Source organism: Streptomyces sp. NPDC050806, assembly GCF_055586425.1.
This window is the reverse complement of record NZ_JBVJIF010000002.1, coordinates 734,993-792,225: the sequence shown is the minus strand read 5'-3', so window position 1 is coordinate 792,225 and position 57,233 is coordinate 734,993. Positions and strand designations below refer to the sequence as shown.

Genomic DNA, 57,233 nt, shown 5'->3' with positions numbered 1-57,233 from the left:
CATCTCCGCGGTCTCGTAGACCGAGGCCTTGACCGCTTCGACCGCGAGCGGGCCGCAGGCGTTGATCTGTTCGGCGATCTCCAGGGCCTTGGCGCGGGCGGTGCCGTCGGGCACGACATGGCCGATCAGCCCGGTGTGTTCGGCCTCGCGGGCGGTGTACGGGCGGCCGGTCAGCAGCATCTCCAGGGCGTGGGTGCGCGGGATCTGGCGCTGCAGCCGCACGGTCGAGCCGCCTATGGGGAAGAGCCCGCGCCGCACTTCGAAGAGGCCGAAGGTCGCGCTCTCACCGGCCACGCGGATGTCGGTGCCCTGCAGGATCTCCGTACCGCCCGCCACGCACGGCCCTTCGACGGCGGCGATGACGGGTTTGCGCGGCCGGTGGTGCCGCAGCATGGCCTTCCAGTGCAGATCCGGGTCGGCCTTCATCCGGTCGCGGTACCCGCCGTCGGCCATGCCGTCGCCGGCCAGCGCCTTGAGGTCCATGCCGGCGCAGAAGACGCCGCCCGCGCCGGTGAGGACGACGGACCGGATGTCGTCGTCGGCGTCGGCGGCCAGCCAGCCGTCGTACAGGCCGACCAGCATCGGCGGCGAAAGGGCGTTCTTCGCCGCCGGGCGGTTCAGAGTGAGTACGAGTGTCGCGCCGACGCGTTCCACGGTGAGGTGTTCGGTGCCGGTACCGGGGGTGCCGCCCATGCCGTTCTCCCGTCCTGCCCGTGTGCAGGATCCGCTCCTGCCAGGGCGAAGAATGCAGAACAGGTTGCAGGAGCGGCACGGCGACTTCAAGAGTTTTCTGACACTCAGTCAGATTTATTGGCCGCGGCTCTTCCCCCTTCCCGCCCCGGCGGCTCTAATGAGCGCCGGACCAGCGGCCGCGCGATCAGGAGGAGACGTGGAGTACAACCTTGCCGACCTCTTCGAGTCGATCGTCGACGCGGTACCCGACCGCGAGGCGCTGGTGTACGCCGACCACCCCGGCAGCGGCGCCGAACGCCGCCTCACGTACCGCCGGCTGGACCGGGCGGCCAACCGCCTCGCCCACCACCTCCAGGACTCCGGCGTACGCCCCGGCGACCACGTCGGCCTGCACCTCTACAACGGCGTCGAGTACCTCCAGACCTTCTACGCCTGTCTGAAGATCCGCGCGGTGCCCGTCAACGTCAACTACCGCTACGTCGAGGAGGAACTGGCCTACCTCTACCGCGACGCCGACCTGGTCGCGCTCGTCTTCGACGCGGAGTTCACCGAGCGGGTGGCCGCCGTCGCGCCCCGGGCACCGCACCTGCGCCATCTCGTACGGGTCGGCACCCCGCCGCCCGGCGCGCCCGAACCCGCGTGCCCCCTCGTACCCTTCACCGACGCCGAGGCCGCCGGCTCCCCCGAACGCGGCTTCGGGCCGCGCAGCGCCGACGACCGCGTCATCATCTACACGGGCGGCACGACCGGCATGCCCAAGGGTGTGGTCTGGCGCCACGAGGACCTCTTCTTCTCCGGCACGGGCGGCGGCGCGCCCACCGGCGAACCGGTCTCCCGCGCCGAGGAACTCGCCGAACGGGCCGCCGCGAGCGGCGAAGGCCTGGTCTTCTTCCCCACTCCCCCGCTCATGCACGGCACCTCCACCCTCACCGCCCTCATAGCCTTCCACTTCGGCCAGAAAGTGGTCCTGCACCGTAAATACGTGCCCGAAGAGGTACTTCGAACGATCGAACGGGAGCGGGTCACCAGCGTCTCCCTCGTCGGCGACGCCATGCTGCGCCCCCTGACGGACGCCCTTGCCGGCCCCCTCAAGGGCACCGACTGCACCACCCTCTTCGCCGTCTCCAGCTCCGGCGCGATCCTCTCCGACACCGTACGGAACCAGTTCACCGCCCTGCTCCCCCACGCGATGCTGCTGAACAACTTCGGCTCCTCCGAGTCCGGCTTCAACGGCACAGCGACCGACGACGCGGGCCCGGACACCGGCTTCCGGCTGCACGTCAACGGCCGTACGGCGGTGGTCGACCCCGTGACGCACGCACCCGTGCCGCCCGGCGAGCCCGGCCGGCTGGCCCAGCGCGGCCACGTCCCGCTGGGCTACTACAACGACCCCGCCAAGACCGCCGACACGTTCTTCGAGGCCGACGGCGAACGCTGGGTGCTCCTCGGCGACATGGCCACGGTCGACGAGGACGGCGTGGTCACGGTCCTCGGGCGCGGCTCGCAGTGCATCAACTCCGGCGGCGAGAAGATCTACCCGGAGGAGGTCGAGCAGGCGCTCAAGGCCCACCCGGACGTGTACGACGCACTCGTCGCGGGCGTCCCGGACGACCGCTGGGGCAACCGGGTCGCGGCCGTGGTGCAACTCCGCCCGGGCGCGGCCCCGGTGGACCCGGCCGCCGTCCAGGCCCACTGCCGCACCCGGCTCGCCGGCTACAAGATCCCCCGCACGGTCGTCTTCACCGACCACATCCAACGCTCCCCCAGCGGCAAGGCGGACTACCGGTGGGCCAAACGGGTGGCGGGTGAGGGGTGAGTTCCGGGCCGGTGGCTCGGGGGCCAGGAACTCGGCAGCGAGCCGGGATCGGTAGCCGGGGCGTTCACCGGGGTCAACGTCGGCCCGCCGCCGAGGGTTCCCGAGCGCCGCCGGCCCCGCGATGCGGCCGGGCACGAACTTCCGGTGCAGAACCACTTTCCGGCCGAAGCGAAAGGCTGCGCAGCGTTCACCGGCCGACCCGGCCGCGCTGTCTCCCCGCACCGGCTCCCCGGCCCGCCCCCGCCGCCACGACGGCCAGGGCACCGACCGCCAGCCCACCGCCCGTCCACAGGACCGCCGGGATGCCCGCCCCGTCCGCCACCCGCCCGCCCACCAGCGCACCCAGCGCGATCGAGGCATTGAACACGCCGACGAAGAGCGCGGCGGCCGCCTCCCGCGCGTGCGGTGCCGCGGCCTGCACCATGCTCTGCGTCGCCACCGACACGCCCCCGTAGGCCAGCCCCCACACCACCAGCAACGCACCGCCGGCCGGCGGCGAGCCGCCCAGCCGGGGCAACAGCAGCACGGCGGCGGCGAGTACTGCGCTGATAGCGAGGAGCGCGCCGCGCGGGGAGCGCACCGCACCGGCCGCACCGGCGAAGTTGCCCACGACACCGGCGACTCCGTAGGCCAGCAGCAACGCACCGACAACCTCGTGGCTCGCCCCGGAGATTTCCTCCAGCACCGGACGCACGTACGTGTACGCGGCGAAATGACCGGTGACCAGCAGCCCGACGATCACGAGCCCGGTGCGGACACGACGGTCCCCCGCCAGCCGGAGCAGGCCGCCGGACTTCACCGAACGCTCCACCGGTAGCCGCGGCAGCAGCATCACCAGCGCCGACGCAACGGCGGCGCCCAGCAGCCCCGTCACGACGAACGCCGCGCGCCAGCCCGCGGCTTCCCCGAGAAACGCACCGGCCGGCACGCCGAGCACGGAGGCGACGGCTATACCGCTGAAGATCAACGAGGTGGCGGCCCCCACCTGCCGTCCGGGCACCAGGCGCACGGCGAGCGACGCCGCCAGTGTCCACACCCCGCCCATGCCCACGCCGACCAGCACGCGGCCGGCCATCATCACCGGGAAGTGCGGAGCCCATGCGGCCAGCAGATTCCCGGCGGTCAGCACCAGCATCAGCACACCCAGAACGGTCCGCCGGTCCCGGCGTCCCAGAAGCGGCGTCATGAGCGGCGCGGACACCGCCGCGACGAGCCCGGTCACCGTCAGCGTCAGCCCGGCCGTCCCCTCGCTCACGCCGAGCGAGCCTCCCATGGGACTCAGCAGCCCCACCGGCAGCATTTCGGAGGTCACGACCGTAAAGGTGGCGGCGGCCACGGCTCCGACCCCCGCCCACCCGCGCAGCGCGGACCCGCCCGGCTCCGGTTCTGATGCCGGTTCTGCTTCCTTCCGGGGATGCGCGCCCCGCCCCACAACCGCCGTATCCACTGTCTCTTCCATGCCTTCAGGCAACCGTTCGCCCGCCTCGGGAACAACGGCCGTTCTCTCATCCTTCGATGAGTCAGGCTCATCGATCGCCGATCGGGGATCATGGGTGAGGCACACTCGTCCCATGCGCCGGTACGAGTGCGCGGGCACCAGCGACAGGAGGGAGCGCAGCTTCATGAGCGGCCTGGACGTACGGGAACTGGAGTGCTTCCTCGTGCTCGCCGAGGAACTGCACTTCGGCCGGACCGGGGAACGGCTGTACGTCTCGCAGAGCCGGGTCAGCCAGCTGCTGAGCTCCCTGGAGAGCCGCATCGGCGCCCGGCTGTTCGCCCGTACCAGCCGCCGCGTACGGCTGACGCCGCTGGGCGAACGGTTCCTCGCCGGTCTTCGGCCGGTCTACGACGACCTGCACGCGGTCGTCGGCGAGGCACGCGCCGCGGCCCGCGGCGTCACGGGCACCCTGCGCATCGGCTTCCAGGGCGCCGCCAACGACCAGCTGATGCACGCGGTGGCCCGCTTCCAGGAGCAGTACCCCGACTGTCCCACGGAGCTGGTCGAGGTACCGCTCCGCGATCTGTTCGGCGCGGTACGACGCGGCGACGCGGACCTGGCCGTCGTACTGATGCCGGTGGCGGAGGACGACCTGATCGTGGGCGCGGTCTTCTCGGAACAGCAGCAGCACCTGGCCGTCTCGGCACGCCACCCCTTCGCCGACCGGCCCTCGGTGTCCGCCGAGGACCTCGCCGACTGCACGCTGATCGGGGTGGCCGGGCCCGCCCCCGCGTACTGGCGCGCCGTCATCGCGCCGCGCGCCACACCGGAGGGGCTGCCGATCCCGGCGGGCCCGGCGGTCGGCACGTTGCAGGAAGGGCTCACCCTGGCCGCGACGGGCCGTGGCGCGCTGCTGCTCTGCGCACCGACCGCCGAATACCACGCCCGCAGCGCACTCGCCTCCGTACCGGTGACCGGCCTCCCGCCCTCGGCACTGGCACTCGTCTGGCACCGCGACCACGAAACCGCCCGCGTACGCGCCTTCGCGGAGTCACTGCCGCCGGCACGGGACCGACCACCCGGGCGCCCCTCGGTGGGCCGGGCCGTCCTCCGGTGAGCCGGGCCTTCTCCGGCCGGCCGAGGTATACCTGGTCGGCCGGGACCGCTCCTGCTAGCCGCACACCGAGCGCAAGGAGCGCGCCAGGGCCACCGTGTGCAGCGGGTCGAGGTGTTCGTCCCGTACGACGCGGGCCGCGGCCACCGCGAGGACGGGGGCGCAGGACGGCGACGTACGCGCAGCCGGGGAGTCGGCGATGGCGCGTACCAGTCCCTCGTTGATGCGGTTGATCTCCTCCCGTACCTCGTCGAGGTCGGGGCGGGTGGTGGGCGCCCGGTCGGGGTCGGCGGTCCAGGCGCGGTGCAGACCCCGCTGCACGATCTTGTTCGCCTCGATCTGATCGCGGAAGACCGCGACCGTACGCTCGGGGTCCGCGCCCAGCTCACGCGCCCGCCGGTCCACCGCGGCGAGCACCTGCCGCTCGCGCGCCGGGTCGTCGATGGGGCTGCCGGTACCCCACTTGGCCGCCGCGACCAGGTCAGCGGTGGCCAGCCGCTCGGCGGACAGCACGGCGAGGGGACGCAGCGCGGCGTAGGGACTCGTACGGGGAGCCGGGGTGGCGGCGGACGCCGTGGCTACGGCGGGCCGGTCCCCCCGGGCCGTAGGTGCGGCGATCGCGCTGGGCGCTCCGGCGGACAGGACGGCCGCGGCGGCAGCCGCGACCATCGCGCGGCGGACGAGGACGCGCCGCGGTGCACCACGGCGGACGGAGGAGCTGAGAGGCACGGGTTGCCCTTCTCGGTCGGTGTTTTCGCCTTTTCTACTGGAACAACGACGTTCTACTGGAACAACGACCGCCGCGGCCACCGAGGTCCACCGGGCGGACGGCCGACCACCGCCGGGCAGTCGACCGTCCCCGGGGAGCCGACCGCCGTCCGGACGGCCGACCACCGTCCGCCCACCGGGCTCACCCTTCGCGCACCAGGAAGCCCTTCACCGCGTCGAGGAATTCGCGCGGCCGCTCCTCATGGACGAGGTGCCCCGCACCGTCGATCGTGATCAGTTCGGCGCGCGGGATCAGCTCCGCCATCCGGGCCAGCTGCTCCTGCGGGATGTGACTGTCGGCACCGCCGCCGATCACGAGCGTGGGCGCGGTGATCCGCGCGAGGCCGTCCCACCACCGCGGGTCCGGCGCGTTCCGCTCCGCCACCACCGCGGCCTTCGCCGCCCAGTCGAACGCCGCCGGGCCGGGCGGCGCCTCCGGTACCTCCTGCGGCGGATCCGCGGGCAGCGGCGGGGCCGCCTCCTCCACGACCAGCCGGTTCACCAGCTCGGGCCGCTCGGCGGCCAGCAGCAGCGCGGCCACCGCACCCAGGGAGTGACCGATGAGCGTGACCTCGTCGAGCCCCAGTTCACGGAGGAAGCCGATCGCGTCGTCCCGCCACCGCTCGAAGCCGTACTCGCCGGGCCAGTCGCTCTTCCCGTGCCCACGCTGGTCCAGCGCGTACACCCGGTGGGTGGTCGCCAGCTGCCCGACCACCCCGCGCCAGTCCTCACCGTCCTCGCCGAGACAGTGCAGCAGCACCGCCGGGGGCGCGTCCTCCTCGCCCCACACCCGGTACGCCAGCTCGACTCCGTCCACCTTCACTTTCTGTACGTCCGCCATGGGCCGAAGGTACCCACGACCGCACGCCCGATCCCCCTCGACGCGTTCGCCACACGCTGATTGCTCACCGGCCGTCAGCTGTCGCTTCGGGGGCCCCTCCCCCCTCCCCCGCCCCGCCCCCTCGCTCCGGTTGCTCTGTCAGCTCGTCGGCGGCTCCCCCTTGATGATGGCGAAGACGGCTCCGTACGGGTCGCGGAACATCGCCAGGCGGCCGACTCCCTCCGCGTCGACCGGCGGGATGAGGGCCGTCGCGCCGCGCTCCGTCGCCACCGCGGCTGTCGCGTCGCAGTCGTCCACACCGAAGTACGGGTGCCACTCCGAAATCTCACCACGGTCGAGGTGCTCCTGCGGCAGTTGCATGATGCCGCCCTGCCCGAACGCGGGGGACGCCGCGACCCCCGCCGGGACGACGATGGTGTACGCGCCCGCTTCGCCCATCGGCAGGTCCTGGTACTGCCAGGAGAAGACCGCGCTGTAGAAGTCCTTCGCCGTCGCGCCGTCGGTGGTGTACAGCTCGGTCCAGCACAGGGCGTTGGACTCCATCACCGCTTCCAGCCCCTTGACCTCGCCCGGCTGCCAGACCGCGAACTGGGCGCCGGTGGGGTCGGTGAACGCGGCCAGCCGACCCGCGGTGAAGACGTCCATCGGCTCCGCCCGCACCCGGCCACCGGCCGACACGACGGCCTTGGCCGTGCCGTCCGCGTCCGGGGTGTGGAAGTAGAGCGTCCAGGACGGGGCGGCGCCCTCCTCGACCAGCGGGCCGATCGCGGCGACGGTCCGGCCGTCCAGCCGGAAGAAGCCGTATCCGCCGGCGTCCGGCCCCAGGGACTCGAAGGTCCAGCCGAACACCTCGCTGTAGAAGGCGACGGCCTCGTCCACGTCGGGGACGCCGAGGTCCAGCCAGTTCGGCGCGCCCGGTACGTACTGGGTCGAGAGCATGAGCAGATCCTTCGGTGTGTGGCGAAGCTGGTGAACTGCTGTCGTGGCGGTGCCCGGCCGCCGGCCGATCACGGCCCGCACCGCCCGGTTTTCCGAACAATTCACAGCATGGCAGGCACCACTGACAGTCGCCCCGCAACGACGCATTACCCCAGGTCAGGCGGCATGCCGCGCCCGCACCACCCGGTCACCGGCGAACGCCGGACCCGCACCTCGCCGGCAGCTCCGCGATCCGGACCTCGCCGGAGCCTCCTCAACCCCGTTCACCGCCCCAGCCGGTCCCTCAGCTCACGCTTGAGGATCTTGCCGCTGGCGTTGCGCGGGAGTTCGGGGACGAAGACGACCCGCTTGGGCGTCTTGAAGGCGGGCAGCCGGCTGCGGGCCGCGGCGATCAGTTCCTGCTCGTCCAGGTCGCCGACGTCCGCCTTCGGCACGACCACCGCCGTGACCGCCTCGATCCACCGGGCGTCCGGCAGCCCGATCACCGCGACCTCGGCGACCTTCGGATGCTCGTACAGCACGTCCTCGACCTGCCGCGAGGCGACCAGCACGCCGCCCGAGTTGATGACGTCCTTCACCCGGTCGACGACCGTGAGGTACCCCTCGGGGTCCCGTACGGCGAGGTCGCCGGAGCGGAACCAGCCGTCCCTGAAGGCCACCGCGGTCTCCTCCGGCTTCTCCCAGTAGCCCTCGCACAGCTGCGGTGAGCGGTAGACGACCTCGCCCGGTGTCCCGTCGGGCACGTCCCGGCCCTCCTCGTCGACCACCCGCGCCTCCACGAAGAGCACGGGCCGCCCGCAGGAGTCCATCCGTCCTTCGTGCTCGTCGGGCCCCAGCACGGTGGCCAGCGGGCCGATCTCGCTCTGCCCGAAGCAGTTGTAGAAGGCGAGGTCGGGGAGGCGGCCGCGGAGCCGTTCCAGTACGGGTACCGGCATGATCGACGCCCCGTAGTACGCCTTGCGCAGCCCCGTGAGGTCGCGTGCGGCGAAGTCGGGGTGGTGGGAGAGGCCGATCCACACCGTGGGCGGCGCAAAGAGGCTGTCCGCACGGCCCGCGCCCACCAGTTCGAAGATGACGTCTGCCGCGGGCGCGTCCAGGATGGTGTTCTCCGCACCCACCGCCAGATAGGGCAGCAGGAAGACGTGCATCTGGGCGGAGTGGTAGAGCGGCAGGGAGTGCAGCGGCCGGTCGGCCTCGGTCAGATCCAGGGCCGTGATGGCGCTGACGTATTCGTGCACGAGGGCGCGGTGGGTCATCATCGCGCCCTTCGGGAGCGCGGTGGTGCCCGAGGTGTAGAGCAGTTGGGCCAGGGACTCGCCGTCGACGTCGCGCAGCGGCGGGAGCGCGGCCTGTGCCGCGGGGTTCGCGCGCAGCCGGTCGAGCCGTGCGAGCAGCCCGTCCTCGGTGTCGCGCAGCGGCAGTGCGGGCGCGCCGGCCGGGAGTTCGTGGGCGAGGGCGGGGTCGGTGAGGACGAGCGAGCTGCCGGACTGTTCGACGATGTACCGGAGGTCGTCGCCCGTGAGGTGGTGGTTGACGGGCACGTGGACGAGGCCGGCGCGGGCGCAGGCCAGGAAGCCGATCAGGTAGGCGTCGGAGTTGTGCCCGTAGGAGCCGACCCGGTCGCCGGGGCGCAGTCCCTCGCCGAGGAGCAGCCGGGCGGCGGCGGTGACCGCCTCGTCCAGTTCCCGGTAGGTCCAGGAGCGTTCGGCGTACCGCACCGCCGTGCGCTCCGGCACCCGCCGGGCGCTCCGCCGCAGCGTTCCGTCGACCGTACTGCTCCGCACTCCAGCCATGGCGCGATCCTGTGCCCCGCCTCCGTCCGGGTCAAGGGAGACGGCACCGGGCGCGGCGGTCTCCGGTTGCCGCGCCCGCCGTGCCGGGTATCAGAGGGCGCGTTCGCGGCCCTCCCAGTACGGTGCGCGCAGCCGCCTCTTGTAGAGCTTGCCGTTGGGGTCGCGAGGCAGGGTGGTGAGGAAGTCGACGCTCTTGGGGCGCTTGTAGCCGGCCAGCCGGGTGGCGCAGTGGGCGAGTATCTCGGCGGCCAGTTCCGGGCCCGCTGTGCGGCCTTCCTCGGGCTGTACGACGGCCTTGACCTCCTCGCCCCAGTCGTCGTGCGGGATGCCGAAGGCGGCGGCGTCGGCGACGGCGGGGTGGGCGAGCAGCGCGGACTCGATCTCGGCGGGGTAGATGTTGACGCCGCCGGAGATGATCATGTCGATCTTGCGGTCGCGGAGGAAGAGGTAGCCGTCCTCGTCGAGATAGCCGAGGTCGCCGACGGTGAAGAAGTCGCCGATGCGGTTCTTCTCGGTCTTGCCGTCGTCCTTGTGGTAGCGGAAGCCTCCGGTGGCCATCTTCATGTAGACGGTGCCGACCTCGCCGGCCGGCAGGCGGTTGCCGTCGTCGTCGAACACGGCGAGTTCGCTGATGGGCCAGGGTTTGCCGACCGTGCCGGGCTTCTTGAGCCAGTCCTCGGCGGTGGCGAAGGCGCCGCCGCCCTCGCTGGCCGCGTAGTACTCCTCGACGCAGCTCCCCCACCAGTCGATCATGGCGCGTTTGACGTGGTCGGGGCAGGGTGCCGCGCCGTGGATGGCGTGCCGCATGGCGGACACGTCGTACCGGTTCCTGGTCTCCTCCGGAAGGGCGAGCAGCCGGTGGAACTGGGTGGGGACCATGTGGGTGTGCGTGCAGCGGTACGTGTCCATGAGGCGCAGCATCTCTTCGGGGGTCCAGCGGTCCATGAGGACGAGCCGGTGCCCGATGTGCAGGGACGCTCCGGAGAACTGCAGGACGGCCGTGTGGTAGAGCGGCGAGCACACGAGGTGCACGTTGTCGTCGAAGGGCTTGATGCCGAATATCCCGAGGAAGCCGCCGAGATGGGTCTCCTCGGGGGGCTTGCCGGGCAGCGGGCGGCGGATGCCGCGCGGGCGTCCGGTGGTGCCCGAGGTGTAGTTCATGACCCAGCCGAGCGTGCGGTCCTCGGGGGGCGTCTCCGGCTGTCCCTCGAGGAGCTCGGCGTACGGGCGGAAGCCGCCCACGTCGCCGACCGCGTAGCGGTGTTCGGTGGGCAGTCCGGCCTCGTCCGCTGCGGCGCGGGCCGCGTCCCCGAAGCGCTCGTGTGCGATCAGCACCTTGGCGCCGGAGTCGGCGACGATCCAGGCGATCTCGGGGCCGACGAGGTGGTGGTTGACGGGGACGAGGTAGAACCCGGCCTGGCTGGCGGCGAGGTGGGCGGTGAAGAACTCCACCCCGTTCGGCAGCACGACGGCGAAGGCGTCGCCGCGGCGCAGTCCGGCGGCGCGCAGGCCGTGCACGAGGCGGTTGCAGGCGGCGTGCAGCCGGCCCGCCGTCCACTCCTCGCCGTCCGGTGCGATCAGCACGGTGCGGTCCGGCGCGTCGGCGGCCTGGGCCCAGAAGCCACTGGGTGCCGGTGTCCCGGGTTGCGGCTGTCCTGTCGTGGTGTGGCCCTTCATGGCGCAGCCCTCCTCAACGGCCGGCGATGCGATTGATGCGGTCGATGGCGCGTTCGAATCCGCGGGTGAGGTCGTCGAAGACGGCCTGCACGCTGCGGGTGCTGTTCATCTGTCCGACGATCTGGCCGACCGGGGTGCCGAGCAGCGGTTCCGTCTCGTACTTCTGGATGCGCGTGAGCGCGTCGGCGACCAGCAGGCCCTGCAGGGGCATGGGCAGCGTGCCGGGGCCCGCCGGGTCGTCCCAGGCGTCGGTCCACTCCGTACGCAGCTGTCGTGCGGGCTTCCCTGTGAGGGCACGCGAGCGGACGGTGTCTCCGGGGCCGGCGGCGAGCAGCTTCCGAGTGAGCAGCGGTGAGTGCAGCTCGGCCTCCTCCGTGGTGAGCCAGACCGAGCCGAGCCAGACGCCCTGTGCCCCGAGGGCGAGGCCCGCCGCGACCTGCTCGCCGGTGCCGATGCCGCCGGCGGCGAGCACGGGGAGCGGGTCGACGGCGCGCACGACTTCGGGGGTCAGCACCATCGTGGCGATCTCGCCGGTGTGCCCGCCCGCCTCGTAGCCCTGCGCGACGATGACATCGATGCCGGCTTCCTGGTGGTGCCGGGCGTGCCGGGGGCTGCCCGCCAGCGCGGCCACGAGGATGCCGTGGTCGTGTGCACGCTGCACCACGTCGGGCGGCGGCGAGCCGAGCGCGTTGGCGAGCAGCTTGATCGGATAGTCGAAGGCCACGTCCAGCTGGGAGCGGGCCACCTGCTCCATCCATCCGGTGATCCGCCACCCGGACGCCGCGCCCTCGGGGAGCGGCGGCACGCCGTGTTTGGCGAGGGTCTCCTCGACGTACGTGCGGTGCGCCTCGGGGATCATGGCCTCGATGTCGGCCTCGGTGACGCCTTCGACCTTCTTCGCGGGCATCACGACGTCCAGGCCGTACGGCAGGCCGTCGGTGTGCTCCTGCATCCAGTCCAGGTCGCGCGCGAGGTCGTCGGCGGCGCCGTACCGTACCGCGCCGAGTACCCCGAATCCGCCGGCCCGGCTGATCGCCGCGGCGACGGCGGGGAACGGTGTGAACCCGAAGACGGCGTGCTCGGCCCCCAGTGTGCTGCTCAACTCCGTCTGCATGGGCGCAGGATGCCGCAGCGCGCCGCACGAGGGAAGAGTTTTTCTGACGCAACGTCAGATCGCGCCCGCCGGAACGCCGGTCCACGGGGCGAGAACGCCGGATCGCGGGCCGAGAAGGCCGAATCCCGGGCGCCGGCCGGCGTTCTGCCGGAAGATCCCCGCATGACTTCTCTTCCCGTCTCCGGCCCCGAAGGCCCGCTGCGCGTCCCGGACTGTCCGTCGCACCCTTCGCCGGTCCGTGCGGTGCTCTTCGACTTCTCCGGCACGCTCTTCCAAGTGGCCTCGTACGCCGACCGCATCCGTGCGGCCATGGGCTCCACCGTGGACGAGTCCGCCATGGACGCGCTGCTGGCCGGTCTGGAGGCCGGGCTGGCGGATCCGGAGGTCGCCGCGGCCCAGCGGGGCCGGGACGTCTCCGCGGCGGCCCACCGGCGCGCCTTCACGACCTGGTACGCGTCCGTGCCGGGCCTGGCGCCGGTCGCGGACGCGCTGTACGAGCAGCTGCGCGCTCCGGAGCACTGGCGCCCGTACGCCGACGCGGAGGCCGCCCTGGAGGCCCTCACGCGGCGGGGTGTCGCGCTCGGCGTGGTCAGCGACGTCGGCTGGGACCTGCGCCCGACCTTCGCCCACCACGGGCTCGACCGGTACTTCTCGGTGTGGGTCCACTCCTACGAACACAGCACGGAGAAGCCCGATCCGTCGCTCTTCGAGTACGCCTGCCGGCAGCTGGCCGTGGAACCCGCCGAGGCGCTGATGGTCGGGGACCACCCGGCCAAGGACGGCGGCGCGGCGGGCAGCGGCCTGCGGTCGTACGTGCTGCCCGCCGGCGCCGCGCCGGGAGCGGTCCGGGGTCTGGACGCGGTGCTGCGCCTGGTCGAGCCGGCCGCCCTTTAGGCCGTTCGGTCCGCCAGGGCCGCCATTGCCGCGTTGTGTCCCGGGATGCCGCTGACGCCGCCGCCACGCGGCGCGCCCGCCCCGCACAGGAGGACGTTCGGGTGGCCGGTGGCGACGCCCCAGCGGGCGGCGGGGGTGTCGTCCTCGTGGTCCTCCGCGTACGGGAAGGACAGGTCGCCGTGGAAGATGTTGCCGCCCGGGAGCCGGAGGTCGCGCTCCAGGTCCGGTGGGGTCTTCGCCTCGATGCAGGGGCGGCCGTCCGCGTCGTGGGCGAGGCAGTCGGCCAGCGGCTCGGCGAGATGCGCCTCCAGTTGCTCGACGGTGGCGTGCAGGAGGCGTTCCCGTTGTGCGTCGTTGTCGTCGGCAAAGAGGCGCGCCGGGGTGTGCAGCCCGAAGAGCGTGAGGGTCTGGTAGCCCTGGCGCACGAGGTCGGGGGCGAGGATCGACGGGTCGGTGAGGGAGTGGCAGTAGATCTCGCTGGGCGGCGCCGTGGGGAGCGCACCGGTGGCGGCCTGCTGGTAGGCCGTCTCCAGCTCTTCGTAGCCCTCCGCGACGTGGAAAGTGCCCGAGAACGCCTCCCGGGGGTCGACGCTCTCGTCCCGGAGGCGCGGCAGCCGTGTCAGCAGCATGTTGACCTTGAGCTGGGCGCCTTCGGCCGGCTCCGGCGCGCGCTCTCCGAGGAGCCCGGCCAGCGCCTCCGGAGAGGCGTTCACCAGTACCTGCCGGGCATGGAACGTGCCCTGTGCGCAGGTGACTTCGGCCGACCTGCCGTCCGTGTCGAGCCGCGTGACCTCGTGGCCGGTGGCGATCTCGGCGCCGGCCTGCCGGGCGGCCCGGGCCAGCGCGTCCGTGAGCGCGCCCATCCCGCCGAGCGGTACGTCCCAGTCGCCGGTGCCGCCGCCGATGACGTGGTACAGGAAGCAGCGGTTCTGCCGCAGCTTCTCGTCGTGCGCGGAGGCGAAGGTGCCGATCAGGCCGTCGGTGAGGACGACGCCGCGTACGAGGTCGTCGGCGAAGGTCTTCTCGATGGTCTCGCCGAGCGGCCGCTCGAAGAGGGCCTGCCAGGCGTCCTCGTCGTCGATGCGGGCACGCAGCTCCGCACGGGTGGGCAGCGGTTCGGTGAGGGTCGGGAAGACGCGCTCGGCGACCCGTGCCGTCGTCCCGTAGAAGCGTTCCCAGGCCTCGTACTCGCGGTCCGAGCCGGTCAGCGCTTCGAAACCGGCACGAGTACGGGCCGGACCGCCGCCCACGAGAAGTCCGGTGGGCCGGCCGTCACGGTCGGTGGGCGTGTACGAGGAGACGGTGCGCTTGCGGACGGCGAAACGCAGCCCGAGATCCTGGACGATCTTCGGCGGCAGCAGGCTGACGAGGTAGGAGTAGCGCGAGAGCCGGGCGTCGATCCCGGCGAAGGCCTTGGTGGAGACAGCCGCGCCACCGGTGTGGCCGAGCCGTTCCAGTACGAGCACGCTGCGCCCGGCGCGGGCGAGGTAGGCGGCGGCAACGAGGCCGTTGTGCCCGCCGCCGACAATGATCACGTCATAGGACGTCCGTTCCGGCATGTCTCTTGGTAGCACGGAGCGATCACTACCGGCCAGAGGTCGTCCTCCCTCCGGTAGCGCCGCGCTCCGGAACGCTCCTGTCCGATCGTCTCCGGACACCTGACAGGCGCCTGACCGTCATTCGCCGGACGTTCGCAGCGGTCGCGCGCCCTCGTACGACTCAGTGCCCGTGCTTCCCCCGCTGCTGCCGGAGGGCCGCCACCCTGCGGTACAGACCCACCGCCTCGGCGGCGCGGCCGAGCTGCTCCAGGCAGTGCGCCTCGTCGGTGCGGCTGGCGAGCGCGTCCGGATGATCGGGGCCGAAGACCCGCTCGCGGGCCTCGGCGACCTGCCGGTAGACCGACAGGGCCTCGCTCCAGCGGGTCAGCCAGCCGAGCCCCACGGCGATCTCACGACGGCTCACGAGCGTGTCCGGATGGTCCGGGCCGAGCGCCTTCTCCCGCAGCGCGCACACCTCACGGGCCTCGGCCAGCGCCTCCTCCCAGCGCCCGAGCCGCCCGAGATTGACGCCCAGACCGTGCCGCGCGCGCAGCGTCTCCGGATCCTCGGCGCCCTGAGCCTCCGTACGGGCCGCCACCAGCTCCCGGTAGAGCTCCAGGGCCTCCGCGCTCCGGCCGAGCCGCCCCAGGCTTATCCCGACCTCGTACGTCGCGGCGAGCGTATCGGGGTGGTCCGGGCCGAGCGCCTGCGTGCGCGCCGCGGCCACTTCCCGGTACGTGCGCAGCGCTTCGGGCCAGCGGCCCAGCCGGCCGAGGGTGTACGCGACCTCGTGGCGCGTGACGAGCGTGTCGGGGTGGCGCTCGCCGAGCACCCGGGCGCGCGCGGCGGCGACGTCGCGCGCCATCTCGTAGGAGTCCTCCAGGCGTCCCAGGCGGCTGAGGTTGTAGGCGAGGTTGTGACGGCAGCGCAGGGTGTCGGGGTGGTCGGCGCCCATCGTGCGGTCACGGGCCGCGAGCACGGAGGTGTAGACCTGGTGCGCCTCGAAGTGGCGGCCGAGGCGACCGAGTACGTACGCGGTCTCCTGGCGGGCTGCGAGCGTGTCGGCGTGCTGGGGGCCGAGCGTCCGTTCGCGGCCCGTCGCGACCGTCTCGTACTCGCGCAGCGCGTCGGCGAACCGGCCCGAGCGCGCCAGGGTGAAGGCCACCTCGAAGCGGCTGGCGAGGGTGTCGGCGTGCTCGGGCCCGAGCACGTGCTCCCGCTCGGCGGCGACCGCGCGGTGCACCTCGCCCGCCTCCTCCCAGCGCCCGAGCCGGCCCAGACTCAGCCCGGCGTTGTGCCGCCCGGCGAGCGCGGCGAGCGTCGCGGGCGAGGGCGTGGGCCGCTCGCGGGCGGGCGGGGCGCTGTCGGGGCGGTGGGGCTCGAAGCCGATGGTCCAGGAGCCCGTCAGCTCGCCGACGGCGCCGCGGGGCGGCGTACGGAGCGTACGGACCGGCCGGGCGCCGGCACCGCTCCGCATCCCGGCGGCCCAGGCGGGCAGCCCGGGGGTGACCTGTTGCGGGGCGCGCGCGGTGGCGATGCGCTTGCCCAGTTCGGCGGCGTCGCGCGGGCGGTCGTCGGGGTCCTTGGCGAGCAGGTCGAGGACGATGCGCTCGTAGGGCTCGGGAAGGTCGGGGCGGCGCTCGCGGAGTGGCTGGGGCGCCGTGTCGCGGTGCCCGACCAGTACCGCCCAGGCGTCGTCGAATTCGAACGGAGGGACGCCTGTGGCCAGTTCGTACAGCACGCAGCCCAGGGAGTACAGATCGCTGCGGTGGTCGATGGTGCCGCCCGCGATCTGCTCGGGCGACATGTAGTGCGGCGTGCCCATGGCGATGCCGGTACCGGTGAGGCGGGCGGTGAAACCGATGTCGTGGCCGAGCCGGGCGATGCCGAAGTCGCAGATCTTCACCGTTCCGTCCGCTATCCGGACGATGTTGGCGGGCTTCAGGTCCCGGTGCACGACCGCCTGCTCGTGCGTGTACGCGAGCGCCGACGACACCTGGTCGGCGATGTCGGCGAAGTCCGGGACCGGCAGTGGGTTTCTGCGGTTGTCCTCCAGAAGCTGGCTGAGATTACGCCCGTCCAGCAGCTCCATGACGATGTACAGGATGCCGTCGTCCTCACCGAAGTCGTGCACGACGGTGATGCCGCGGTGCTGCAGCCCGGCGGCGACCCGCGCCTCGCGGCGGAACCGCTCGCGCAGCACTCGCATGAACGACGGGTCCTGCTGCTGCCCCAGCGGCTTGAGGCACTTGACCGCGACCCGGCGGCCCAGGGACTCGTCCCGGGCCCGCCACACCTCCCCCATGCCTCCGCGCCCGATCAGTTCGATCAGCCGGTAACGGCCGTGGATCAGCCTGCTCTCCCCCATCGCCTGCCGCCGCCCCCGTCCCCGCAATCAGTCCCGTGGCTCCCCCTGAGCACCGTGAGCCTTCAGTATGGCGGCCGAGCGGCACAGCTTGTAGGCCGACGGGCGGGTGCCGGGTCCGAGTCTGGCCACCGCGCGGAGGATGTGTTTCGGGGGCAGTTGCCAGCGCACGGTCGCGGGGACCGACCGCAGCACCCGTCCGACGGCACGCAGCTTCCGGTCCACGGTGTCCGGAGGAGGTGCCGGCCTGCCGTACAACTCGTGCGCATACGGGGGGAGCGCCTCGTACGCCAGCGTGGCCACCCGCCGCCACAGCAGGGCACGGACGGGGAGCAGCGACAGGGGGGCGGGCGGCCGCTGCAGGAAGTCGTCCACGGCTGCGGCCTCCGGGGTGGCGGCCAGTTCGGGCCTCACCTCTTCGAAGTACGCGGCGAGCCCGGCCCGGTCACCGGGAACGGTGGCGGGGTCGAGGCCGACGAGCCGGGCGGCGGTGCGGTTCTCCCGTATGTACGCGTCGCCCGCTCCCCCCTGAAGGGCGGCGCTCGCGGCGTATCCGGAGCGGCGGACGACCTCCAAGTAGGAGGCGATCTCGGCGCAGTGCACCCACAGGAGCAGCTCCGGCTCGTCTATGGAGTAGCGCTCGCCGGTGGCCGGATCGGTGGCGGTCAGCCGGCGGTGGATGCGGCGGACCGCGGCACCGGCCCGCTCGGCGGCCTCGGTGGTACCGAACGTGGTGGTGCCGACGAAGCCGGCGGTGCGCATCAGCCGCCCCCAGGCGTCCCGCCGGAAGTCGGAGTTCTGCATGACGCCACGAACGGCACGCGGATGCAGCGCCTGGAGGTACAGCGCGCGGACACCCGCTATCCACATCATCGGGTCGCCGTGCAGCTGCCAGGTCACGGAGTCGGGCCCGTAGAGACCGGGGTCCGCCTCCGGGGCCCGGCCCCCTCCCGCCCCCGAAGGGCTGCCCTCGCCCGTCTTCAGGACCCGGCCTCCACCCGCCTCCGGGTCCCGCCGTCCGTCCCGCCCGATGCCCTCGTCCGTCACCGCCGTGCCCCCTTCGCCCGTACGGGATCACCTGCGCACGCGGGGCATCCCCAGGCCGATCCAGGAGATGATCTCCCGCTGGATCTCATTGTTGCCGCCGCCGAACGTGAAGATGACGGCGGACCGGTAGCCGCGCTCCAGCTCGCCGTGGAGCACCGCGCCCGCCGAGCCCTCCTTCAAGGGTCCCGCGGCGCCGACGACCTCCATCAGCCAGGCGTAGGCGTCGCGCCGCGCCTCCGAGCCGTAGACCTTGACCGCGGAGGCGTCCTGGGGCGTGAGGGTGGCGCGCTGGAGCGCGTCGACCATGCGCCAGTTCAGCAGCCGCAGCGCCTCCAGCCTGGTGTGCGTGCGCGCCAGCCGGGTCCGTACCCAGCCCAGGTCGATGACCCGCCGGCCGTCGGCGAGCTTGGTCTCCATGGCCCAGCGCTGGACGTCGTGCAGGGCGCGGATCGCCATCGTGCCGTGTGCGGCGAGGGTGACGCGCTCGTGGTTGAGCTGGTTGGTGATGATCCGCCAGCCCTCGTTCTCCGCGCCGACCCGGCGGCTCACGGGGACGCGGATGTTCTCGTAGTAGCTGGCGGTGGTGTCGTGGGAGGCGAGGGTGTTGATGAGGGTGCAGCTGTAGCCGGGGTCGCCGGTGGGCACGAGGAGCATGGTGATGCCCTTGTGGGGCGGTGCTTCCGGGTCGGTACGGACGGCCAGCCAGACCCAGTCGGCGGTGTCGCCGTTGGTGGTCCAGATCTTCTGCCCGTTCACGACGTAGGTGTCGCCCTCCCGTACGGCGCGGGTCTTCAGGGCGGCGAGGTCGGTGCCGGCGTCCGGTTCGCTGTACCCGATCGCGAAGTCCAGCTCACCGGAGAGGATCTTCGGCAGGAAGTACGCCTTCTGCTCCTCGGTGCCGTACTTCATGATCGTCGGGCCGACGGTGTTCAGCGCCATCAACGGCAGCGGCACGTTCGCCTGGGCAGCCTCGTCGAAGAAAACGAACTGTTCGACGGGGGTGAGGCCGCGGCCGCCGTACTCCTTCGGCCAGCCGACGCCGAGCCAGCCGTCGGCGCCCAGCCGGCGGACGGTCTCCCGGTAGAAGCGTTTCTGCTCGGCCGGCGCCGCGTACCGCGCGTACGCGTTGTCCGGCACCAGTTCGGCGAAGTAGGTCCTCAGCTCGGCGCGCAGCCGCTGCTGTTCGGGCGTGTATTCGAGGTGCACGGCCCCTCCCTGTCCCGGTCCCGCGGTCCGTAGGGTCGCCCGCACGGTAGAACGTGTTCCAGTAATACGGAAGGGGCAGGCGCGCACTTCTCCGCGCGCAGGCCACGGCCTCTTCTGAGAGGGTCGAGCCATGCTGCGTACCGTCCGGGCGGTCGCCGGCCACTGGACCACCGCCCTTCCCGTACTCGCCGTCGTCCTCCTCGCGCTCTCCTGGGGCCGTTCGCTGCCCGGCCCGATCGTCACCCTCGTGGCGTGCTTCCTGGCCGGCGCCGTGCTGGCGGCGGTGCACCACGCCGAGGTGGTGGCCCACCGGGTGGGTGAGCCGTTCGGGTCCCTCGTACTCGCGGTGGCGGTGACCATCATCGAGGTGGCGCTGATCGTCACCCTGATGACGGACGGCGGGGACAAGGCCGCCTCGCTCGCCCGGGACACCGTCTTCGCCGCCGTGATGATCACCTGCAACGGCATCGTCGGGCTGAGTCTGCTGATCGGCGCGGTGCGGCGGCGGGTCGCCGTGTTCAACGCCGAGGGCACGTCGGCGGCCTTCGGGACGGTGGCCACGCTGGCCGGGCTCAGCCTCGTCGTACCCACGTTCACCACGAGCAAGCCGGGGCCGGAGTTCGCCCCGGCCCAGCTGGGGTTCGCCGCGCTCGCCGCCATGGTGCTCTACGGGCTCTTCGTGGCCACCCAGACCGTGCGGCACCGCGACTACTTCCTGCCCGTCACCTCGTCCGGCAAGGTCGTCGACGAGGACGACCACGCCGACCCGCCCACCCGCCGGGTGGCCCTGATCAGCCTGGGGCTGCTCGCGCTGGCGCTGGTCGGGGTGGTGGGGCTCGCCAAGGGAGTCTCCCCCACCATCGAGGCGGGCGTGGCCGCCGCCGGCCTGCCGGCCGCGGTGGTCGGTATCGTCATCGCGCTGCTGGTGCTGCTGCCGGAGACCATCGCCGCGGTGCGCGCGGCCCAACGCGACCGGGTGCAGACCAGCCTCAACCTCGGCCTCGGCTCCGCCATGGCGAGCATCGGCCTCACCATCCCCGCGGTGGCCGCGGCGTCCATCTGGCTGGACGGCCCGCTCATCCTCGGCCTCGGCGCGACCCACATGGTGCTGCTGGCCCTCACCATGATCGTCGGCACCCTGACGGTCATCCCCGGCCGCGCCACGCTCCTCCAGGGAGCCCTCCATCTGGCCCTGCTCGCGGCGTACCTGGAACTGGCCGTCACCCCCTGAGGGGCCGCGGCCCCTGAGAGGCACGACAGAGCGCCGCCTTACGGACGCGCCGAGGCGGGCCACCGGGACGGGTCAACCGCGGGCGCGCTGGGTCGCCGCGATGCAGCCGAGGACGATCAGGGCCGCGACCGGCGCCAGCGGCGAGGGCTGTTCGCCCATGAGCAGGACCGACCACACGAGGGTGAGCAGGGGCTGGGCGAGCTGGAGCTGACTCGCCTTGGGCACCCCGATGGCCGCCATGCCGCGGTACCACATGACGAAGCCGCCGAACTGGGACACGGCGGCGATGTAGGCCATGCCGACGACCGCCCGGTCCGTCGGATGCACCGGCTCCACGGGCAGGGCGAAGACGGTGACCAGGGCGGACACCGGTAGCGCGACGACGACGCCCCAGGCGATGACCTGCCAGCCGGGCATGTGGGACGCGAGCCGCCCGCCCTGCGCGTACCCGGCGGCACACACCAGTACGGCGGCGAAGAGGTACCCGTCACCGAGGGTCGGCAGGCCGTGGCTCTGCTGGAGGGTGAAGGCGGCCACGGTGAGCGCGCCGAGGCCGGCGGCGGCCCAGAAGAGGCGCGAGGGGCGCCGGCCGGTCAGGACGGTCGAGACGGCTGCGGTGGCAAGCGGCAGCATGCCGATGACGACGGCCGAGTGCGCGGTGGTGGACGTCTGGAGGGCCAGCGTGCTCAGCAGGGGGAAGCCGACGGCGCAGCCGGCGGCCACCGTGAGCAGGCCGGGCCAGTGCTGCCGCCCGGGCACCGGCACCCGGGCCGCCAGGAGGCAGGCCGCGGCCAGCAGGCCCGCCAGCAGACCGCGTACGCCGGTCGCCGTCCACGGGCCGAAGCCGTCCAGGGCCCACGCCGTGGCGGGGAGGCTGAAGGAGAAGGACACCACGCCGAGCGCGGCGAGGAGAGTACCGCTGCGGACCGATATCGCAAGAGATGGAGTAGCGCTATTCTGTACTGTCATGAAAGACAGTAGCAGTGTGGCCCAGCTAGCGGCGACTTTGCGTAAAGAGCTGGACCGCTACTCAGAAGGGGCGAAGCTCCCGTCGAGCCGGGACCTGGTCACGCTCCACCGGGTCAGCCCCGTCACGGTCTCCCGGGCGATCGCCACGCTCGTCGCCGAAGGCGTCGTCACCTCCCGGCCCGGCGCCGGCGTCTTCAAGGCCACCGCCCGCCGCGCCGCGGGCGCCCTGGGCGACGTCTCCTGGCAGGAGGTGGCCCTGAGCGCCGATCCCCCGCACGCGCCCCTCACGGGCCCGCACGGCACCGATCCCGCCGCGATCCTGGCCACCCTCAACACCCCGCCGCCCGAGGTCGTCGACCTCAACGGCGGCTATCTGCACACGGCACTCCAGCCGGAGCGGGCCCTGGCCGCCGCGCTCGCCCGGGCCGGCCGCAGGCCCGGCACCTGGTCGCGGCCCCCGGTGGAGGGGCTGGCCGAACTGCGGCAGTGGTTCGCCCGCGACATCGGCGGCCCGAACGGCCCGCTCGACGCCTCGGACGTCCTGATCGCGGGCGGCGGGCAGGGCGCGCTCACCACCGCCCTGCGGGCGCTGGCCGCCCCCGGCTCCCCCGTCCTGGTCGAATCCCCCACCTATCCCGGCATGCTCGCCGTCGCCCGCGCCGCCGGGCTGCGGCCCGTCCCGGTACCGGTCGACGCCGACGGCGTACGCACCGACCTGCTCGCCGAGGCCTTCGCGGCCACCCGGGCCCGGCTGTTCGTCTGCCAGCCGCTGTTCCAGAACCCCACCGGCGCCGCCCTGTCCCCGCAACGGCGCACCGAAGTGCTCGACATCGCCCGGTCGGCGGGCGCGTTCGTACTGGAGGACGACTTCGCCCGCCGCCTGGCGCACGCCGACTCCCCGCCGCTGCCACTCCCGCTGGCCGCAGACGACCCGGACGGCGTCGTCGTCCATGTGCGCTCGCTGACCAAGGTGGCCTCCCCCAGCCTGCGGATCGGGGCGCTGACCGCACGCGGCCCGGCCCTGGAGCGGCTGCGCGCCGTCCAGGTCACCGACAGCTTCTTCGTCCCGCGGCCGCTTCAGGAGACCGCCCTCGAACTGGTCGGCTCGCCCGCCTGGTCCCGCCATCTGCGGGTGCTCGCCGGTGCCCTGCGCGACCGACGTACCGCCCTGCTCACCGCGTTGGGCGGCGCGCTGCCCGCGCTCCTCCCGCAGCGGCCGCCACGCGGCGGGTACCACCTGTGGCTGCGGCTGCCGGACGGCACCGACGAGCAGGCCGTCGTCGCGGCCGCCCTTCGCCGTGGCGTCTCGATCACCGCGGGCGGCCCGTACTTCAGCGCCGAGGCGCCCGCCCCGCACCTACGGCTGAGCTACGTCAGCGCTCCCGGCACGGCGCAACTGGAGGACGGCGTGCACCGCCTCCACCGGGCCCTCGCCGAGACCGGCGCACTCCCGACGGAACAGCCGCCCTCGGGGGCGGAGGCCGCACACAGCCGCTGACTGCCCGGGGGGCGGCGAACGCAACCGTGGGAGGCCGGGCCGGCGCGCCCGTAGGGACAAGAGGTCCCGCGCATCCGTAGGGACCAGAGGCTCCGCGTACCCGTAGGGCGCGTCCCGCCGCATACGGAGGGCTCGGCTCGGCGCACCCGAAGGGGCAGCCCTGCGCGTCCCTCACAGCGCCGGTGGCTCGTCCTTCGTGTCCGTACGGTCCTGCACGCGCGCGGGATCCTGTGCGTTCGGCCGCCCCGAGCGGCGCCGCAGGTGCCAATGGGGTCCGTGCGGCATGTGCGGTGTGCGCTCCTGGCGTTCGGGACGGGACCGCGCCGCGGTCTCCGCCGCCAGGGCCCGTTCGGCCAGCCCCACCGGCACCGCGTGCACCCGCCCGCTGTCGCAGTGCGGGCAGACGGGTGAGGTGAGCGGGGAGCGCACCGTGCGCCCCTCGATGCGGTACGTCTGGGAGCGGCGGCCCTCGGCATCGCTGACGATCACGATGTCGTAGGTCTGCTTCCAGGCATGTCCGCATCCGGTGCAGCTGAATGCGTACGTCTGCCGCAGGTCACCGGGTTCGGTCATGGCTCGCTCCCTTGTGACCGACGCGCCGCGTCCGGCGCTGTCGCTCCAGGCAGCCATCATCACGCGCCCGGAGGCGTCCCGCAACGCTCGCGGCGGCCTCTCGGGGCCGCGCGGCGGCGTGCCCCGTAGCGCCGCCGTCCGCCGGGCACGCCGCTTCGGCGCCCGGCGGACGGCCCCGCCGGGCCCGGCTCAGCACATCTTGTAGTCGTACCGCGTGGAGTTGTACGAGCAGGTGTCCTGGACCCGGCCCGCGGACGTGCGCAGCGTCGCGGTGTCCTTGTCGTTGTTCCAGACGTAGGCGGCCCGGCCCTGGTAGCGGGTGGCCTGGGTGTTGCCGCCCTTGCCGGTGCGCACGGTCACGGTCTTGCCGGAGCCGAGCGTGTACGTCCCGAAGGTGTACTTGTGCCGCGAGGCGTCCACCAGCGTCCAGCCCTTCAGGCTCACGCTCCGGCCGGTGGTGTTGCGTATCTGCACGTATTCGGCGTTCAGGCTGGAGTTGGAGCGGGTGTCCTTGCCCGGGCTGTCGTAATAGATCTTGTACAGCTGGACCGAGCCGGCCGCCTGGGCCTGGGCGGGCAGGGCAAGGATCCCGGCGCACGCGGCGGCGGTCACCGCGGCGGCGAGCGTACGTGTACGGAGCAACGCGCATCCTCAGATGTCGGGCCGAGTCCCGGAAGGACTCAGCAGGCGCTCAGATTATCGAACTAGTCGAACATTCAGCGTTTTTTCCGTGAAATGTGTGAAGGTGATGAAACCTGTGCCCTCGCTCCGCGCCTTCCGCACGGCGGCCCATACTTTCCGCACGACCGAGGAGACGAGGACACACGATGCGTTACGCCGACGGCCCGACGACCGCGTGCGAGATACCGGTCGCGGCCGCGCCGCCACGGGTCTGGGAACTGGTCAGCGACATCGGCCTGCCCGCCCGGCTGAGCCCCGAACTCCAGCGGGTGGAGTGGCTGGACGGCGCCACCGCACCCGTGGTGGGTGCGCGGTTCGCCGGACACAACCGGCACCCGAAGATCGGCGCGTGGCGGACCGTCTCGCAGCTCGTCACGGTCACCGCCGGGCGCGAGTTCGGCTGGGCGGTACTGGACACCGCAGGCCGGTTCGGCACACCCGTGACGGACCCCGGGCAGGCACTCGCCACATGGCGCTTCACCCTGGAGCCCGCACCTCGGGGCGTCCTGCTGCGGCACTCCGTGCACGTAGGCCCCGGCGCCTCCGGGCTCAGCGCGGCCATTGCCCGTATGCCCGACCGTGAGGAGCAGCTGATCGAGGCGCGCCTCGCGGAGCTTCGTACGGGCATGGCGGCGACCCTGGAGGGCGTCAAGGCGCTCGCGGAGGCGTAGGCCGTACGACGCCCGTACGACCGGCACCCGCCCGCGCCGTTCCTCAGGTGCCGCGCCGCCTCCGCACACCGCCGGAGCGAACCGCCGGAGCGCCCGGCCGGAGCGACTTCCGTGCACTGGCCAGCTATTTGCTCTGGTTTGCACCCCATGCCACCGGGTATTCGATGATCGCTCCGGCATCCGTGCCGGAGCGACGACCGGTAAGACCGGGAGGCGCACATGCGCGACGCAGACCCGAGGTACGAACCGACGCCCTCGCAGGCCGAGGGCGAGCGCCCGAAGCCGGAGCACGGACGGCCGGCGGACTCCGGACGCGGCCGCGACATGCCACGCGCCACGCCGTCGCAGGCGACGGGCGAGCGCTCGGACCGGGACGCGGAGCGGCACCGCGAGAGGTGATCCGCTCTCGGAGGCCGGAACGCAGCCGAACACGTCCTCCGGAGTGCGCGCGGCCTGCCGCCGCCACGAGTGTCCGCGGCCGTCGGAGGCGGTCGCCCCCTTGATGACCTGCGGACACACCAACGGGCCTGCCTCGACGGCCCGCTGACGCCGCACCACCGAGGTGGTGATATCCGGAGTACACGGTGACGCCCGAACGGTCACTCACGCTCAGGCATCCGCCAGAACGCGTCAGCATTCCGTCAGAAGCGTCCCGTTCACCATCAGCGTCCCGTCATGGACCACCGGGCCGGCCGTTGCCCCGGGCATACCGTCGGCAGCGGCCCCGGCTCGCCCTCACCGAACCGGGGCCGCTGCCTTCACCCCCGCACCACCTGGGAGAACGTCATGCCGGACACCTTGTTCACCGAAGACCCCGAACCCTACGAACACGACCCGGCCGGACCGCTGTACGTGCCGGTCCGGCCGGGACCCATGGGGTACGCGGCCCGCCTGTGCCGCACGCCCCTCGGCTGCCGTACCGCCGTCGGCTTCACCTCCGCCGACCGGCTCCTGGGAGCGCTCGGCCCCGGCGTCGCGTGGATCCGGCTGGCCGAGCCCGCGCTGCGCGCCCTCGTCGCCCCGCTGGGCGTCGACCGCGTCACCGTCGATCCCCGCTTCGCGGCCCCGAACCCCCACGCCGCGAGGCCGCACCGCTCCCCCGCACCGGACCGCACCGCCGCGCCGGCGGTCCCCTACCTCCTCCGGGGGCGCGCCGCATGACCACCGTTGGTCCGCCGCCCGCCGCACCCGTGGCGAGCGCGCCCGCCGGTCCCGCCGAACTGTCCGTCTGGCCCGCCTCCACCGTTCCCCTGCCCACCGGTGACCTGGCTGTGGGCGGCGTGCCGCTCGCCGGGGCCGCCGAGCGCTTCGGTACGCCGCTCTACCTCCTCGACGAGGACGAGGTACGGTCCCGCTGCCGCACGTACGTGCGCGCCTTCCCCGACGCCGACATCCGGTACGCGGCCAAGGCGTTCCTGTGCCGGGCCATGGCGCGCTGGGTGGCCGAGGAAGGGCTCGGGCTGGACGTCTGCTCGGCGGGCGAGCTGGAGCTGGCCGTCGCGGCGGGCGTGCCGCCCGAGCGCATCCTGCTGCACGGAAACGCCAAGAGCCCGCACGACCTGGAGGCCGCGCTCCGGCTCGGCGTGGGCCGCATCGTCATCGACAGCCCCTCCGAGATCGCCCGCCTCGCGGCCGCCGCCGGCGCCGCGGGGGCCCGCGTGCGCGTCATGGTCCGGGTGGTGCCCGGCATCGCCGCGGGGGCTCACGAGAAGATCCGTACCGGTACCGCCGACCAGAAGTTCGGCCTGTCGGTCGCGGACGGCAGCGCGCAGCACGCCGTCGCCCGGGTCCTCGCCCAGCCCGACCTCGAACTGGCCGGGCTGCACTGCCACTTGGGTTCACAGATCACCAGCGCCAAGCCCTATCTCGCCGCGGTGCGCCGGATGGTGGGGCTGATGGCCCGCATCCGCGACACCCACGGGATGGTGCCACCCGAGCTGGACCTCGGCGGCGGGCACGGCATCGCCTACCGGCCGGGCGAGCCCGCGCTGGACGTCCCCGCGCTCGCCAGGAAGGTACGCGCCGAGCTGATCGAGAGCTGTGCGACGGCCGGACTCACCGTGCCCCGGCTCGTCATCGAACCGGGCCGGGCCGTCGCCGGCCCCTCGGGCGTAGCGCTGTACCGGGTGCTCGCGGTCAAGCGCACCGAGGCGCACACCTTCGTGGCCGTGGACGGCGGGATGAGCGACAACCCGCGGCCCGCGCTCTACGGGGTGCGCTACGCGCCGCGCCTCGTAGGACGGCGCTCGTACGCCGAGCCCGCCCCGATGACCGTGGTCGGCCGGCACTGCGAGGCCGGTGACGTCCTCGCGGCCGGCGTGCCACTGCCCGGCGACGTCCGGCCCGGCGACCTGCTGGCCGTACCGGCCGCCGGCGCGTACCACCTGTCCATGGCCTCCGCCTACAACCTCGTCGGCCGCCCGCCGGTGGCCGCCGTGAGGGACGGCGCGACGCGCCTTCTCGTACGCCGCGAGACCCTGGACGACCTCAGCAGCCGCGACGTCGGCCGCTAGCCCGCCTCCCCCGGGGGCCGCGCTTCTCGCCCCCCGAAGGGCAGCCGCCGCTCGTCCTCGAAGGGCGGCCACACCGCCGTCCCTGAAGGCCCGCACCACCTCCCCGGTGCGGGCCTTCGGCGATCTTTTCCCAGCTCAACGCGGTGTGCGTATGGGATCCATCAAGGGCGCGTACGCCGCCGTAAGGGAGCCGTCAACGGCGGCCACGGTGGCTCGAAAGGGCGGTTTGCTCTAACCGTCCGTTCAGTTCCCCTCTCATTCAGGAGCTCTCGATGGCCGACGTGGCCTTCGTCGTCACCACGCTCGCGGTCTTCGCGCTGGTGGCCCTCGTCGCCAAGGGGGTCGCAAAGCTGTGACCGCCGAAAACATCGTCGGCCTGGTCGTGGCCGTCGCCCTGCTGGGCTATCTCGTCCTCGCACTGATCTACCCCGAGAGGTTCTGAAGCACGACATGAGCCCCGTACTTGCCGGTGTGCTCCAGCTGCTGGCGCTCATCACCGCGCTCGCGCTCGCATACCGCCCCCTCGGCGACTACATGGCCCGGGTCTACTCCTCGCCGCGCCACCTCCGGGTGGAGCGCTGGATCTACAAGGCCATCGGCGCGCATCCGGACACCGAGATGCGCTGGCCTTCTTATCTGCGCGGAGTGCTGGCCTTCTCGGCCGCCGGCGTCCTCTTCCTCTACCTGCTGCAGCGGCTCCAGGGCGTACTGCCCGGCTCGCTGGGCTTCGCTTCCATCGACCCGGATCAGGCGTTCAACACCGCCGCCTCCTTCGTGGCGAACACCAACTGGCAGTCCTACGCGGGCGAACAGGCCATGGGCCACGTCGTGCAGACGGGCGGCCTGGCGGTGCAGAACTTCGTCTCCGCCGCCGTCGGCATGGCCGTCGCGGTCGCCCTCGTACGCGGCTTCGCCCGGTCCCGCACCGGCGAACTGGGCAACTTCTGGGCCGACCTGGTCCGCGGCACGGTCCGCATCCTGCTGCCCCTCTCGGTGCTCGGCGCGCTGATCCTCGTGGCCTGCGGCGCGATCCAGAACTTCGCCTCCATCCACTCCGTGGGCCAGTTCATGGGCGGAAGCCAGCAGTGGCAGGGCGGCGCCTACGCCTCCCAGGAGGTCATCAAGGAGCTGGGCACCAATGGCGGCGGCCTCGCCAACGCCAACAGCGCCCACCCCTTCGAGAACCCCAACGGGTTCACCAACCTCTTCGAGGTCTTCCTGATCCTGCTCATCCCCTTCGCCATCACCCGGGCCTTCGGCCGGATGGTCGGCTCACTCCGGCAGGGGTACGCGATCCTGGCCACGATGGTCACCATCTGGGTGGGCTTCACGGCGCTGATGATGTGGACGGAGTTCCACCACGGCGGCCCGGCGCTCCAGGCGGCCGGCGGTGCGATGGAGGGCAAGGAGACCCGGTTCGGCATCGGCGGCTCCTCGATCTTCGCGGTGGCCACCACGCTCACCTCGACCGGCGCGGTGGACGCCTTCCACTCCTCGCTGACCGGCTTCGGCGGCGGCATCACGATGCTGGGCATGCAACTGGGCGAGATCGCGCCCGGCGGCGTCGGCTCCGGCCTCTACGGCATGCTGATCATGGCCGTCATCGCGGTGTTCCTCGCGGGCCTGATGGTCGGCCGGACGCCCGAGTACCTGGGCAAGAAGATCGGCACGCGCCAGATCAAGCTGGCCGCCTGCTACATCCTCATCACCCCGGCCCTCGTGCTGTGCTTCACGGCTGCGGCCATGGCGCTGCCGACTCCGCCGCACTCGATGCTCAACTCGGGCGCACACGGCTTCTCGGAGGTCCTCTACGCGTACACCTCCGGCGCCAACAACAACGGCTCGGCCTTCGCCGGTCTCAGCGCCGACACCCCGTGGTTCAACACCACCATCGGGCTCGCGATGCTCCTCGGCCGGTTCCTGCCCATGGTGTTCGTGCTGGCGCTCGCCGGCTCGCTCGCCGAGCAGCAGCCCGTACCGGAGACATCGGGCACCCTGCGCACGGAGAAGCCGCTCTTCAGCGGCCTGCTGGTCGGCGCCATCCTGATCATCACCGGCCTGACCTACTTCCCGGCCCTCGCGCTGGGCCCGCTCGCCGAAGGGCTGGCGACATGAACACCGACACCCGGCCCACCGCCGGCCCGCACGGCGCCGCTGACCAGCAGGCGACCGACCCGCAGCAGCAAGGGACGAAGAAGCAGGACGAAATGACCACAGCAACCCCGCCCCGGGCACCCCACAGCGACCGGCCGACGGACCACGAACCCACCGCGGGCGGCCGGGTCGGCACCGGCCTCTTCGACCCGGCCCAACTGGCGAAGTCGCTGCCCGACGCCGTCCGCAAGCTGCACCCGCGCGTGATGATCAAGTCCCCGGTCATGTTCGTCGTGCTGATCGGCTCGGTGCTCACCACGGCACTGGCCCTCGCGCACCCCGGCGACTGGTTCGGCTGGACGATCACCGCCTGGCTCTGGCTCACCGTCCTCTTCGCCAACCTCGCCGAAGCCGTGGCCGAGGGCCGCGGCAAGGCGCAGGCCGACACCCTCCGCAAGGCCAAGACCGACACGGTCGCCCGCCGCCTCACCGGCGCCACGGAGGAGCACGTACCCGGCACCGAGCTGCGCGTCGGCGACCGGGTGGTGTGCGAGGCGGGCGACATCATCCCCGGTGACGGCGATGTCGTCGAAGGCGTCGCCTCCGTCGACGAGTCCGCCATCACCGGCGAGTCGGCCCCGGTCATCCGGGAGTCGGGCGGTGACCGGTCCGCGGTCACCGGCGGTACGAAAGTGCTGTCCGACCGCATCGTCGTCACGATCACGACCAAGCCCGGCGAGACGTTCATCGACCGCATGATCAACCTGGTCGAGGGCGCGGCGCGGCAGAAGACGCCCAACGAGATCGCGCTGAACATCCTGCTCGCCTCGCTGACCGTCGTCTTCCTGCTCGCCGTCGTCACACTGAAGCCCTTCGCGGTCTACGCGGGGGCCGACAGGCAGACCTCGCTCATCGTGCTGACCGCACTGCTGGTCTGTCTGATCCCCACCACGATCGGGGCGCTGCTCTCGGCGATCGGCATCGCCGGCATGGACCGCCTGGTCCAGCGCAACGTCCTGGCGATGTCAGGCCGTGCGGTCGAGGCCGCCGGCGACGTCTCGACGCTGCTGCTGGACAAGACCGGCACCATCACGCTGGGGAACCGGCAGGCCGCCGAGTTCGTTCCCGTACACGGAACCACCGCCGCCGAAGTCGCCGACGCCGCCCAGCTCTCCTCGCTGGCCGACGAGACCCCCGAGGGCCGCTCCGTGGTGGTCCTGGCCAAGGAGAAGTACGGGCTGCGCGAGCGGCACCAGGGACAGCTGGCCGGCGCGGAGTGGATCGCCTTCACGGCCCAGACCCGGATGTCGGGCGTGGACGTGGACGGCCGCAAGGTCCGCAAGGGCGCGTCCGGCTCGGTCCTGGAGTGGGTACGGGAGCGCGGCGGCACCGTGGCGGAGGACGCCGACGACCTCGTCCGGGCGATCTCCGAGGCGGGCGGTACGCCGCTGCTGGTGGCCGTCGAGGACACCGAAGGCGCCCGCGTCCTGGGCGTCATCCACCTCAAGGACGTGGTCAAGGAGGGCATGCGGGAACGCTTCACCGAGCTGCGGCGCATGGGCATCAAGACCGTCATGATCACCGGCGACAACCCGCTCACCGCCAAGGCCATCGCGGACGAGGCCGGCGTCGACGACTTCCTCGCCGAGGCCACCCCCGAGGACAAGATGGCGCTGATCAAGCGCGAGCAGGCCGGCGGCAAGCTCGTCGCGATGACCGGCGACGGCACCAACGACGCCCCGGCCCTGGCCCAGGCGGACGTGGGCGTGGCCATGAACACCGGCACCTCGGCCGCCAAGGAGGCCGGGAACATGGTCGACCTCGACTCCAACCCGACGAAGCTCATCGAGATCGTCGAGATCGGCAAGCAACTCCTCATCACCCGGGGCGCGCTGACGACGTTCTCCATCGCCAACGACGTCGCCAAGTACTTCGCGATCATCCCGGCGCTCTTCGCCGCGGTCTATCCGGGCCTGGACAAGCTCAACATCATGCGGCTCTCCTCGCCCGACTCGGCGATCCTCTCCGCGGTGATCTTCAACGCACTGATCATCGTCGCGCTGGTGCCGCTCGCGCTGAAGGGCGTGCGCTACCGCCCGAGCAGCGCGGACCGGATGCTCCGCCGCAACCTGGGGATCTACGGCCTCGGCGGCCTCATCGCCCCCTTCCTCGGCATCAAACTCATCGACCTGCTCCTCTCCCTCATTCCTGGCATCGGGTGACCGCCGTGAACAACTCCGTGAAGAACACCGCCCGGCTGTTCGCCGCGGGCCTGCGCGCCCTGCTGGCCCTGACCGTCGTGTGCGGCGTGCTCTACCCGCTCGCGGTGACCGGCATCGCCCAGGGCCTCTTCCACGACAAGGCCAACGGCTCGGAGGTGTCGTACGACGGCAAGGTGGTGGGCTCCTCGCTGATAGGCCAGCGCTACGACCTGCCGCCGAAGAAGGGCCGGCAGACGCCGGAACCGGACCTGCGCTGGTTCCAGCCGCGGCCCTCCGACGGCCTGGGCACCAACACCCTCAACACCCAGTACAAGCTGCTGGTCTCCGGCGCGACCAACCGGGCGGCCGACAGCCCCGAGCTGATCGCCGAGGTCGAGGCCGCCAAGGCCGCGGTCGTCAAGGACAACAGCGTGAACGGTTACCGGGTGAAGCCGTCGCAGGTGCCGCCCGACGCGGTCACCTCCTCCGGCTCGGGCCTGGACCCGGACATCTCCCCCGCGTACGCCGCACTGCAGGTCCACCGCGTCGCGGAACGCAATCACCTGCCCGTCGCACGGGTGACGAAGCTGGTCGAGGACCACACCGAGGGCCGCGTCGCCGGCTTCATGGGCGAACCGCGGGTCAACGTCCTCCAGCTCAACATCGCGCTGAGGGAACTGTCGGGAAACTGAGGCGAGTGCCGGCGAGTGCCGGCGCAGCAGGATGAGGCCGGGTGGCGCCATGATGGCACCACCCGGCCTTCGCGCTGCCCTCCCATAGGACGTCCGCACACCACGCCTCCCCCTACACTCCCACCCCGAGCCCACCCCTGCCGGGAATTCGCCATGACACCACAGAAGCTTGCAATAGCGCCATAGTGGTGCCATATTGGCGTCGTGGACCTCACTCCCTACGTCGACCACCTCCGTCGCGAACTGGAATCGGCCGTCCGGCTCACCCTGCTCCACGCGCTGTCCGACGCCATGGCCGAGGCCACCCGCGACCCGGCGGCGGGCTCGGTGGACGTACGCCCCGGCCCGGCGGAGGACGAGGCGGGCGGCACGGCCCGCATCAACTTCCGCCTGCCGGCCCACCTCAAGACCCGGGCCGAGGAGGCCGCCGCGCGCGAGGGACTGTCGGTCAACACCTGGCTGGTGCGGGCCACCGCGGCGGCCCTGGAGCCGGGAGCGCGCGACCACCCCGCCGGGCGCGGCCGCCGCGGTCCGCAGGACTACACCGGCTGGGTCCGCTAGGACCGCTCCACCGATCTGCCTGCTCACCACCCAACAGACGAGACACCAACTCCCGATGGAGGCCATTCCTCATGCCCGAGGCTCTCTCACCGGTTCCCGGACTGCCGACTTCCCGCCCCGCGGGCTGCCCCTTCGACCCGCCCGACGACCTGGGACGGCTGCGCGAGGAACGGCCGCTGCACCGGATGCGCTTCCCGGACGGCCACCTGGGCTGGCTGGCCACCGGACACGCGGCGGTCCGCGCGGTACTCGGCGACCCGCGGTTCAGCTCGCGGTACGACCTGATGCACTCCCCGACCCCGTACGACGGCGAGGTGACGATGGGCCCGGCCCCGGTCGGCGACATGACCGGGATCGATCCGCCTCACCACACCCGCTACCGGCGGCTGCTGATGGGCAAGTTCACGGTCCGCCGGATGCGGGCGCTCACCGAGCGCGTCGAGCAGATCGCCGCCGAGCACCTGGACGCGATGGAACGCCAGGGACCGTCGGTGGACCTGGTGACGGCGTACGCGCATCCCGTGCCCGCCCTCATGATCTGCGAGCTGCTGGGCGTACCGGCGGCCGAGCGGGACCACTTCAAGCGCCAGGCCGCCGGGATATCCCGTACCGACGCCTCCCTGGAGGAGCAGCTCGCGGCCCTGTCCGCACTGCAGGAGCTGATCGGCGAGCTGGTGGTGGCCAAGCGCGCCCGGCCGACCGACGACCTGCTCAGCGATCTGACCACCACGAACCTGACCGACGAGGAACTGGCCGGACTGGGCGGCTTCCTGCTGGCGGCCGGACTCGACACCACCGCCAACATGCTGGCGCTCGGCACCTTCGCGCTGCTCAGCCACCCCGAGCAGGCGGCCGCCCTCCGTGCCGATCCCGAACTCGTCGACCAGGCCGTCGAGGAGCTGCTGCGCTATCTGAGCATCACCCACACCGGCGTGCGCACGGCCCTGGAGGACGTGGAGCTGGACGGCCGGTTGATCCGGGCCGGCGAGTCGGTCGTGGTGTCGGTACAGGCGGCCAATCGGGACCCGGCGCGGTTTACCGACCCCGACACACTTGACCTGCATCGCAAGGCCACCGGGCACCTCGCGTTCGGCCATGGCATCCACCAGTGCCTCGGCCAGCAACTGGCCCGCGTCGAGATGCGCGTCGCCTTCCCGGCGCTCTTCGCCCGCTTCCCGACGCTCCGCCTCGCCGTCCCGCCGGAGGAGGTACCGCTGCGCCCCGAAGCGAACATCTACGGGGTCCACAGCCTGCCCGTCACCTGGGACACGGAGTAACCCCTCGCGGCAGCCCCTCGCGCACGCCGGCCCGCGGTTGCGACATGTACCCCCTGGGGGTATACATTCAGATGCGACAGGTACCCCCCAGGGGTACCTTCGCGCAGAAATTCAGCAACCTCGCCAGGAGGAACCATGTCCAACTGCTGTACGCCCGACGGCAGCTGCCAGACCGACGGCGCGAAGAGCACGGCGACCGCCGTCGCCGACAGCCGGACCACGGTGTACGCGATCGCCGGAATGACCTGCGGCCACTGCAAGTCGACGCTCACCAAGGCGATCGGCGAGGTCGACGGCGTACTGAGCGTCGAGGTCGACGTCGACGCCGGCACGGCGAGCGTGGCTGCCGACCGGGAACTCGACGACGCGAAGATCGCGGAGGTCGTCGACGAGGCCGGCTACGAGCTGACCGGCCGCGCCGCCTGACCGCCGGCCGCCGCCACGGGGCCCGGCCCCTCAACGCCGGGCCCGACCGCTGCCGTCGGGCCCGGCGGCTCAACCCTGCTGCTTCGCACTCCGGTTGACATCTCCCTTGCTCGGAGCCGCTCGGGAGCTGAAGGTCGTACTGGCGACCGAACACCGGTACCGGTTCCGTAAGCTCGGAGCACCTCGTCGATGACGGCGTTCACAACGGCTCCCCCCGGAGGGCATGTGCCGACGCTCCAGCGGATCACTGCACGCAACGCTCGCTTCCAGCAATGGGAGTCACTGCTCAGCAATCGGAACAAGCGTGCCAGGGCAGGTGAGTTCCTCGTCCAGGGCGTGCGTCCGATCTCCTTGGCAGTGCGGTTCGACTGGCCCATCAGGGCGCTTATCCACGACGCAGAGCGGCCGTTGTCGCTGTGGGCGAAGGAGCTGCTGCGACGGGTGGACGCCGAGCACATAGCCATGGCGCCCGACCTGTTGGCGGACCTCGGGGAGAAGAGCGGGAGCGCCCCGGAGATGGTCGCCGTCGTCGGAATGCCCGCCGACGATCTCAGCCGGTTCAGAGGAGAAGGCAGTTTCCTGGGAGTCATGTTCGACCGCCCGACGAGCCCGGGGAACATCGGCAGCATCATCCGGTCCGCAGATGCCTTCGGGGCGCACGGGCTCATCGTGTCGGGGCATGCCGCAGACGTGTACGACCCCAAGTCCGTGCGTGCCAGCACGGGTTCCCTCTTCTCCGTGCCGGCCGTGCGCGTACCTTCGCCCAGGACGGTGCTGCCCTGGGTCGACGCGCGGCGGGCCGCGGGTGAGCCGATCGTCCTGGTCGGCACGGACGAGAAGGGGGACCGCGATGTCTTCGACTTCGACTTCACCCAGCCGGCGCTGCTGCTGGTCGGCAACGAGACGTCCGGGCTGAGCAAGGCGTGGCGGGACCTGTGCGACCACACGGTCCGCATACCGATGACCGGATCAGCGAGCTCCCTCAACGCCGCCAACGCCGCCACGACCGTCCTGTACGAGGCACACCGCCAACGAATCGCCGCCGCGCGACACCGGGCCTGACGTAACCGCCCTCCGCGGCCCCTCCCCAAGATCTGTGCCAGAACCCATTTCTCCGCGACTACTGCCGCTCGGCGCGCGCCGGTGCGTGCGGAGCGGGGACATCGTGGAAGCGGGGTGCGCCGGGTTCCGGGGAGAGCCTGACGGCGCGGGCCGTGTAGCTGATGGCGTGGTACCAGCCGCACAGCATCAGCAGGTCCAGGAGTTGCTCCTGCGGGAACTCGGCCGCCAGGCGGGACCACAGCGCGTCGTCGATGTCGTGGTGCTGGTGCAGTGCGTCGGCGAGGTCGAGGAGCAGGCGGTCACGTTCACGATCCCAGCAGGGATCCGCGCTCGATCCGTGCGTCAGCGAGCTGACCTGCGACGCGGTCAGCGCCACGCGGTCGGCGAACCGTGCGACGTGTACTCCCCACTCGTACTCGCAGCCGCACAGCGCGCAGGTGCGGTCGATGACGATCTCCCGGTCGCGCAGGCCGACGGACAGCCGCCGGCTGAGTGCGTAGGACCCCCACGCGTGGATCGCCTCGGCCATCGGCACGTTGTGCGCGAATGTGCGGAACAGCGCGATCGGCTGCTCACCGGTCGGCATCATGCGGCGCAACACCGCTTCGGCCTCCGCCGGGAACGGGGCCTCGAGCGGCGGAATCCTCTCGGCCATTCGCCCTCCCCTCCACGGTGCTTCGAATTTCGAAGCACCGTGGCCAAGGTAGCGTGTCTGAAATCGAAGCACCAGTGGATCGAATCACCAGTCGATCGAAGCGCCGGCCGGTCGGATGCGGGCGGGGGTTCCGCGGGGACGACGTGCGCAGCGGAGATGTGCGCAGCGGAGATGTGCGCAGCGGAGATGTGCGCAGCGGAGAAGGGACATGACGATGACTGCCGGAATGCCGGGACGGCCCGTCCGCGGCTCCACCACGGGCCGTCCGGTGATGGCCGCGCTCGACCTGTTCGGACGGCGGTGGACCCTACGGGTCATGTGGGAACTGCGGAACGGCTCCGTCGGCTTCCGGGCCCTTCAGCAACAGTGCGGCAGCATGTCGTCCAGCGTGCTGCGGCAGCGCCTCACCGAACTGCAGGAGGCCCGCCTCGTGGAACGTGACACCGAGGGCGGCTACCGCCTCAGCAACCTCGGCGCGGACGCCTGCCAAGAGTTGCAGGGCCTGCACCGGTGGGCGGAACGCTGGGCCGCCGAACTCGACACCGCACTCGATGACACGGAGTGAGAGGCGCGCGGCGTTCGCGGACCGGGGCGATGCACACAGCCGAGAGCCAGTGATCCCCGTATTCGACGAGTGTGCTGAGGAGTTGGCGGCCGGCAGGCCGGTACGCGGACCTGGGGTCCGATCAACGCGGAGATCGCCGCCGAGCTGTCCGTCACGGTGGGCACGGTCAAGACCCGCCTCGGCAACGTGCAGACCAAACCGTCCGCCCGGAACAGGGTGCGGATCGCCCCTGGGCACCGGAAACCGCGCTCGCCGGCCGCGTGCGTCCTCGGGCCGGAGTGGGAGTCCATCTCGGTCATCTGCAGACACGACGCGTTCGGAACGAGCGGCGTTGACTCGGCGTCCGCAGGATCGTCCATCAACTATCGGTGCGCCCAGCCGGACACAGTGCCAACAAGGCCATCGACGTGGGACGGGGCAATCGATGCCCCGGGGACGAGAGAGCGGACCCGGGGTTCAGGGCTGATTGTTGCTGCGAACACTTACACGACAGTGCGTCGCGATGAGTGCGGATCCGACTTATGCAAGCAGATCCCCGGTCCGGACGAAGAGAATCAAGGCAGCTCGCGTCAAGTCACCTGGATAGTAACGGAAGAGGTATCTCCGATTCTGGCGCACGGCCAGTCCGCCGCCTGACGTACAGATACGCATTAAGCCGGAGGCCGACGACTTCAAAAGAATTAGATGAGTGGCCGATAACGCACAGTTTCGAACACAAGAAACCTTCCCTGCTTTCAAAGCGCTTGCTAGCGTGCCGAACCGCGTCACAGCACATGCTGCTACCCGACAAAGGAGGTGCGACGTGCCGGCAACCACAAAGTCCTACGACGAACTCCGACTGGGATTCTTGTTCCGAGAATTCTGGGGGTTCGACAAGGCGCCTACGCCGTCGAATTTCGAGGTGTACGCGAAGGCGCTGCTGGTCATGGCCAACGCCGACGGAGAGCTGAAGGACGAGGAACGCGACTTCGTCCTCGGCCTCATCGCAGGCATGGGCGGCCAGCCTTCCCTGATCGAGGAACTGCGCAACTACCCGGCGACGGATGACATCCAGACCCTGCTCAGCCGGGATCCTGACGTTCACGCGTCCGCACGGGCACTGGTCTTCGACGCCATCCGCGCGTGTTCCGCCGACGGCCTCCTGCACCCGCGCGAGCTCGCGAAGATCAACGAAGTCGCGCACGAGCTCTCCATTCCGACCGAGGACGTCGAAAAGCTCCAGGACATCTACACCAAGATCCGCCGGAACGTCGGCGAGCTGTTCCGGGTCGCCTACCCCGACCCCAAGAACCGTCCGTTCTGAGTCGGAAATTCTACGGATACGCCGGGAGGAGGTGACTCATCCATGACCGCTGAGGAATTCCTCGCCTCTCGTGAGGCCGGCGAATCGGCAACCAAGTGGTGAGAACTCACCCTGTGAGCGCGGTGTGCTCCAGGCTCTCCGACAAGGGCCTGCGGCACACCGTCGCAGCGCCGCGCACAGTACGGCATTACAGGAGCGGTGGGGTCTGCGAACCCCACGAAAAGGCGCCGCCCGGCGATCGGAGAAGGTAGGCCGCGGACGTGATTGATGATCTCGTTGACGAAAAGGCATTGCGGACACTGGGCGACGGCGAGTACGCCGAGCGTCTTCGGTTGCTCGAACAGGAAATGGCGGCCCTGCCCGCCGCGGACGCCACCGTTGCCCAACTGTGCTCCTGGTGTACCGACCACGGCGACTGGAACGTCCGCCGGCTGAGCGTGGAGGCCTTGGCCGCCCGGTTCGCCGACGATCCTGCTGCCAGGGCGGCACTGTGCGCGGCAACGCATGACGATGTCGACTGGGTCGCGTTCACGGCGATCAAGGTGGTCGGCGCCCATCGCATCACGGAGGCCGCCCGCGACCTGATACGGATCTCCGGCTGGCCGAGCAACTTCAGCCGCCCGGGTCACGCACGTAAACCCGTAGGTTGCGGCGCGGCGTTCACCAAGCGGGCCCTGTGGGACATCTTCGGCTCGCGGAACCCCGAAGAACTGCGGCGGCTGGAGGACGAGATGTTCCGGCCGGTACGCGAAGAGGTGGAGTCCCGGCGGCGATCGCCCGACCTCGCCGATGCCGTGCTGGTGCCGGGCGGCCCGTTCATCGCCGGCTCCGAGGCGGGGGACATCGGCCCCTTCCGCATGGACGACACCGACAACCCGCCACGGGTCGTCACCCTCCCGGCCTTCTTCATCGATCGCACCGCGGTGACCAACGAACGCTATGCGCGCTTTCTCGCGGAGGTGGGCGACTCCGGTGCGTATGCCCACCCGGACGCTCCGGAAGGCAAGGACCACACGCCGGCCCACTGGCGGGACCGGCGCTTCAACGCCCCCGCGCTCCCGGTGACCGGCATCGACTGGTACGACGCCTGGGCGTTCGCACGCTGGGCCGGAGGGCGGTTGCCGTCGGAGGACGAATGGGAGAAGGCGGCGCGTGGCGTCGATGGACGGCGCTACCCGTGGGGGAACGAGTGGGACAGGGACAGGGCCCACTGCGTGCTGTCCGCTTATGGCGTCGACGAGCTGAAGGATCTCGCGGAGCTGGAGAAGCTCCTGGTGAGCACCTCCCTCACCAGGCCGTCCGCCCCTGTCGTCCCCGCGGACTCGATGCCGGAGGGCGCAAGCCCGTACGGCGCGCTGCACATGGCCGGCAACGTGTGGGAGCTGACCCGGACCAACTTCTTCACCCACCAGGACCTCAACCCGTTTTTCAAGGGCCGCCGGAGCCCGGAGTTCATGAACCGGCCCGAGGCGTTCCATGTCCTGCGTGGCGGCACATGGACATCACCGCCGATCTGCCTCACCACGTACTACCGCGGCAAGGACCTGCTCACCGACCGGCACAACGAGGTCGGTTTCCGCTGCGTCTACGACGCTCCCTGACTTTCCACCACGGCCGCCCGCGGGGCGGGCGGCAAGGGAGGAGCACGACGATGAGCACTTATGACGCTCGGGACACCTGCCGGCAGCAGCTGGTGGACGCGATCCACCTGCTCGGTGCCCTGGGCTACGGGCACGGCCTGGCAGGGTACATGAGTGCCCGGGACCCCCAACGGGACGACTGCTACTGGGTCAACCCACTGGGGGTGGACTTCCGCCGGTTACGCGTGGACGACCTGCTGCTGATCGGCCCCGACGGCGAGGTGGTCGACGGGCATGGGGAGCTGAACCCCTCCGTCGACCCGCTCCACGGGGAACTGCACCGCGCCCGCCCCGACCTGGCGGCCTTTACCCACACCCACTCGCCGCTCGGCAAGGCGTGGTCGGCCCTCGGCAGGCCGCTCGCGCCGATCACCCAGGACTCCTGCGCGCTCTTCGAACGGCACGCGCTGTACGCAGAGTTCGGCGGTCCGGTCACCGACCGGACGGAGGGCAAGCAGATCGCCACGGTGCTCGGTGACCGGATGGCCGTCATCCTGCGCAATCACGGTTTCCTCACCGGGGGACGCACCGTCGCCGAAGCGGCCTGGCTCCATGTGGTGATGGAACGTGCCGCCGAGGCGCAGCTGCTGGCCGAGGGCGCGGGCGAGCCGTATGTGATACCCGACGACATCGCCCGTGCGACCGCGCGGATGCTGTCCAAAGTCGAGTACGCGAACGCGCAGTTCCGGAACCTCTACGCGACCACATGTACGCGCCTCTGAGCCGCACGGGCCCCGAGGGAAACGCTGACGGAAGAGGAGCGCGCAGCAATGAGGATCGGGCTGAACATCCTGCCCACCGTAGCCCCCGGCGAGGTGCCGGCCGACCGCTTCTACGCCGAGTGTCTGCGCCTGTGTGAAGCGGCGGACACCCTGGGCCTGTCGCACATCAAGATGGTCGAGCACTACTGGCACGCCTGGGGCGGCTACAGCCCCGACCCCATCGCGTTCCTCTCCGCGGCGGCCGCGCGTACCCGTCATGTGCGGCTGGTCACCGGGGCGGTCGTGCCCGCCTTCACCCACCCCGTCAAGCTCGCCGCATCCCTGTCCGTCCTGGACAATCTGTCCGGAGGGCGCCTGGACGCGGGCTTCGGACGCGCGTTCCTGCCCACGGAGTTCGCCGCCTTCGGCATCGCGATGGACGAGAGCCGCCAACGGCTCTGTGAGGGCGTCACGGCGGTGCAGCGACTGTGGACCGAGAAGGAGTTCCGCTGGGAGGGCACCTTCCACCGATTCGGACCGCTGCCCGCGCTGCTGCCCCGGCCCGCCCAGCAGCCGCACCCGCCGGTGTTCATCGCCGCCACGGTCTCCGCCGAGACCTTCGTCTGGGCCGGAGAGCGCGGCCACCATCTGATGATCATCCCGGGCGTCGTCGGACACGACCGGCTGACCACCCTGCTGGATCTCTACCGAGAGGCACGGGCCGGCGCAGGGCACACCACCCCGGCCCGGCTGCACCTCAGCCTGCACGCCTGTCTGGCCGGGGACCGGGTACTGGCGCGGGAGGCCGCGGAGCGGCACTTCGCGGACTACCAGCGCAAGCAACTCGACGCGTACGCCACCTGGCGCGGGATCGGCTCGGCCGCTTATCCGGGGTACGAGAAGATGGAGGCCGCCGCCCGCGGCACCCGGCTCGCCGACATGATCGACGCGGGAACCGCCATCGTCGGGGACGCGGGCGATGCCGTGGAGGGGCTGCGCCGGATCGCCGAGCTCTACCCCGACGCCGAACCCAGCCTGCACCTGCGGTTCGGCGACGCCACCCACGAGGAGGCGATGCGTTCCCTGCTGCTGCTCGGCAATGAGGTCCTTCCCAAGGTCGGGGACCTGCGGTGAACGGCCGGCGGACCACGCGGGGTTTCCGCAGCCTGCTGGCCGCCCGCACCGGCGGTCTGGCGGCCTCCGCCATCGGCGAGGTGCTGCGCCTGGCCGAGGGCCCCGGCATCATTCCGCTGGCCGCCGGCAGCCCGGCCCCCGAGACGCTGTCCACGGCAGCGGTCGCCCGGGTCGTCGCGGGCCTCGCCCACGCGTCTGTCGACCCTCTGCAGTACGGCGACACCTCAGGCCTGCCCGAACTCCGGGACATGCTGGCCGGACACCATCAGGACAGGACCGGGCGCAGCACGACGGCGCAGCAGGTCATCATCAGCCATGGTGCGCAGCAGGGCCTCGATCTGGTCTGCAAGGCGCTCATCGACCCCGGTGACACGGTGGTCGTGGACCGCCCCAGCTACGTGGGCGCTCTGCAGGTACTGCGGTTGTACGGCGCCGAGGTGCGCGCCGTCCCGATTGCCGAGGACCCGGATCTGGAACGCCTCACCGACCTGCTGCGTCACCGGCCGGTCAAGGCCGTCTACACGGTGCCGGACTTCGCCAACCCCACCGGTCGCACGCTCAGCATCAAGCAGCGCACTGCGCTGTGCGATCTCGCCGAGCGGTACGGCTTCCTGATCATCGAGGACACCCCGTACAGCGAGCTGTACTTCACCTCGACCGTCCCCCGGCCACCGCTCGCCGCCCTGTCCGACCGGGTCATCGCCCTGGGGTCCTTCTCCAAGGTGCTCTTCCCCGCGGCCCGCCTGGGCCACGTGACCGCACCGCGGGAACTCGCCCAGGTTCTCCATACCGTCAAGCAGGCGGCCGACCTGGGCAACTCCGCTCTGCTCCAATACGTGGCGCTCGCTCTGCTGCGAGAGCCGGGACTACTGCGGGAACAGGTGGAGCGGGCCCGCGCCGTCTACCAGGAGCGCCGCGACGTCCTCATGGACGCGCTGCGGGTGTTCGAGGGTGCGCTGAGCTACGAGCCGCCCGACGGCGGCTTCTTTCTGTGGGCGCATCTGCCGTCGCACCTCGACGCCGAGGCACTGCTGACCGAGGCGCTCGCCGAGAAGGTTTCCTTCATTCCCGGAGCTGCCTTCTTCTCCGGCTCGGCGGACCGCTCGGCACTACGGCTCTCCTACTCCTGTGCACCGCTGGCCTCGTTGCCCGAAGCGGCCGGCCGACTGCACCAGGCGTACCTGCGGCTGGCCGGGAGGAAACCATGCTGACGACAGTGCGGCGCGGCGACACGGGATTTGGTCCCCTGCCGAAGCTCCCCTTCGACCTGGCGGAATTCCTCGCCGCGCCGCGGGTGGCCCACCTGGCCACACAGGGCGCGGACGGGCCCGTCGTCCGCCCGGTGTGGTTCCTGTGGGAGGACGAGATCTTCTGGGTCATCACGGGCAGCTGGGCCCGCCTGGAACGACAGCTCACCGCGGACCCACGGTTCTCCCTCGTCGTGGACAGCTGCGACCTGGCCACCGGCCGAGTGCGCCAGGTCACCGCATACGGGCACGGCACGGTGACCGCCTTCGACGCCGACCGCGGACGACGCAAACTGCGCCGCTACCTCGGCGACCAGGAAGAGGACTGGGACATCAGATTCCGTCCGGACGCCGGGGCCACGGCGTCCCCGAACCGGTGGGCGCGGTTGGTGCCCGACGTCCTGCGCATCGGTGACCTGTCCTTCCGACCCGCCTCCGAATCCGTCCTACGAGGAGCACGATGACTGGCGACACCCCCGGCCTTTCCGACCTGCCGGCCACCGACCGCGCCCACCTCATCCACCCCTTCCTGCCCGCTGCGGTCGACAGCCGGGTGGTGATGACCGAGGGGCAGGGCTGCCGGCTGCGCGACGCCTCCGGCCGGACCTACCTCGATGCGACCGCCGGCATGTGGCTGTGCCAGGTCGGACACGGGCGGCCCGAGCTCGCGCAGGCGGCCCACGACCAGATGGCACGACTTGAGTACTCCACCAACTTCTGGGACTTCGGGTGCGACCGCACCATCGAACTGGCCGCGCGGCTGGCCGGCCTGGCCCCGCCCGGCATCGACCACGCCTTCTTCACCACGGGCGGTTCGGAAGGCATCGAGGCCGCACTGCGCATGGCGCGCTACGTCCACCATCGCCGCGGTGAACCGGACCGCACCTGGTTCCTCTCCCGTCAGAGTGCCTATCACGGGGCGGGGTACGGGAGCGGCAGCGTCTCGGGCTTCCCTGCCTTCGCGGAGGGCTTCGGCCCCATGCTGCCGCACGTGCACCACCTGACCGCGCCCTACCCCTACCGAAGCGGACTCGACAGCCCCTCCGCCCTCACCGACGCGTGCGTCAGGGAGCTGGAGACTGCGATCGACCGCATCGGAGCGCACCGCATCGCCGCCATGGTCGGCGAGCCGGTGATGGCCCTGGCCGGCATGGTGGCGCCTCCGGAGGACTACTGGCCGCGGGTGACCGAAGTCCTGCACCGGCACGGCATCCTGCTCATCCTCGACGAGGTCGTCACCGCTTTCGGCCGCCTGGGGGAATGGTTCGCCGGTACGCGCTTGGGGGCCCAGGCGGACATCATCGTCACCTCCAAGGGTCTGACCTCCGGCTACTTCCCGCTGGGCGCGGTCCTCACGAGCGGGGCGATCGCCGAGGTACTGGGCGAGGGCACGGGCTTCCCTGTCGGTCACACCTACAACGGGCACCCGGTCGGCTGCGCGGTGGCCCTGTCCAACCTCGACCTCATCGAAGGCGAAAAGCTGCTGGGGGCGGCCGACGACGTGGGGGTCCACCTGGCCGACGCGCTGCGTCCGCTGGAGGAGCTGGATGTCGTGGGCGAGGTCCGGAGGACCGGGCTGATGCTGGGCATCGAGCTGGTCGCCGACAAGACGGACCGGCGGCCCCTGCCACACGGCGCCTACGCCGTTGCCGACGCGGTACGCGACCGCACCGGTGTGCTCGTCCGCGGCGGCCCTTACGCGTTGACCCTCGCCCCGCCGCTTGTCATGACACACCAGGAGGCCGACGAGGCCGCCGACGCGCTGCACACGGTCCTCGCCCGGCTCACCCCCGACGGGGAACCGCACTGATCGCATCGTTCCCGGCCGAACGGAGAGACCATGCCGGACCACACGACCAACGACGTCATCCACCGCTTCCCGTTCCCCCGCAGCCCGGCCACCCGGCCGCCCTGTGCCTACGCCCGGTTCCGCGCCGAGGAACCCGTGGTACGGGTGGCCATGCCCAGTGGCGACATCGCCTACTTCGCCACCCGCTACGAGGATGCCCGCTTCGTTCTGACCGATCCCCGCTTCTCCCGCTCCGCCGAACTCGCGGGCCTCAAGCTGGGCGACATCGGCATCGCGGAACACCTCCTGCTGTCCAACCTCGCCAACATGGACCGGCCCGAGCACACCCGGCTACGGCGGCTGATCTCCTCGGCCTTCAGCGACTCCCGCGTGGCGCGACTTCGCCCGAAGATCGAGCAGGCGACCCACGACCATCTCGACCGGCTGGCCGGCCACGAGCCCCCCGTCGACCTCATGGAGGCGCTCTGCCGTCACCTGCCCGCGACCGTGCTGCTGGACTACCTCGGGATTCCCTACACCGACCGTGACCGCCTGCTGGAGTGGACCGGCATCCTCTCCGATCTGGCCGGTCACTCCCAGGAAGAAGTCGACGCCACCCGCGACGCGCTGCACGCCCGTCTCAAGTCCGTCATCGCCGCACGGCGCAACGACCCGGGTGACGATGTCCTGACCTTCCTCTCCCATCGCTGTTTCGAGGAACACAAGATCAACGAGTTCGAACTCGAAGCCTTCGCGATGTTCTTGCTCATCGGTGGACTTCACACCGTCGTCTACCAGCTGGGGCTGTGCGTGGTGGCGCTGCTCGGCCACCCGTCCCAGATCGCTCACCTCGTTGCCCGCCCCGAGGCCACCGACGCCGCCCTGGAAGAACTCCTCCGGTTCACCAACGCCGTCGAGTCCAGCCTGCTGCGTACGACAAAGGAAGACGTCACCATCGCCGGATGCCCTGTCCCCGCGGGCAGTACGGTCCTCGCGGCCATTCCCTCCGCCAACCACGACGAACGGCACTTCCGCGACCCGGACGCCCTTGACCTCCGGCGCCGGCCCGACCCGGCCCACCTGACCTTCGGCTACGGCGTACACCGCTGCTTGGGCGCCCCCATATCCCGGCTGATGCTCCGTATCATCCTGCCCGCCCTCTTCCGGCGCTTCCCCTCGCTCCGGCTCGCCGTCCCCCAGGACGAACTCAGGTGGAAGCCCGACCGCCTGCTCACCGGATACGACGCGATTCCGGTCACCTGGGCCACCGCGGCTCACACGCGTCGGACCACGGACCATGGCCGCCCGTCCGACCCGCCACAACGGTGAGAGTGTGGTTGAAGTCAGTCGGGCGGGCCGGCACCCACATGGGCCGGCCCGCCCGGCCATATCCACGGCTGGACACGTGGACCCGCCCCGGTTACGCGGATCAGCGCAGACTCGCCTTCCAGAACGGGCTGTTCGTCCCGGTCGAGGGACCGGGCGCCACCCCGGCGGACGCCCGTACCCCGCTTGCCGCCTCCTTCCAGGGGGCTGGGCCCCAAGTCCCGCCCGGCCATGTACTACCCCTCCCCGGTGGCCCCTCCGGCCTCTCCGGCCGGCAGGACTACGAGAGGCTGATGCGGCATCTGAAGGGGGCTTGAGAGGGGGGTACCGCGTCGCGGCGCCCGCACCTGCCCGGTCACCCCAGGCGTGCGTCCTCGGTCTCGGCCGGAGAGGGCTTCGTCTGCTTGCCGCCGGATCTCGTGTGCAGCTTGTACGCGATGAAGACCACCAGCACCCAGCCGCCCGAGACCAGCAGCGAGGTGCGCGTTTCCGGCAGGATGCCGATGCAGACCAGAACCACGGCCACGAACGCCAGGGCGAGGTAGTTGCCGTAGGGATAGAACGGCATCTTGTAGCGGATCTGGTCCTCCCGGCCGTCCCGGATCCTGATCCTGCGGAATCTCAGATGGCTGATCATGATGGAGGCCCAGGCGCACACCAGCCCGTAGACGGTGACCGAGGCGAATATCTCGAAGACCTGGTCGGGCAGCAGGAAGTTGAGCAGGACGCTGGCGAACACGGTGCCGAACACGAGGGTGACCGCCCGGGTCGGGACGTTCCGGTGATTCACGGTCCCGAGGAAGGACGGCGCGTTGCCCTGCAGCGCAAGGTTGTAGAAGGTGCGGCTGTTGATGAACACACTTGCGTTCACCGCAGACAGCACGGCGGTGATCACGACCAGGTTCATGACGGTCGCCGCTGCGGGGATACCGATCTCGGAAAACACCGTCACGAAGGGGCTGCCAGAACCGTTCAGTTGGGTCCACGGGAAGACGGTGACGAGAATGGCGACGGCGCCCACGTAGAAGATCATCAGTCGCCAGAAGGTGGCGTTGACGGCCTTGGGCATCGTCTTTTCGATGTCCCTCGTCTCCCCGGCCGCTATCCCGACGGTTTCCACTCCGCCGCAGGAGAAGGCGACCATCACCATGGCCAGGACCATTCCGGTCAGGCCGTGCGGAAAGAAGCCGCCGTGGTCGACCAGGTTGTCGAAGCCGATCGGCCGGCCGCCGTGGCCGACTCCCAGGATCACCATGGCCAGGCCGAAGAGGATCATGGCCACGATCGCCACGACCTTGATCGCCGAGAACCAGAACTCCGACTCGCCGTAGAAGTTCACGCCGATGATGTTGACGGTGAACATCACGACGACGGCGACCGCGCCGGTCACCCAGATCGGCAGGTCGGGGAACCAGTACTGGGCGAAGCGGCCCAACGAGTTGAGCTCGGCAGCGCTGGTGGCAAGGAGGAAGACGAACGCGTTCCACCCGTTCAGGAAGCCGGCGAAACGGTGGATGTACCGGTTCGAGTAGGAGATGTAGGCGCCGGAGACGGGCTCCTCGACCGACATCTCACCCAGCGCACGCATGATGAAGTAGATCGCCACGGCCGCGACGACGTAGGTCAGAATGACCGCCGGCCCCGCGGTCTCGACAGCCCAGCCGGAGCCGTAGAAGAGACCTGTGCCGATCGTGCCGCCGATGGCGATCATCTGGATGTGCCGGCTCTTGAGATCCCGCTTGAGGTTTTCCTTCTCGTACACCTCGGGGTTGTCGCTTGCCATCTCCTGCCTCCCGGACAGATCAGTTCGATTGCTGGTCAGTGGTCGTCGGCGCTCGTCGACCGGGTGAAGGCAGCGTGGTCGGGCCGAATGGCAAAGCGCTGGCGGAGCCGGGAACCGGCTCCAGTTGTGCTCACGGGGTGGGCGGGAAGCTGTCGATCGGCACTGTCACTCGGGGCGGGAGAGGCCCTGGAACATGTCCGCGCACAGGTCGGCGAGGCGGGGAGCGTCCGCGCCCAAGTAGGCATGCAGCTCGGCGAGGGCCGTGGCGAACCCGGCCTCGTCACCGTCGTTCGCGAGGGCGCTGAGCGAGGCGACGCCGTTCTTCACCGCCGCCCTCGCCGGCTCCGCGTCGGGGCTGCCGGTCTGGATGTCCCAGTACACCTCGGGCGCTGCGGACGTGATGCGGGCCAGCAGCGCGAGCAGCGCGGTGTGCGGCGGGGGCGCGAGCGCGCTCAGTTCGGCGACGCCGACACCCAGTTCCCGCAGGGCGAGCCCGAAAGCGAGCACGGCCGAGTGCGTCGCCACCTGGGCTGCGGCCATGAGCCGATCGTGCTCGCGGGCTCCTACGGGGACGACCCGCGCGCCCCACGACTCCACGAGGCCGAGCAGCGCTCGCACCCCGGGGCCGTCCTTGAGGCGGACCGTGGCGATCGGGCGACCTCGCGGGTCCAGCGACGGGGCGTACATCGGGTTCAGGCTCACCGCCTCGATCTCGCCGCCCCGGTCCGCCGCCTCGCGCAGGGCGCTCAGCGTACGGTCGACGACGGCGCCCTTCACCGACGTGGTGTCGGCCAGCACCGCTCCCGTACGCATCGCCGCTGCCAGCGGGCCCACGGCGGCCAGCACGGCCTTCTCCGGCAGGGCCAGTACGACGAGATCGGCCGCGGCCACCTCTGACATGACCGGCGGCAAGGGGCGGGCGACATCGCCGGCGATCCGGCGCACGCCGGCGATCGGGGCGCGGGTCGCCGGGGCGATGTCGACCGAGGCCACGTCGAGCCCGGCGGCCGCGAGCCGCTCCGTGAACAGTTGCCCGACTGCCCCGTTGCCACCGATCACCACCGCGCGGGCCAGCTGTCCGGCGGCCGTCTCCCCGGCCGCCGATCGCTCACCGTCGGCCGGCACTGTGGTCCCCCGCGGGATGCGGGACCGGCGGTTGCCGGCTCGCCGCGATCGCCATGAGCATGGCCCTGGCCTTCACCTGGGTTTCCTCGAACTCCTCCGCGGCGTCCGACAGCGCGGTGATGGCACCGCCGATACCGAAGCTCACGTTCTGCGGGGTCGCGACGATGGTCCGGATGGGGATGGCGAAGTCGGCCGCGCCGTTGAGCGAGAAGTAGCCGAGCGCACCCGAGTAGATGCCCCGTGGTCCCCCCTCCAGGCGGTCGATGATCTCCATGGTCCGGATCTTGGGGGCCCCGGTCATCGACCCGCCGGGGAAGGCGGCACGGAACGCGTCGATGGTCGAGGAACCGGACCGGAGCGTGCCGCGGACCGTCGACACGAGTTGATGGACGGGTGCATAGGACTCCACGGCGAACAGGTGGGGGACGTGCACGCTGCCGATCTCGCAGACTCGCCCCAGGTCGTTGCGGAGCAGATCGACGATCATCAGGTTCTCGGCGCGTTCCTTCTCCAGCTTGACCAGCTCGAGGGCGAGCCGCTCGTCCTCCTCCGGGGTCTCCCCGCGCGGCCGCGTCCCCTTGATCGGCTTGGCCTGGATCGTACGGTCGGCGTCGACCCTCAGGAACTGCTCCGGGGAGGCACTGAGTACCGACAGGCCGGCGAACCTGAGCAGCGCCCCATAGGGGACCGGGCTGATCCGCCTCAGGTTGGCGTACGTGGTCAGCGGGTCGATCGCCATCGGCGCCGTGGCCATGTTCGTCAGGCAGATCTCGTACGACTCGCCCGCCCGGATTTCCCGGTGGCATGCGTCGATGAGGTCCAGGTACTCCCGCCGTGAATGCCGGAGCGTCACCGGCAGCGCGGCGGCATCGTCGCCCGCCGAGGTCAGCAGCGGGGTGCGGACCTCCCCCGGCCACGCCGCCCGGTCCAGCTCCTCGACCCGGCACGCCATGGCATCGAGCCACTGGTCCGCCGCCGCTTCCTCGCCCGGTGCCGCCAGGCAGATCAGGTAGCTGACCCGGTCCACGTGATCGAGTACGAGCGCACGGTCGGCGAAGAGCAGGGCCGCGTCGGGCTCCGGTGCGAAGTGGGCTGCGGCGCCCCCGCATTCGGCTTTGAGCTCGTATCCCATGTAGCCGACGTAACCCAGCGCGAAGCCGAACGGGCCCGGGTGCTCGAGCGCCCGCTCCCGGAGCTCCCGGTCGAGATAGTCGAAGATCGACTCGTGCCGCCGGGTACGCTGTCCGGCGCTCTCGACGGTGACCACGCGCTCGGTGAGGCGGTAGGAGACGAACTCCGCGTGCGGCCCGGTCCCGTCGCCCATGAACGAGAACCGCGACATCCCCGCCGCCGTCACGCCACTGTCCAGCAAGAAGCTGTGCTCGGCGCTCGCGAACAGCTTCGCGTACGCGGCCTCCGCGTCCGGCAGCAGCGGGACCTTCCTGGTCCGCACGGAGTACCGTGCCGATCCCGCCGATTCTGCCGGCCGGCGGGCGGGAGCCTGCCGGGGCTCTCGCCGCTCGGGCACCGTCATGAGGGCCGGCCACGCGGGGCTGCCCGCGCGCTCCTCGGTCAGCCGACGGAAGTTCCGGAGCAGCTGCGGGCCGTATTCCGAGCAGATCGACTCCGGGTGGAACTGCACTCCCCAGATCGGCAGCGTGCGGTGCTCCACGCCCATGTTGACGCCGTCGGTCGTCCAGGCGATCGAGCGTAATTCGTCCTCGGGTATACGAGCCGCGACGAGCGAGTGGTAGCGAACCGCGTCGAAAGGCGACGGGATGCCGCTGAAGAGGCCTTCCCCGTCGTGATGAATGCGGGACACCCGGCCGTGCATCGGTTCCTCGCCGAGTCCGATGTCGGCGCCGAACAATTGGCATATCCCCTGGTGCCCCAGGCAGACACCGAGAACCGGGACGCCGCTGTCCCGAATCGCCTGTGCGCTCATCCCGAAATCGCGCGGATTTTCCGGCCGCCCCGGACCGGGCGAGATCACGATGTTGTCGAATTCTTTGAACACGGGCAGCGGGTGGGCCGCGTCGTTCGGGACGACTTCCGGGGGCCGCCCGTTCACTTCGGCCAGCATCTGGTAGAGGTTGTAGGTGAACGAATCGTAATTGTCGATCAGCAGCGTTCTCATTGCCCTCGACCCCCGCCGATCACCAAGTCCTCGACCCGGCACGTCTCCTCGATGAGCAGGTCGTACAGCCTGTGCAGGAAGTCGGGGTCGAGGCCGGTGGCGGCGGCGAAGTCCTGTGCCCTACGGTGCGCGGCCTCGATGCGGTGGTTCTGCATCATCGGCACGTCATGCTCTTTCTTGTACTCCCCGATGCGTACGCAGCAGGCGATGCGGCGTTCGACCACCCGGAGCAGACTGTTGTCGATCTCTTCCAGTATCGAGCGCAGGTCTTCGAGTCGCGAAACGGTCGAGAAATCCACCTCGGACATGTCCACCTAATCCCCCTCGTTCTTCCTGACCATTTCCAGCAGATATCCCATGCAGCCCATGATCTCGCGGCGGAAGGGCCGGTCACGGTATTCCCTGAAGACGTCGGCCGACTGCGGATACCACAGCTTGAGCAAGCCGCCGTCGGACAGCTCGCGCCTTTCGAAGTTGACGTACAGGTCGGTGCGCACCGCTTCGATGGTTTCGAGGTCCCCGGCAGAAAGGCCCAGCGGATTTCCCATGATGATCCGTCGGTACATCTCCGGATAGAACTGGGCGCAGAGAATACCGCCGAACAACTGCAGCCCGAGATAGAAACCCAGGTAAGCCATCACGAGGAAGGTGCCGGGATACACGGCGCCCGACTTCAGCGCTTCCAGCACGCGCTCGCGGCTCAGGGGCAGCGTCCCGGCCACCCCGGTCGACCGCAGGGCGTCCGCCTCGTAGGCCATCGCCCGCGGCTCGCCCCGCTTGTTCACGGTCCAGAAGAGGAAGGTCCCGGACGCGGTCCTGGAGTCCCAGCACGAGCGGACGCCGTCGAAGGTCCGGTACACGGTGTCGCGCGTCGCGGGGTCGAAGATCATGTCGTGGAACCAGCCGTCGCGCCCCGACTCCAGCTCCTCGATCATCACGTCACGGACCAGGACGCACATCGGGACGGTGACGTACTCGTCGGGGAGGTCCCAGCCGTTCGTGCGGACGAGATCCTTCCAATAGGAGTGGTTCAGCACCACCAGTTGCTTCCACAGCGCATCCAGCGAGGAGATGTCGCGATACGCCCGCTCCCACCAGTCCCGCAGTTCGGCGGCCAGGGCCCGGAGGTGGGGAGCCCCGTCCGCCGCGACCGCCCGCAGGTTTCGTGCGACGAATTCCGGGTCGGCCGCCGGGGCGTCCGTGGCCAGCGTGTCGCGGTACTTGGAGGGCAGCAGTCGCACCTTGCGGTCGCCGGCGAACAGGTCCCGGGACAGCAGGATGTTGTCGAGCCTGATCGCCGTGATGGGCAGCGACAGCACGTACTTCTGCTCCCGCTGCCGTTGGTAGAGAGCCTGGTTGATGACCACGTTCAGGCTCTCCGGATTGGTGATGCTGGCCATGTGCTCGGCTGCGGAGATCAGCGGCGCGCGCGTGAGCTGGTCGATGACGCCGGCGGACGTGCCCGGCGGAAGCAGGTCGTCGATGTGCCGACGCAGGGCGGACAGGAAGAGATCCGCCCGGCCGGCCTGGAACGTGCTCCCGTCGACGGTGAGCCCCGCGTAGTAGTCGTCGACCGAGCCGTCCACCTCCAGAAGCCGGCGGGCGTGCGGGAAACGGCCGACGATCTCGTCGAGTTCGGCGGCCGACAGATCCGGTAGTGCCATGTCCGAGAACATCGTCAGGTCGGTGGACATCGCTATTCCCCCCTAAGCAATCCCACGGTCCCGGAACAACCGCCCCAGGCGTTCCGCTCCCGCCTCGATCTCGGCCGGAGACACGCATGAGAAGGACAGCCGCAGGTAGTTCCGCTTCGCCTGCACCGGGCCGGAGAGGTAGAGATCGCCCGGCACGAAGGACACCCCGTACTCGCTCGCCGCGACCTCCAGCAGCTCACCGGTGTCCACGTCCGGCGGCAGCTCCACCCAGAAGAACATGCCCGAATCGGGGCACGAGAAGGGCGTACCGGCCGGCAGGATCGCCTCCAGGCAGCGTTGCATGACGTCGCGGCGGAGCGCGTACTCGCGGCGCAGGACGCCGAGGTGCGCGGTCACGTCCCACCGGTCCAGCAGGTGGGACACGATGTACTGCCCCGGGGTGGCGACTTCGAGCGCGGACGCCTCCTTGACGACGAGCGCCTGCTCGACCAGTTCGTCGGGCACCACGACCCAGCCGACCCGCAGCCCCGGGCTAATGATCTTGGAGAAGGAGCCGACGTAGCACACCCACCGGTCCTCCAGCGAACGCAGCGCCGGTCTCGTTTCGTGGTCGTACTGCAGGAAGCCGTAGGCGTCGTCCTCGATGATCGTGAAAGCGTGCTCCCGCGCCAGCGCGGCCAGTGCCCGGCGCTCCGCTTCGGGCATGCTGACACCGAGCGGGTTGTGCCCCTCGGGCATGACGTACACCCCGCCGGGGCGGACTCCCGCTCGCAGCAGGTCCCCCAGGGCCTCGGTCATGCGCCCCGTCGTGCCGACGGTGTGCACGGGGGTGCCCGCCGCCGATACGACCGCCAGCGCGCCGGTGTACGTGATCTCTTCCAGAACGATCGGCCGGCCGGTTCCGCACAGCAGCCGCACGGCCATGTCGATCCCGTGCTGGGCGCCGTTGGTCAGCACGATCTGTTCGGGCGCGCAGGCCACGCCCCGCATGGCCATCAGCCGCACGATGTGACCGCGTAAGTCGTCGAGCGGGTTGGCGTACTGGTAGACGTCGCCCGGGTTCTTGAACACGGCCTCGACCGCAGCGGTCAGCTCCGCGACCGGAAACAGGTCCGGGTTGGGCAGACCCAGAGCGAACGAGACGAGGTCCGCGTTCTTGCGCAGGACGAAGTCGAAGACAGATGTCTGGTCCATTCCCGCTCTCTTCTCACGTACCGACCGGTCAGAGGTAGCTCTGCAGGCTGCCCCGGCGTCGTATGTCGAGGGTGGCGCAGTGGAAGGAGCCACCGAAGTTGTTGAAATTCCAGAACGGGCACTCGATCACTTCGAGCCCCCAGTCCTTGAAGGCCTTTATGGTGTTGTCCTCGCCGGCCGCCACGATCACCCGCGATTCGTCCAGCATGAGGACGTTCGCGTTCATCCATTTGCTGGAGAAGTACAGCGGGTACGTGTCCGGGACACACGGCTCGGGGGTTCTCAGCACGTCCCAGTCCTTGAACACGCGCGGTATGGAGGTCACCCGCTCCGGGTGCACCAGCAGCTTCCCCGGCGCCAGCGGGTAGAAGGTCGCGTCGATGTGCATGGCGTGCGGATCGTTGAACACCAGCCTGTGCACCCGGTAGGTGTCGGGATGCGCGGCGTCGAGATAGCGCCGCAGCCACTCGATACCGGCTTCGTTGCACGTGCTGCTCAGCCCCATGAAGATGTCCCGCCCGCACTTGATGGCGTCCGCGGCGTCGAAGACCGGCTCCAGCTCGTTGAGGACGAAGCGGGGCGGCTCGCCCGGACCGGCGGCCGTGAACGACTCCTTGTAGAGGCCGTCCCGCAACTCCGGCTTGGGGGCGGCTATCCAGTTCGCGCCGCGCTCGTAGTACTCCTTGATCAATGGCCGGAACGCGAACGTCTCGAAGTAGCGGCTGCGCCATGCCATCGGCGTCTCGATGATGTCCTTGCCGATCACCAGCAGGGAATCGCGCGGGTTGGCCACGCCCAGCTCGTTCGGCACACTCCAGTGCGGCGCCCGCAGCTCCCCTCCGTAATCCCGGAGGGCGGGCCGCCGTACGGTGACTCCTTCGCCTTCCAGAATGGAGATCAGCTCGTCGAGCTCCCGCTGGGCGCCCCGGATTTCCGCCGCCGGCCACTCCTCGCCGCCGCGGGACTTGTAGAAGTCGAAGTATTCCTCGTACATGCAGCCGCGCATGTCCGGCTCCCAGGCGGGAATCAGCAACCCTTCGAGCCGGCCGACAATGATCTCTTCGAGATGGTCCCACTCGTTGTGTATGTTGACGGCGCGCTCAGCCGCCGTTCCGTCTACAGCGCTCATATCTGCATCTTCCTTCCGGAGTGACCTGTAAAGACACTTGGAATCAGCATGCTGAGTACGCCCGTCGGGATCGGCTCTGCGACAGTCGGTTCAAGGCGTACTCGTATCGCGTGCACGGCCCCTTGAGCAGGGCATGGGGTGCGGTCTCGACGCCGGACGGGGCGGCGTTCGAGGGTTTCCGGGAGGGGAGGCAATTCGGTGCCGGGCCACGCCGGCAGTGCCTGCCGATCAGCCGGGCAAAGGAATCAGCCCCGCAACCGGACGGGCAGCAACAGGGGCTGAACGAGGCGTGCTCCGTACCGGAATCGGTGCGTCGCGCCGCTCTCGTTGAGCACAGCCTCGTGACTGGTCAGAAGACGTCGCGCACGTTCCCCCTGAGCCGGGAGAACCGATGTTCTTCCGTGCTCCACTTCGACACCTGATGATCTTATCCCCACGGCGGGAGATCCCGCCGAAGATCACGGTGAAAATGACTCGCCCATACTTCATCTCAACCGAAACTCTGTCAATCACTAAACTGAAATTCGTGATCGAAAAAGCACTCTTGCTGGTCAGGTGACTGGCCGTGCCTGCGGCGCGGGTGCTGGTGAGTGACGGCGGCGGGGGAACGGCCGACGGGGGGGGGCGACAACTGTGGCCGGCCTTGCCGGCCGGGACCCGGAGGGCGCAGGCCCGGCAACGGCACGCGGTCCGGTTACAAAAACCGGCTCCCCCTCCTCGACAACACCTTGCTCCATCCGCTTCTATAGCTCCTCGGACGCCCCCACGGCGACGCTTCCACGTGCCCGGGACGATGCTCGACTCGCCGTCCCGGCCACGACCGCCAGTGCTTTTCCACCCATCGCGCACTGTCCGTTGACAGATTGTCATCTGGTCTGAACCATGGGGGGTCTGTTTCACCGTGATCTACGGAGGGATATCCCGCCATGGGGATAGGATCATTGGGTAAGCAGCCGACAGCAGTCACAGCTGCCGACGGTGCACCGAGGGCACGCTCCCGGAAGGGGATTCCACGGCAGCGCCGGCCCCGCTCAGTTCTCTGCGCTCATTGCGCCCTTCCGTGATCACTGGAAGACCGGGCCGCTCCATATCCACGACCTGACCTCCGCGGAGAGCGTCTCCTGGATTGCGGAGGGGCGCCGCACCGCGCCATGACCACCTGGCGCACGCCCCGGTCTTCTCCCTCGCGCAACCACGCACCGGACAACGCACAACTGCGTTGCGGCTCCGGAATGGATCCACCGTTCAGTAACCCCTCGCCCGTATACCGGTCGCGCGGCGCCGGCATACCGGAGGGGACAAAGGCGCATGCCTGCATTCAGGCTTTCTGCAGCCGTGCCCGGAAATCGACCGTCCGGCGGTACAGCGGCGTCGGGAAGACGATGCCGTTGCCGAAAAAAGCGGGAGTGAGCATGTCGAACATCGGGGAGATTCTCTTCACCTGGAACGATCGCCTGCCCGGCGACGGGATGTCGGTCGAGATCGAGGACGACACCTTGCGGGACGGCCTGCAGGCGAGTTTCATCCGCAAGCCCACGGTCGAGGAGAAGGCCGAGCTGGTCCGGATGTCGGCCGGCATCGGAGCGCGTCACGCGGTCCTGGGATTCCCCGCCAGTTCGCCCGCCGAGTTCTCCGACAGCCGGCGCCTGCTCTCCGTCATTTCGGATGACGGCCTGCCCATCATGCCCTGGTTCCTGGGCCGGGCGGTGCGCGAGGACCTGGAGCCGATGCTCCGGCTGCGCGATCACTTCGGAGCGGACGTCGGCGCCGCCTTCTTCATCGGCACCAGCCCGATACGGCGCCATGTCGAGGAATGGGACATGACGCAGATCCTCGAGCGCATCACCGACACGATGGAGTACCTCGAAAAGGTCGGTCTGCCCTTCTCCTTCAGCGTCGAGGACGCGAGCCGGACCCCGCCCCACGAGCTCGAAACGATGGTCGAGCTGGCCGTGCAGCACTCCGCCTACAGCATCGCGGTGTGCGACACGGTGGGCGAGAGCACGCCGGCCGGAGTCCACCGGCTGGTGGGCTTCGTCAAGTCGATCATCAAGAACCGCGGCTCGGACGTGAAAATACTCTGGCACGGGCACAACGACCGGGGGCTGGGGCTGGCGAACTCGATCGCCGCCGTCGAGGCCGGGGCCGACATCGTCGG

Annotated in this window: 50 protein-coding genes (2 of these 50 running past the window's edge); 27 read left to right on the top strand and 23 right to left on the bottom strand. The window is 70.8% G+C overall.

Features of this window, described 5'->3' with window-relative positions:
- Positions 1 to 693, bottom strand: the 5' portion of a protein-coding gene (locus tag ACZ6WH_RS09015) for a crotonase/enoyl-CoA hydratase family protein (protein WP_469727101.1). It extends 123 nt beyond the left edge of the window; the window shows 693 of its 816 coding nt (coding positions 1-693); it begins with the start codon at positions 691 to 693; its stop codon lies off the left edge, out of view.
- 196 nt (positions 694 to 889) lie between these two features.
- Between ACZ6WH_RS09015 and ACZ6WH_RS09010 the strand changes: the two genes are divergently transcribed.
- Positions 890 to 2,509 carry an acyl-CoA synthetase gene (locus ACZ6WH_RS09010; RefSeq protein ID WP_469727100.1) on the top strand — a complete coding sequence of 540 codons (1,620 nt, stop codon included), beginning with the start codon at positions 890 to 892 and terminating at the stop codon, positions 2,507 to 2,509.
- 187 nt (positions 2,510 to 2,696) lie between these two features.
- Here the strand turns inward: ACZ6WH_RS09010 and ACZ6WH_RS09005 are convergent, their stop codons facing one another.
- A complete protein-coding gene (locus ACZ6WH_RS09005) occupies positions 2,697 to 3,845 on the bottom strand; it encodes an MFS transporter (protein ID WP_469727099.1) in 1,149 nt (382 codons plus the stop codon).
- Positions 3,846 to 4,131: 286 nt separating this feature from the next.
- On the opposite strand from ACZ6WH_RS09005, the gene ACZ6WH_RS09000 reads away from it, so the two are divergent.
- A complete protein-coding gene (locus ACZ6WH_RS09000; protein WP_469727222.1) occupies positions 4,132 to 5,064 on the top strand; it encodes a LysR family transcriptional regulator in 933 nt (310 codons plus the stop codon).
- Between the two features lie 54 nt (positions 5,065 to 5,118).
- On the opposite strand, the gene ACZ6WH_RS08995 is transcribed toward ACZ6WH_RS09000, so the two are convergent.
- The 6 genes from ACZ6WH_RS08995 to ACZ6WH_RS08970 all read right to left on the bottom strand — a co-directional run bounded on the left by ACZ6WH_RS08995 (position 5,119) and on the right by ACZ6WH_RS08970 (position 12,193).
- Positions 5,119 to 5,730, bottom strand: coding sequence for a chorismate mutase (locus ACZ6WH_RS08995; RefSeq protein ID WP_469727221.1), 612 nt, complete (start codon positions 5,728 to 5,730; stop codon positions 5,119 to 5,121).
- A 241-nt stretch (positions 5,731 to 5,971) separates the two neighbouring features.
- Positions 5,972 to 6,670 carry an alpha/beta fold hydrolase gene (locus tag ACZ6WH_RS08990; RefSeq protein ID WP_469727097.1) on the bottom strand — a complete coding sequence of 233 codons (699 nt, stop codon included), beginning with the start codon at positions 6,668 to 6,670 and terminating at the stop codon, positions 5,972 to 5,974.
- Positions 6,671 to 6,808: 138 nt separating this feature from the next.
- Entirely contained in the window at positions 6,809 to 7,609 is an 801-nt protein-coding gene (locus ACZ6WH_RS08985) for a VOC family protein (protein WP_469727095.1), read from the bottom strand.
- Positions 7,610 to 7,872: 263 nt separating this feature from the next.
- Positions 7,873 to 9,402 carry an acyl-CoA synthetase gene (locus ACZ6WH_RS08980; RefSeq protein ID WP_469727093.1) on the bottom strand — a complete coding sequence of 510 codons (1,530 nt, stop codon included), beginning with the start codon at positions 9,400 to 9,402 and terminating at the stop codon, positions 7,873 to 7,875.
- Positions 9,403 to 9,492: 90 nt separating this feature from the next.
- Positions 9,493 to 11,079 carry an acyl-CoA synthetase gene (locus ACZ6WH_RS08975; RefSeq protein WP_469727091.1) on the bottom strand — a complete coding sequence of 529 codons (1,587 nt, stop codon included), beginning with the start codon at positions 11,077 to 11,079 and terminating at the stop codon, positions 9,493 to 9,495.
- Positions 11,080 to 11,092: 13 nt separating this feature from the next.
- On the bottom strand, positions 11,093 to 12,193 hold the full coding sequence (locus tag ACZ6WH_RS08970; RefSeq protein WP_469727089.1) for an NAD(P)H-dependent flavin oxidoreductase: 1,101 nt from the start codon (positions 12,191 to 12,193) through the stop codon (positions 11,093 to 11,095).
- Between the two features lie 162 nt (positions 12,194 to 12,355).
- Between ACZ6WH_RS08970 and ACZ6WH_RS08965 the strand changes: the two genes are divergently transcribed.
- Complete coding sequence (locus tag ACZ6WH_RS08965; RefSeq protein WP_469727088.1) at positions 12,356 to 13,087, top strand: HAD family hydrolase; 732 nt, start codon at positions 12,356 to 12,358, stop codon at positions 13,085 to 13,087.
- On the opposite strand, the gene ACZ6WH_RS08960 is transcribed toward ACZ6WH_RS08965, so the two are convergent.
- The 4 genes from ACZ6WH_RS08960 to ACZ6WH_RS08945 form a co-directional block, all read right to left on the bottom strand.
- Positions 13,084 to 14,646 (bottom strand): phytoene desaturase family protein, encoded by a 1,563-nt coding sequence (locus ACZ6WH_RS08960; RefSeq protein ID WP_469727086.1) that lies wholly within the window; start codon positions 14,644 to 14,646, stop codon positions 13,084 to 13,086. The genes ACZ6WH_RS08965 and ACZ6WH_RS08960 overlap by 4 nt on opposite strands.
- 160 nt (positions 14,647 to 14,806) lie before the next feature.
- On the bottom strand, positions 14,807 to 16,993 hold the full coding sequence (locus tag ACZ6WH_RS08955) for a serine/threonine-protein kinase (RefSeq protein ID WP_469727084.1): 2,187 nt from the start codon (positions 16,991 to 16,993) through the stop codon (positions 14,807 to 14,809).
- Between the two features lie 27 nt (positions 16,994 to 17,020).
- Positions 17,021 to 17,974, bottom strand: a complete 954-nt coding sequence (locus tag ACZ6WH_RS08950; protein WP_469727220.1) for an oxygenase MpaB family protein — start codon at positions 17,972 to 17,974, stop codon at positions 17,021 to 17,023.
- Between the two features lie 90 nt (positions 17,975 to 18,064).
- Positions 18,065 to 19,243 carry an acyl-CoA dehydrogenase family protein gene (locus ACZ6WH_RS08945; protein ID WP_469727082.1) on the bottom strand — a complete coding sequence of 393 codons (1,179 nt, stop codon included), beginning with the start codon at positions 19,241 to 19,243 and terminating at the stop codon, positions 18,065 to 18,067.
- Between the two features lie 130 nt (positions 19,244 to 19,373).
- Here ACZ6WH_RS08945 and ACZ6WH_RS08940 point away from each other — a divergent pair, with 130 nt between their 5' ends.
- Positions 19,374 to 20,474 (top strand): calcium:cation antiporter, encoded by a 1,101-nt coding sequence (locus ACZ6WH_RS08940; RefSeq protein WP_469727080.1) that lies wholly within the window; start codon positions 19,374 to 19,376, stop codon positions 20,472 to 20,474.
- 72 nt (positions 20,475 to 20,546) lie between these two features.
- Here ACZ6WH_RS08940 and ACZ6WH_RS08935 read toward each other — a convergent pair whose 3' ends face one another.
- Positions 20,547 to 21,368: a DMT family transporter gene (locus tag ACZ6WH_RS08935; protein ID WP_469727218.1), complete on the bottom strand. Its 822-nt coding sequence runs from the start codon at positions 21,366 to 21,368 to the stop codon at positions 20,547 to 20,549.
- Between the two features lie 73 nt (positions 21,369 to 21,441).
- Between ACZ6WH_RS08935 and ACZ6WH_RS08930 the strand changes: the two genes are divergently transcribed.
- The gene (locus ACZ6WH_RS08930; RefSeq protein ID WP_469727078.1) at positions 21,442 to 22,941 is read left to right on the top strand and encodes an aminotransferase-like domain-containing protein; all 1,500 of its coding nucleotides are present in this window, start codon (positions 21,442 to 21,444) and stop codon (positions 22,939 to 22,941) included.
- 171 nt (positions 22,942 to 23,112) lie between these two features.
- Here ACZ6WH_RS08930 and ACZ6WH_RS08925 read toward each other — a convergent pair whose 3' ends face one another.
- Positions 23,113 to 23,514: a hypothetical protein gene (locus ACZ6WH_RS08925; RefSeq protein ID WP_432851294.1), complete on the bottom strand. Its 402-nt coding sequence runs from the start codon at positions 23,512 to 23,514 to the stop codon at positions 23,113 to 23,115.
- A 189-nt stretch (positions 23,515 to 23,703) separates the two neighbouring features.
- A complete protein-coding gene (locus ACZ6WH_RS08920) occupies positions 23,704 to 24,156 on the bottom strand; it encodes a lamin tail domain-containing protein (RefSeq protein WP_432851296.1) in 453 nt (150 codons plus the stop codon).
- A gap of 185 nt (positions 24,157 to 24,341) precedes the next feature.
- Here ACZ6WH_RS08920 and ACZ6WH_RS08915 point away from each other — a divergent pair, with 185 nt between their 5' ends.
- The 12 genes from ACZ6WH_RS08915 (at position 24,342) to ACZ6WH_RS08860 (ending at position 35,692) form a co-directional block, all read left to right on the top strand.
- Positions 24,342 to 24,866: an SRPBCC family protein gene (locus tag ACZ6WH_RS08915; RefSeq protein WP_469727076.1), complete on the top strand. Its 525-nt coding sequence runs from the start codon at positions 24,342 to 24,344 to the stop codon at positions 24,864 to 24,866.
- Between the two features lie 219 nt (positions 24,867 to 25,085).
- Positions 25,086 to 25,265 carry a hypothetical protein gene (locus ACZ6WH_RS08910; protein WP_469727075.1) on the top strand — a complete coding sequence of 60 codons (180 nt, stop codon included), beginning with the start codon at positions 25,086 to 25,088 and terminating at the stop codon, positions 25,263 to 25,265.
- Between the two features lie 387 nt (positions 25,266 to 25,652).
- On the top strand, positions 25,653 to 26,027 hold the full coding sequence (locus ACZ6WH_RS08905; protein WP_469727073.1) for an SAV_915 family protein: 375 nt from the start codon (positions 25,653 to 25,655) through the stop codon (positions 26,025 to 26,027).
- Positions 26,024 to 27,379: a diaminopimelate decarboxylase gene (gene lysA / locus ACZ6WH_RS08900; protein ID WP_469727072.1), complete on the top strand. Its 1,356-nt coding sequence runs from the start codon at positions 26,024 to 26,026 to the stop codon at positions 27,377 to 27,379. The genes ACZ6WH_RS08905 and lysA overlap by 4 nt, the downstream gene beginning before the upstream one ends.
- Positions 27,380 to 27,731: 352 nt before the next feature.
- Positions 27,732 to 27,821, top strand: coding sequence for a K(+)-transporting ATPase subunit F (gene kdpF / locus ACZ6WH_RS08895; RefSeq protein ID WP_018533641.1), 90 nt, complete (start codon positions 27,732 to 27,734; stop codon positions 27,819 to 27,821).
- An 8-nt stretch (positions 27,822 to 27,829) separates the two neighbouring features.
- Positions 27,830 to 29,494: a potassium-transporting ATPase subunit KdpA gene (gene kdpA / locus ACZ6WH_RS08890; protein ID WP_469727070.1), complete on the top strand. Its 1,665-nt coding sequence runs from the start codon at positions 27,830 to 27,832 to the stop codon at positions 29,492 to 29,494.
- A 92-nt stretch (positions 29,495 to 29,586) separates the two neighbouring features.
- A complete protein-coding gene (gene kdpB / locus ACZ6WH_RS08885; RefSeq protein WP_469727216.1) occupies positions 29,587 to 31,695 on the top strand; it encodes a potassium-transporting ATPase subunit KdpB in 2,109 nt (702 codons plus the stop codon).
- 5 nt (positions 31,696 to 31,700) lie between these two features.
- The gene (locus tag ACZ6WH_RS08880; protein WP_469727068.1) at positions 31,701 to 32,366 is read left to right on the top strand and encodes a potassium-transporting ATPase subunit C; all 666 of its coding nucleotides are present in this window, start codon (positions 31,701 to 31,703) and stop codon (positions 32,364 to 32,366) included.
- 204 nt (positions 32,367 to 32,570) lie between these two features.
- The gene (locus ACZ6WH_RS08875) at positions 32,571 to 32,927 is read left to right on the top strand and encodes a toxin-antitoxin system HicB family antitoxin (RefSeq protein WP_469727067.1); all 357 of its coding nucleotides are present in this window, start codon (positions 32,571 to 32,573) and stop codon (positions 32,925 to 32,927) included.
- Between the two features lie 71 nt (positions 32,928 to 32,998).
- A complete protein-coding gene (locus ACZ6WH_RS08870; protein WP_469727065.1) occupies positions 32,999 to 34,204 on the top strand; it encodes a cytochrome P450 in 1,206 nt (401 codons plus the stop codon).
- Positions 34,205 to 34,339: 135 nt separating this feature from the next.
- Positions 34,340 to 34,630, top strand: coding sequence for a heavy-metal-associated domain-containing protein (locus tag ACZ6WH_RS08865; protein ID WP_469727063.1), 291 nt, complete (start codon positions 34,340 to 34,342; stop codon positions 34,628 to 34,630).
- A 225-nt stretch (positions 34,631 to 34,855) separates the two neighbouring features.
- Complete coding sequence (locus ACZ6WH_RS08860; RefSeq protein ID WP_469727061.1) at positions 34,856 to 35,692, top strand: TrmH family RNA methyltransferase; 837 nt, start codon at positions 34,856 to 34,858, stop codon at positions 35,690 to 35,692.
- A gap of 58 nt (positions 35,693 to 35,750) precedes the next feature.
- On the opposite strand, the gene ACZ6WH_RS08855 is transcribed toward ACZ6WH_RS08860, so the two are convergent.
- On the bottom strand, positions 35,751 to 36,347 hold the full coding sequence (locus ACZ6WH_RS08855) for a carboxymuconolactone decarboxylase family protein (RefSeq protein WP_469727059.1): 597 nt from the start codon (positions 36,345 to 36,347) through the stop codon (positions 35,751 to 35,753).
- Positions 36,348 to 36,555: 208 nt separating this feature from the next.
- On the opposite strand from ACZ6WH_RS08855, the gene ACZ6WH_RS08850 reads away from it, so the two are divergent.
- The 9 genes from ACZ6WH_RS08850 to ACZ6WH_RS08810 all read left to right on the top strand — a co-directional run bounded on the left by ACZ6WH_RS08850 (position 36,556) and on the right by ACZ6WH_RS08810 (position 46,055).
- Positions 36,556 to 36,912, top strand: a complete 357-nt coding sequence (locus tag ACZ6WH_RS08850) for a winged helix-turn-helix transcriptional regulator (protein ID WP_469727057.1) — start codon at positions 36,556 to 36,558, stop codon at positions 36,910 to 36,912.
- An 802-nt stretch (positions 36,913 to 37,714) separates the two neighbouring features.
- Positions 37,715 to 38,215, top strand: coding sequence for a tellurite resistance TerB family protein (locus tag ACZ6WH_RS08845; RefSeq protein WP_432851316.1), 501 nt, complete (start codon positions 37,715 to 37,717; stop codon positions 38,213 to 38,215).
- A 260-nt stretch (positions 38,216 to 38,475) separates the two neighbouring features.
- Positions 38,476 to 39,816 carry a formylglycine-generating enzyme family protein gene (locus tag ACZ6WH_RS08840; RefSeq protein ID WP_469727055.1) on the top strand — a complete coding sequence of 447 codons (1,341 nt, stop codon included), beginning with the start codon at positions 38,476 to 38,478 and terminating at the stop codon, positions 39,814 to 39,816.
- Positions 39,817 to 39,866: 50 nt separating this feature from the next.
- Positions 39,867 to 40,577 carry a class II aldolase/adducin family protein gene (locus ACZ6WH_RS08835; protein ID WP_469727053.1) on the top strand — a complete coding sequence of 237 codons (711 nt, stop codon included), beginning with the start codon at positions 39,867 to 39,869 and terminating at the stop codon, positions 40,575 to 40,577.
- Positions 40,578 to 40,625: 48 nt separating this feature from the next.
- Positions 40,626 to 41,690 carry an LLM class flavin-dependent oxidoreductase gene (locus ACZ6WH_RS08830; RefSeq protein ID WP_469727052.1) on the top strand — a complete coding sequence of 355 codons (1,065 nt, stop codon included), beginning with the start codon at positions 40,626 to 40,628 and terminating at the stop codon, positions 41,688 to 41,690.
- Positions 41,687 to 42,901, top strand: a complete 1,215-nt coding sequence (locus tag ACZ6WH_RS08825; protein ID WP_469727050.1) for an aminotransferase-like domain-containing protein — start codon at positions 41,687 to 41,689, stop codon at positions 42,899 to 42,901. The genes ACZ6WH_RS08830 and ACZ6WH_RS08825 overlap by 4 nt, the downstream gene beginning before the upstream one ends.
- The gene (locus ACZ6WH_RS08820) at positions 42,895 to 43,401 is read left to right on the top strand and encodes a pyridoxamine 5'-phosphate oxidase family protein (RefSeq protein ID WP_469727048.1); all 507 of its coding nucleotides are present in this window, start codon (positions 42,895 to 42,897) and stop codon (positions 43,399 to 43,401) included. Before ACZ6WH_RS08825 ends, ACZ6WH_RS08820 begins: the two co-directional genes overlap by 7 nt.
- The gene (locus tag ACZ6WH_RS08815) at positions 43,398 to 44,747 is read left to right on the top strand and encodes an aminotransferase family protein (protein WP_469727046.1); all 1,350 of its coding nucleotides are present in this window, start codon (positions 43,398 to 43,400) and stop codon (positions 44,745 to 44,747) included. Before ACZ6WH_RS08820 ends, ACZ6WH_RS08815 begins: the two co-directional genes overlap by 4 nt.
- Before the next feature lie 30 nt (positions 44,748 to 44,777).
- A complete protein-coding gene (locus ACZ6WH_RS08810; RefSeq protein WP_469727044.1) occupies positions 44,778 to 46,055 on the top strand; it encodes a cytochrome P450 in 1,278 nt (425 codons plus the stop codon).
- 352 nt (positions 46,056 to 46,407) lie between these two features.
- Here the strand turns inward: ACZ6WH_RS08810 and ACZ6WH_RS08805 are convergent, their stop codons facing one another.
- From ACZ6WH_RS08805 to ACZ6WH_RS08775, 7 genes are all read right to left on the bottom strand, one after another.
- Positions 46,408 to 47,835 carry an amino acid permease gene (locus ACZ6WH_RS08805; RefSeq protein WP_469727043.1) on the bottom strand — a complete coding sequence of 476 codons (1,428 nt, stop codon included), beginning with the start codon at positions 47,833 to 47,835 and terminating at the stop codon, positions 46,408 to 46,410.
- A gap of 165 nt (positions 47,836 to 48,000) precedes the next feature.
- On the bottom strand, positions 48,001 to 48,960 hold the full coding sequence (locus ACZ6WH_RS08800; protein ID WP_469727041.1) for a prephenate dehydrogenase dimerization domain-containing protein: 960 nt from the start codon (positions 48,958 to 48,960) through the stop codon (positions 48,001 to 48,003).
- Positions 48,944 to 51,097, bottom strand: coding sequence for an aminodeoxychorismate synthase component I (gene pabB / locus ACZ6WH_RS08795; protein WP_469727039.1), 2,154 nt, complete (start codon positions 51,095 to 51,097; stop codon positions 48,944 to 48,946). The genes ACZ6WH_RS08800 and pabB overlap by 17 nt, the downstream gene beginning before the upstream one ends.
- Positions 51,094 to 51,405 carry a chorismate mutase family protein gene (locus tag ACZ6WH_RS08790; RefSeq protein ID WP_469727215.1) on the bottom strand — a complete coding sequence of 104 codons (312 nt, stop codon included), beginning with the start codon at positions 51,403 to 51,405 and terminating at the stop codon, positions 51,094 to 51,096. The genes pabB and ACZ6WH_RS08790 overlap by 4 nt, the downstream gene beginning before the upstream one ends.
- 6 nt (positions 51,406 to 51,411) lie before the next feature.
- Entirely contained in the window at positions 51,412 to 52,791 is a 1,380-nt protein-coding gene (locus ACZ6WH_RS08785) for a hypothetical protein (protein WP_469727037.1), read from the bottom strand.
- Between the two features lie 12 nt (positions 52,792 to 52,803).
- The gene (locus tag ACZ6WH_RS08780) at positions 52,804 to 53,946 is read right to left on the bottom strand and encodes an aminotransferase-like domain-containing protein (protein ID WP_469727036.1); all 1,143 of its coding nucleotides are present in this window, start codon (positions 53,944 to 53,946) and stop codon (positions 52,804 to 52,806) included.
- 28 nt (positions 53,947 to 53,974) lie between these two features.
- Positions 53,975 to 55,075, bottom strand: coding sequence for an amidinotransferase (locus ACZ6WH_RS08775; protein ID WP_469727034.1), 1,101 nt, complete (start codon positions 55,073 to 55,075; stop codon positions 53,975 to 53,977).
- 1,151 nt (positions 55,076 to 56,226) lie between these two features.
- On the opposite strand from ACZ6WH_RS08775, the gene ACZ6WH_RS08770 reads away from it, so the two are divergent.
- A protein-coding gene (locus ACZ6WH_RS08770; RefSeq protein WP_469727033.1) for a LeuA family protein crosses the window boundary here: on the top strand, positions 56,227 to 57,233 show its 5' portion. It continues 484 nt past the right edge of the window; the window shows 1,007 of its 1,491 coding nt (coding positions 1-1,007); the start codon lies at positions 56,227 to 56,229; its stop codon lies off the right edge, out of view.

Coding starts and splice junctions, on each gene's coding strand:
- ACZ6WH_RS09000 (WP_469727222.1), top strand. CDS start 4,132: ATGAGCGGCCTGGACGTACGGGAACTGGAGTGCTTCCTCGTGCTCGCC.
- ACZ6WH_RS08995 (WP_469727221.1), bottom strand. CDS start 5,730: ATGGTCGCGGCTGCCGCCGCGGCCGTCCTGTCCGCCGGAGCGCCCAGC.
- ACZ6WH_RS08990 (WP_469727097.1), bottom strand. CDS start 6,670: ATGGCGGACGTACAGAAAGTGAAGGTGGACGGAGTCGAGCTGGCGTAC.
- ACZ6WH_RS08985 (WP_469727095.1), bottom strand. CDS start 7,609: ATGCTCTCGACCCAGTACGTACCGGGCGCGCCGAACTGGCTGGACCTC.
- ACZ6WH_RS08980 (WP_469727093.1), bottom strand. CDS start 9,402: ATGGCTGGAGTGCGGAGCAGTACGGTCGACGGAACGCTGCGGCGGAGC.
- ACZ6WH_RS08975 (WP_469727091.1), bottom strand. CDS start 11,079: ATGAAGGGCCACACCACGACAGGACAGCCGCAACCCGGGACACCGGCA.
- ACZ6WH_RS08970 (WP_469727089.1), bottom strand. CDS start 12,193: ATGCAGACGGAGTTGAGCAGCACACTGGGGGCCGAGCACGCCGTCTTC.
- ACZ6WH_RS08965 (WP_469727088.1), top strand. CDS start 12,356: ATGACTTCTCTTCCCGTCTCCGGCCCCGAAGGCCCGCTGCGCGTCCCG.
- ACZ6WH_RS08960 (WP_469727086.1), bottom strand. CDS start 14,646: ATGCCGGAACGGACGTCCTATGACGTGATCATTGTCGGCGGCGGGCAC.
- ACZ6WH_RS08955 (WP_469727084.1), bottom strand. CDS start 16,993: ATGGGGGAGAGCAGGCTGATCCACGGCCGTTACCGGCTGATCGAACTG.
- ACZ6WH_RS08940 (WP_469727080.1), top strand. CDS start 19,374: ATGCTGCGTACCGTCCGGGCGGTCGCCGGCCACTGGACCACCGCCCTT.
- ACZ6WH_RS08930 (WP_469727078.1), top strand. CDS start 21,442: ATGAAAGACAGTAGCAGTGTGGCCCAGCTAGCGGCGACTTTGCGTAAA.
- ACZ6WH_RS08925 (WP_432851294.1), bottom strand. CDS start 23,514: ATGACCGAACCCGGTGACCTGCGGCAGACGTACGCATTCAGCTGCACC.
- ACZ6WH_RS08915 (WP_469727076.1), top strand. CDS start 24,342: ATGCGTTACGCCGACGGCCCGACGACCGCGTGCGAGATACCGGTCGCG.
- ACZ6WH_RS08910 (WP_469727075.1), top strand. CDS start 25,086: ATGCGCGACGCAGACCCGAGGTACGAACCGACGCCCTCGCAGGCCGAG.
- ACZ6WH_RS08905 (WP_469727073.1), top strand. CDS start 25,653: ATGCCGGACACCTTGTTCACCGAAGACCCCGAACCCTACGAACACGAC.
- lysA (WP_469727072.1), top strand. CDS start 26,024: ATGACCACCGTTGGTCCGCCGCCCGCCGCACCCGTGGCGAGCGCGCCC.
- kdpA (WP_469727070.1), top strand. CDS start 27,830: ATGAGCCCCGTACTTGCCGGTGTGCTCCAGCTGCTGGCGCTCATCACC.
- kdpB (WP_469727216.1), top strand. CDS start 29,587: ATGACCACAGCAACCCCGCCCCGGGCACCCCACAGCGACCGGCCGACG.
- ACZ6WH_RS08870 (WP_469727065.1), top strand. CDS start 32,999: ATGCCCGAGGCTCTCTCACCGGTTCCCGGACTGCCGACTTCCCGCCCC.
- ACZ6WH_RS08865 (WP_469727063.1), top strand. CDS start 34,340: ATGTCCAACTGCTGTACGCCCGACGGCAGCTGCCAGACCGACGGCGCG.
- ACZ6WH_RS08855 (WP_469727059.1), bottom strand. CDS start 36,347: ATGGCCGAGAGGATTCCGCCGCTCGAGGCCCCGTTCCCGGCGGAGGCC.
- ACZ6WH_RS08850 (WP_469727057.1), top strand. CDS start 36,556: ATGACGATGACTGCCGGAATGCCGGGACGGCCCGTCCGCGGCTCCACC.
- ACZ6WH_RS08835 (WP_469727053.1), top strand. CDS start 39,867: ATGAGCACTTATGACGCTCGGGACACCTGCCGGCAGCAGCTGGTGGAC.
- ACZ6WH_RS08830 (WP_469727052.1), top strand. CDS start 40,626: ATGAGGATCGGGCTGAACATCCTGCCCACCGTAGCCCCCGGCGAGGTG.
- ACZ6WH_RS08820 (WP_469727048.1), top strand. CDS start 42,895: ATGCTGACGACAGTGCGGCGCGGCGACACGGGATTTGGTCCCCTGCCG.
- ACZ6WH_RS08815 (WP_469727046.1), top strand. CDS start 43,398: ATGACTGGCGACACCCCCGGCCTTTCCGACCTGCCGGCCACCGACCGC.
- ACZ6WH_RS08810 (WP_469727044.1), top strand. CDS start 44,778: ATGCCGGACCACACGACCAACGACGTCATCCACCGCTTCCCGTTCCCC.
- ACZ6WH_RS08805 (WP_469727043.1), bottom strand. CDS start 47,835: ATGGCAAGCGACAACCCCGAGGTGTACGAGAAGGAAAACCTCAAGCGG.
- pabB (WP_469727039.1), bottom strand. CDS start 51,097: ATGAGAACGCTGCTGATCGACAATTACGATTCGTTCACCTACAACCTC.
- ACZ6WH_RS08790 (WP_469727215.1), bottom strand. CDS start 51,405: ATGTCCGAGGTGGATTTCTCGACCGTTTCGCGACTCGAAGACCTGCGC.
- ACZ6WH_RS08785 (WP_469727037.1), bottom strand. CDS start 52,791: ATGTCCACCGACCTGACGATGTTCTCGGACATGGCACTACCGGATCTG.
- ACZ6WH_RS08780 (WP_469727036.1), bottom strand. CDS start 53,946: ATGGACCAGACATCTGTCTTCGACTTCGTCCTGCGCAAGAACGCGGAC.
- ACZ6WH_RS08775 (WP_469727034.1), bottom strand. CDS start 55,075: ATGAGCGCTGTAGACGGAACGGCGGCTGAGCGCGCCGTCAACATACAC.